The following is a 57,671-nucleotide window of genomic DNA, read 5'->3' on the forward strand; positions in this document are numbered from 1 at the left end:
GGCTCGCGGCTCGCGGCTCGCGGCTCGCGGCTCGCGGCTCGCGGCTCGCGGCTCGCGGCTCGCGGCTCGCGGCTCGCGGCTCGCGGCTCGCGGCTCGCGGCTATGGTGCTGCTAGCGCATTTCAAGCCGGTTGGCAATCTTTTGAGAAGTTCCGTGACGGGTGAACTCGTACACGGTAACGAATTGCGCCGACTGTCATGCAGGCATTGGACCAGCGGACCTATGGCTCTACCGGCCGACTGTCACGCCGTTAGGGCCACCCCTGCGCGTCAGCGGCTCCCGTCCCCGCCCGACGAGTCGTCGGGATCGACCCCCGTGAAAGCGGAGGCGTCCTTCTCGCCGCTGGGGCGGCGCGACTTCCCGCGCGGGCCGGAGTCGTGCATGCCACGGGACTTCTCGTTGCGGTCCTCGGCGCTCGTGGTCAGGCTGTCCGAGGTCGTGCCCTCTCCGGAGGCGCGCTTCTCCTCCATCGTCGGCACCTTGCGCGGCCGGTCGGCATCGGGTGCGTACCGGTCGGGGTGGAAGGAGCGATGCGGACTGGGGTTGTCCTGCTGCGACTCGTCGTTCACGGACGGTCCCCAGCGCAACTCGCTCGCGTCCTTGGAATTCTCGTTCCCGGACTCGGCCGGGGGCTGGTTCTTCGGCATGGTGGGACCTCTCGTCAGTAACCGGGTACCCCTCATACCGGTACAAAACGGCAAGTCGACGGGCGGTTTCGGGATCGGAGAAGGGCGGCGCGGGGACACGTCACGGGTTCGGCGGGGTGGCCCGCAGGCCGCCGAGCAGTGTGGCGAGATAGCGGTGCCCCGTTCGGAGCCGGTCGGCGGACGTGCCGCCGTGGACGTTCACGGCGTAGGCGATGCCGCACATCAGCGGGACGAGATCGCCGGCGGACAGGTCGGCCCGGACCACTCCGGCCCGGTGGGCCCGGTCGAGGAGTTCCGTGCCGGTCGTGGTCAGCGCGTTCCGGAGTTCGGTGGTGCGCGGGAGCGCGTCGGCCGGCGCGGAGGTCACCAGAACCAGCGAGGCGTCGGTGATCTGCGCGTCCAGGGTCCGGGTCAGAAAGCCCTCGAAAGCGCGCCAGGGATCGGCGTCGGCCAGCGCCTCTTCGCCATGGGCGGCCAGCGCCTCCAGGCAGGGTGTCGCCACGGTCTCCAGCAGCGCTTCCGGAGTGGCGAAGTGCCGGTAGACGGTGCCGACCCCGAGGCCGGCGCGACGGGCGACGTCGTTGAGCTGCAACGCGGCGCCCTGGTCGACGAGGTCACGGGCGACGGCGACGATCCGGTCCCAGTTGCGGGCGGCGTCCTTGCGTAGCCGGGGGGTCGTCATGGTGGCCAGTCTCTGTCGCGGGTCCCGTCAGCCGGGGGTCCCGGCGTCTGCGTTCGGCGCGTTCGATCATACGCAGGCGTCCCGACGCCGGCCGCTCTCGTGGTGATACGTGGCCGTCCGGACGGGGCCGCACCCGTGGCGGGTGGTGGGGCGAGCGCCGGCGGGGGCGGGCGAGCCCCCGGCCCAGCATGCCCGCCCCCCGCCTGCCCTCGCCCCCCGCCTGCCCTCGCGTCGGCGAAGGCGGGCCGGGGATGTGCCGATACGGGGGTGGCTCCTAGCCGGTGAAGACGGGAGCGTGGGCCTCGCTGAGCCTGCGCACCGCCTCCGCGACGCGCTGGTCCCCGGCCCCCCGATAGGGGGCGACCGGCCGCGCTTCCGGGCCGATGAGCACCCCGGTCCGGCCGGCCAGCGCTTCGTCCGTGGCGGCGACGACGGACGGCCTGGCCGCGGTGGACGCCGGTCCGGACGTGGACCGTTCGAACCTGCGGCGCACCAGCGGCCACAGCAGCCGCAGCGCGGGGGAGACGATCTTCGGGTCGGTCAGGGTGCCGCTGGTCATGTCGGTGGCGGCGCCCCCGGGGTCGGCGGCGAACACCGAGACGCCGGTGCCGGCCAGCCGGTCGGCGAGGTCGAGGGTGTACGCGAGGTTGGCGAGCTTCGCGCGGCCGTACCAGTGGAAGCCGTAGTAGCCGCCCGGAGGCTCGACGGTGTCGAAGGCCCGCTTCGCGACCCCGACCGCGCCCGAGGTCACGTTCACGATCCTGCTCGGTGCCCCGGCCTTCAGGGTCGGCAGGAGCAGCTCGGTCAGCAGGTACGGGGAGAGGTGGTTGACGACGAAGGAGGCCTCGACGCCGTCGATCTCGCGCCGCTCGGGGAACATCGCCCCGACGTTGTTCACCAGCACCGTCAGCGGATCTCCCGAGGCTTCGTGCTCGTCCGCGATCCGGGCGGCCAGCGCGCGCACCTGGTCGAGCGAGGAGAGGTCGGCGGCCAGGAACCGGGCGGGCAGAGCCGGGCGCGTGGCGTCGATCCGCTCCACCGCCCGCTTCCCGCGCTCGGCGTTCCGTCCCACCACGGTGACCCCGTACCCGGCGGCGGCAAGCCCCAGCGCCGTCTCCAGGCCGATACCGCCCGTCCCGGCCGTGACCACGGCTCTCATCATGTGCTCCTCCAGCTCCAACCCGATCGGGAAACGGATAGGTCATCCGATTTCCGGGGTCGACGCTAGCACGGATGCGGATTACCTATCCGTTTGATTCGCGCATCCCTCTCGGCCGGCCGGGGGTGCCGCTCGGCCGGGCTGTCGCCACACCGGCCCGGATAGCGCACAGGCCCCGTACATCCCCCCGCGCCGGGACATATGTGAGGCCCCCGACGTGACATCCGTACTGCCGGATCGGTGTCACTTGGATCTGCACGGCGCCCCCTCGGCCTCCATACGCTCGAGACATGTTCAAATCACGCAAACCGGCACCAGGCGATGCCTGGGAAGGCGTTGTCGAGGGCAAGTCGCGGGGCATGCTGGACGGCGCGAACATGTACCACTTCGTCGAAGTGCGCTCAGCGGACGGCCAGTTGACGAAGGTGCGCGTCGAGCGTCGCCTGTGGAAGTCGCTTGCCGTCGGCGATCGCATCGTCAAGGAGGCGGGCCGCGACCCGGTGAAGGCGTGACGTGATCCGGCGAAGGCGTGGGGCGATCCGGTGAGGGCGCGAGCGGTCAGGGCACTCCCGCCTCGTGACAAGTGACACGAGTGCGCAAGTGCTCTGAGGAGTAACGGGGTTGAGCCCCTCCGGCTCCTGGACGGACGGTCATCAAGCAGGAGCCGGAGGGGGTGGATCAGACCGCCGGGGTGAAACGGTCCCAGGCGCGGTGGCGGCCCAGCAGCTCGGTGAGCTGTTCCAGCGCCGCGTCGGCGGTCTCGGCGCTCACCACACCGGGGGCGTCGAGCGCGACCCCGGCCGCGGCCAGCGCCTCCACCCCGTCACCCCACGCACCGACGGCCTTTCCGTGGCGGTAGGCCTCCACCACCATGAGCAGCACCCGTGAGTCGACGCCCGCGACCATCGCGACATCGTCGTCCACCTTGGCGTCCCGGGCACCGTAGCCGTCGGCCCCGACGGCCGGCGCGCCCGCGAGCAGCAGGGCGTCGAACTCGGTGGAGCGGGCGTTGGCGAAGGTGCGCTGCACGGTGACGGGTTCGCCCTCGGCGTCGAGGACTCCGCCGGTGGGGGCGATGACCAGGGGCACCATGCCGGCGTCCAGCACAGCCTGGCGGACCGAACGCACGCCGGTCAGGTCCTGGTCGGCTTCGGTGATGATGCCGATGATCCTGCCGTCCAGCGGCCAGGTGCCGCCGAGTTGGGAGAGGGCCGGGCTGGGCTGGGGGTCGGTGAGCGGCACCGTCGGCGCCGGGGCGGGCAGACCGAGGCCCGCGGCGACCTGCGCGCACAGTTCGGCGTCGATGTTCGCCAGGACCTTCAGGGCGCGTTCCTTGATGGCCGTTTCCCAGCATTTGCTGAGTTCGAAGGTGTACGAGGCGACGATGTGCTCGCGTTCGGTGGGCGTCATGCTCAGCCAGAACAGCCGGGGCTGGGTGAAGTGGTCGTCGAAGGAGGCCGCCGCCTCACGCACCTTGCGGGATGCGTGCACCTCCTCGGGGACCTCGATGTAGGCGCCGTTGTCCGCGCCCGCGAGGAACGGACAGCCCCCGTCGAGGGAGTTGGGCCGGTAGGGCGCGACGCCCTGGTGCACCGCCGTCTGGTGCATGCCGTCCCGGAGCATGTCGTTGACCGGGGTGTGCGTGCGGTTGATCGGAAGCTGCCCGAAGTTGGGGCCGCCGAGCCGGCTGATCTGGGTGTCGAGGTAGGAGAACAGCCGCCCTTGGAGCAGCGGGTCGTTGGTGACGTCGATGCCGGGCACGAGGTGGCCGACATGGAAGGCGACCTGCTCGGTCTCCGCGAAGTAGTTCGAGGGGTTCGCGTTCAGGGTGAGCAGGCCGACCGGCTGGACGGGCGCCAGCTCCTCCGGCACGATCTTCGTCGGGTCGAGGAGGTCGATGCCCTCGAACATCTGGTCCTCGGTGTCGGGGAAGGTCTGCACGCCGAGTTCCCACTGCGGGAAGGCGCCGGCCTCGATCGCGTCGGCCAGGTCACGGCGGTGGAAGTCGGGGTCCACCCCGGCGGCGATCTGGGCTTCCTCCCACACCAGGGAGTGCACTCCGAGCTTCGGCTTCCAGTGGAACTTCACCAGCGTCGTCGCGCCCTTGGCGTTCTGGAGGCGGAAGGTGTGGACGCCGAACCCCTCCATCATCCGGTACGAGCGCGGGATGCCCCGGTCGGACATGTTCCACAGGGTGTGGTGGGTGGCCTCGGTGTGCAGGGTGACGAAGTCCCAGAAGGTGTCGTGGGCGCTCTGGGCCTGCGGGATCTCCCGGTCCGGATGCGGCTTGCCCGCGTGGATGACGTCGGGGAACTTGATGGCGTCCTGGATGAAGAACACCGGGATGTTGTTGCCCACCAGGTCGAAGACGCCCTCGCTGGTGTAGAACTTCGTCGCGAAGCCACGCGTGTCACGGACGGTGTCCGCCGAACCGCGCGAGCCGAGCACGGTGGAGAAGCGCACGAACACCGGCGTCTCGACGTCCTTGCCGAGGAACGCCGCCTTGCTGATCTTCCCGGCGGTGCCGTACCCCTGGAACGTGCCGTGGGCCGCCGCGCCGCGCGCGTGCACCACCCGCTCCGGGATGCGCTCGTGGTCGAAGTGCGTGATCTTCTCGCGCAGATGGTGGTCCTGGAGCAGGACCGGCCCCCGCGGTCCCGCCTTCAGCGAATGATCGGTGTCGTACGGCCGCGCCCCCTGCGCCGTGGTCAGGAACTCCCCGCCCTGGGCTACCTCCGCCTGCGGGACGCCCGTCTTCTGGCCGGTGGGGGAGTACGTGTCCGGGCCGCGCTGGTCGGGCTTGGGCGGCAGCGGGCCGGCCGGCTCGGTCGGCTCGTCCACCGGAGGGGGCACCGGACTCGGAGCGCCGGGGATCTCGTTCCCGGGATGGGCGATGTCCTGGACCTTCTCGGCGACCTTGTCGGCCGCTGCCGCCACGGGGTTCTTCTTCTTGGCACTCACGAGCATTTCCGATCGTTCGAGGGGGAGGGGCGAGAGGAGCTGTCCCGTCCCGAGGGGCTGCGCGAGATCCGCTGAAGCTGGGTACCCCGGTCGGCTGTCGCGACGCGTCGGCGCACCCGACCGCGCGGAAGGTTCACCCGCCGGGCGCCCTTCGCCGTCTCACGGGCGTGGACATGTGGTGCTCTCGGACGCGGAAGTGCGTTGCTCACCGTTGCTCACGGGCGGCGCGGAAGAATCCCGCTCACGGACGCAGAAGAGTCTTGATCATGCCGTCCCGCTTCGCCTGGAAGGCGGCGTACGCGGCCGGGGCCTCTTCGAGGGGCAGGTGATGCGTGGCGAAGGAGTCCACCCCGAGGGCGTCCTCGTCGGTGAGCAGCGGCAGGATCTCCGGCACCCAGCGCCACACGTTGGCCTGCCCCATCCGGAACTGGAGCTGCTTGTCGAACATGCGCAGCAGCGGCATGGGGTCCATGGCACCCCCGTACACCCCGGAGAGGGAGACGGTGCCGCCGCGCCGAACGAGATCGATCGCCGCGTAGAGCGCGCCGAGCCGGTCGAGGCCCGCCTTCTGCATGAACGGCTGCGCCAGCGCGTCGGGGAGCAGTCCGGTCGCCCACTGGGCGGCCTTGGTCACCGGGTTGCCGTGCGCCTCCATACCGACCGCGTCGATGACCGCGTCCGTGCCGCGCCCGCCGGTCAGGTCGCGGATCGTGTCGCCGAGGTCCTTCTCGTGACGGCGCAGGTCCAGACAGGTCACGCCGTGCGCGGAGGCGCGGTCGAGACGTTCGTTGACGAGATCCACGCCGATCACCAGCCCGGCGCCCCGGTGCTGCGCGATGCGCGTGGCCATGTCGCCGATCGGGCCGAGCCCCAGCACGGTGAGCGAGCCGCCGGGCGGAATCGCCGCGTACTCGACGGCCTGCCAGGCGGTGGGCAGCACGTCGGAGAGGTAGACGAAGCGGTCGTCGGCCGGCCCTTCGGGCACCTTGATCGGCAGATGGTTGCCGAACGGCACCCGCAGGTACTCGGCCTGCCCGCCGGGCACCTGCCCGTACAGCTTGGTGTAGCCGAACAGGGCGGCGCCGGAGCCGTAGGCGTGGACCTGGGTCGTCTCGCACTGCGAGTGCAGGCCCTGGGAGCACATGAAGCAGGTGCCGCACGAGACGTTGAACGGGATGACGACGCGGTCGCCCGGCGCGACGGCACGCACCTCCGGGCCGACCTCCTCCACGACGCCCATCGCCTCGTGCCCCAGGATGTCGCCGGGGTCCAGGAACGGCCCCAGAACCTCGTACAGGTGCAGGTCGGAGCCGCAGATGCCGGTGGAGGTGATCCGTACGATCACGTCGTCGGGCTGCTGGAGGACAGGGTCGGGGACCGTCTCCACCCGGACGTCCCGTCGGCCCTGCCAGGTCAGTGCGCGCATGCTGTCCGCCTCGTCGCTCGTCCTCAAGCCAGTGATCTTCACGACCGGGTATCCAAAGCGGGCGCCCGCAACCGGACGACCTCTCCCGGCGCGCGGCACCGCGCCGATCCGGGGCATCCGGCGGTCGTCTCCGAGCGAGGGCGAGTGCGGAGGCCTAGCGTGGGAACGCAGCGTGCGACGCGACACTTCCAGCAGCGTGCGACGCAACACTTCCAACGGCGGAGGAACCCCATGGCCGTACGGCACAGGTTGATCAGAAAGTCACCCGACGAGGTCTGGGCGGTCCTCTCCGACGCCGCGCGGTACGCGGACTGGGTGGTGGGCACCTCCCGCGCCGAGCCGGACGAGGGGAACTGGCCGGAGCTGGGAGCGGCCCTGCGCTACGAGATCAGGCTCGGGCCGCTCACCCTGCACAACCGGACCGTGGTGCGCCGCAGCGAACCCACGGCCATCCTGGAACTCGAAGTCGACAGCGGCGCCCTCGGGACCGCGCGGATCGCCATGGAACTGCGGCCCTGGGGCGAGGACACCCTCCTCATCTTCGACGAACACCCCTTGCGCGGGGTGGGCGGCCTGCTGCACAACGGCCTCCTCGACATGGCCCAGCAGGTGCGCCACCGCGCGATGCTGGGCCGCCTCGCCCGGTTGTGCGAGGGCGGGGACGAGGGCGACGGTGTGAGCGGGGAGGACACCGACCGCACGCCATCCGGGCGGCCACGGCCGCGCTTGGCCCGGACCTGAGCCGGTACCTGGACGTGGACCGGTACCTGGACGTGGGCCGGTACCTGGACGTGGGCCGGTACGGGGACGTGAACCAGTACCGGGACCTGAGCCGATACCGATACCGAATACCGAAACCTGCGCCGATACCGATACCGATAGCGAATACCGGGACCTGAGCCGATACCGAGACCGATATGGAGACCTGGACACGGCCGCGCCGCCGGGCGCGGTGCCGCTACCCACCGAGGCCGGGAGCACGACATGCCGGACGCCGTAGTGATCGGGGCGGGCCCCAACGGGCTCGTCGCCGCCAACCTCCTGGCCGACGCGGGCTGGAGCGTGGAGGTCCTGGAGGCCCAGGACGAGCTGGGAGGAGCGGTCCGGCACGACCGGGGAGTCGACCCCGACTTCGCCAGCGACCTCTTCAGCGCCTTCTACCCGCTCGCCGCCGCCTCCCCGGTCCTGGCCGGCCTGCACCTGGAGCGGGAGGGCCTGCGCTGGAGCCACGCCCCGAAGGTGCTCGCCCACCCCCTGCTCGACGGCCGCTGCGCGGTCCTCAGCCGGGACCTGGAGGAGACGGCCGCGAGCCTGGAGACGTTCGCGGCCGGGGACGGCGCCGCCTGGAAGGAACTGCGGGACATCTGGGAGACGGTGCGCCCCGGCATCCTGGAGGCCCTGTTCACGCCGTTCCCGCCGGTTCGCGCGGGGGCCAGGCTCGCACTGAAGGTGCGCGCGGCGGGCGGGCTGCGCCTGGCCAGGACGATGCTGATGCCGGTGCGGAGCCTGGGCGAGGAGGAGTTCCGCGGCGAGGGCGGCCGGCTGCTGCTCGCGGGCAACGCCCTGCACGCCGACCTGGCGCCGGAGGCCGCGGGCAGCGGCGGCTTCGGCTGGCTCATGTCCATGCTCGGGCAGACCTACGGCTTTCCCGTGCCCGTCGGCGGCTCCGGCGCGCTCACCGCCGCCCTCGCGCGCCGGCTGGCCCGGCGCGGCGGGACCGTCCGCTGCGGGGAACGGGTCACCGAGGTGGTCGTCCGGGGCGGCCGGGCCGTCGGCGTCCGTACGGCGGGCGGTGAGGCGGTGCGGGCGGCTAAGGCGGTCCTGGCGGACGTGACCGCTCCCGCCCTCTACGGCTCCCTCGTCGCGGAGGAGCACCTTCCCGGCCGACTGCTTGCCGATCTGAAGCGCTTCCAGTGGGACTTCGCCACCTTCAAGGTCGACTGGGCGCTGAACGGGCCCGTGCCCTGGACCTGCGCCGAGGCCGCGCGGGCGGGCACCGTGCACCTCGCGGAGGGCGTGGACGCGCTCACCCGGTTCGCCGCGCAGATCGCCATGGGCCGCGTCCCCGACGAGCCCTTCGCCCTGTTCGGCCAGATGACCACGGCCGACCCCAGCCGCTCGCCCCGGGGCACCGAGTCCGCGTGGGCCTACACACACGTGCCGCACCGGGTGCGCGGCGACGCGGGGGGCGACGGGCTGACCGGCTCGTGGGACGCACGGGAGCAGGAGGCGATGGCCGACCGTGTCGAGGCGCAGGTCGAGCGCTACGCCCCCGGTTTCCGCGGTCTCGTCAGGGCCCGGCGCATCCTGGCGCCGCCCACGCTGGAGCGTATGGACGCCAATCTCCACGGCGGCGCCATCAACGGCGGCACCACCGCCCTGCACCAGCAGCTCGTCTTCCGCCCCACCCCCGGCACCGGCCGCCCCGAGACCCCCGTCCCCGGCCTCTACCTCGCCTCCGCGTCCGCCCACCCCGGCGGGGGAGTGCACGGAGCCCCCGGGGCCAACGCGGCCCGCGCCGCCCTGCGCCGCCGGCGCGCCGCCGCTCTGCCCCGCCTCCAGAAACAGCTCACCCGCCGCGACCGGAAAGGGCAGCCCTGACCTGGGCCCCCGCCGGACCGGCCGGGAGGACGAGCGACCGGCCAGGCATGTAATCGCCCAGGCGGCGCAGACGTGAGGTATGAAATGTGTGATCTACCGTAAGTCGGCAGCCGGACCGGAGCGGGAGCACGGGCAGGAGCGGGAGCGGCAGCAGGAGAACGGCCAGGTGGACGGCCGGCGGGTGGAGAGCAGCCGGCAGGTGAAAAGCCGGCAGGCGGAGAGCACTTGGCAGGTGGAGAGCACCCGGCGGGTGGAGAGCCGGCAGGCCGACGGCGGCCGGGCGGCGGTCCTGGACAGCCTGAAAAGCGTCGGGGACGACGAGTTCTGCTGGGTGGACGTCCACGATCCCGCCCCCGGTGAGCTGCAAGAACTCGCCGGCCCCCTCGGCCTGCACCCGCTCGCAGTCGAGGACGCCGAGGAAGCGCATCAGCGGCCCAAGCGCGAGCGCTACGGGGACGTCCTCGCCGTCGCGCTCAAGACCCTCTGGTACGTCAAGGAGGGCAGCGAGGTGGAGACCGGCGAGGTCATGGTCTTCACCGGCCCGCATTTCGCCCTGACCGTCCGGCACGGGCCGGCCGATCCGACGACCGAGGCCGCCCGCCGGCTCGACGCGGACCCGCGGCTGCTGCGTTTCGGGCCGGCCGCCGTGCTGCACGCCGTCCTGGACACGGTGGTCGACTCCTACACCGAGGCCGCCGCACAGGTCCGTACCGATCTGAGCGCGCTCGAGCGGCAGGTGTTCTCGCCGGAGCGCGAGGACCTCACGGAGGAGATCTACTCCCTGAAGCGGGAGGTCCTGGAGTTCCGCGACGCGGTGCAGCCGCTCGTCCCGGTGGCCGAGGACTTCTCCGGCCCGCGCGCCGAGTGGCCCGAGGCGATGCTGCCGTACTTCCGCGACGTCACCGACCACATGCACCGCACCGACACCGAGGTGCGCTCCCTGGACGAACTGCTCAACTCCGTCCTGGACGCCCACTTGGCCCGCGTCGGCACCTGGCAGAACGACGACATGCGCCGCATCTCCGCCTGGGCCGGAATCCTGGCCGTCCCGACCCTCGTGGCCGGCTGGTACGGCATGAACTTCTCCCACATGCCCGAACTGAACTGGCCGTACGGATACCCGCTGGCCATCGCCGCCATGGCCGCCGCCTCCGTCCTGCTGCACCGCACCTTCCGCCGCAACGGCTGGCTCTGACACCGGGGGACCGGGGCCGTTTTCCGGTACGAACAGGTCGGTTTTCCGGTACGAACCGGTCGGCGCCCGTGCGGCGACGACGTCCCCGGCGGCGAGCACCATCCCACCGGTCACCCGGTCACCCGGTCACCCGGTCACCCGGTCACCCGGTCGCGGGCGAGGCGGTGGCCGCCCACCCCGCCTCGATGAACGCGAAGGTCACGTCGATGATCCGCGCCGCCTCGTCGAGTGAGCGGATCGACGGGATGATCTCCAGCGCGGTGCGGGCGACGAGCCGGCTGGCGGTGTCCGGGGCCGCCAGGCCGATGTCCGCGGCGATGGCCGCCGCGAGGGCGTTCTCGTGGCGCAGCCACATTTTCGCCGAGTAGTCCCGCAGGGCCGGCGTGCTCTCGATCAAAGAGTGGAACTCGGCGAGGCCCGGCTCCTCGCGGGCGGTCTCCACCATCCGCTGGAACCAGCCGCGCAGCGCCCCGGGGATCGACGTGCCCTCGGGGCGCTCGCGTACGACGTCGATCAGGCGCTGTTCCTGCTCGTCGTCCTGGTCGAAGACGAGCGCTTCCTTGGACGGGAAGTGGGCGAACAGGGTCGCGGTGGCCACGTCCGCTTCCTGGGCGATCTCGCGTACGCCGACGTTGTCGTAGCCGCGCTCCAGAAACAGCCGCAGGGCGGTGTCGGCGATGAGCTTGCGCGTCTGCGCCTTCTTGCGTTCCCGGCGGCCGAGCTGCTGGTTTGTCCCCATGAGGCAACCATACCCGTTGCGAAGTCGGAACGGTTCTGTTTACAGTCTTGTTCTGGCAAGGCCGGTCGGGCCGACGCACGTCCGGCGCCCCCCCGGTGGGCCGATCCCGCCGTCGCGCCTGAAGGCGACCGAGCCGGCACGCCTGAAGGCGACCGAGTCGTCGCGCTTGAAGGCGACCGAGCCGGCACGCCGCCCCCTTCGCGGAAGGACCCACCCATGTCGAACCCCACCCCGCCCGCCCCTCCTCGCGTCGCGATCGTCGGCGCCGGGCTCGGCGGCCTGCTCTGCGCCACCGTGCTGCGCCGGCGCGGTATCCACGCCACCGTGCTCGAACGCGACCCCGGCCCCCACCACCGCGATCAGGGCGGCAGCCTCGACCTCCACGAACACACCGGCCAGGCCGCCCTGCGCACCGCCGGCCTCCACGAGCGGTTCCTCGAACTGTCCCGGCCGGAGGGGCAGGAGATGCGCGAGTACGACCACACCGGCCGCCTGATCGGCCACGAGGACGGCGCCGAGGGCCCCGCACGCCCCGAGATCGACCGCACCGACCTGCGGAACATGCTCCTGGACGACCTCGGGGAGGAGAACGTGCGCTTCGGCACGGCGGTCCGGGACGTCAGTCTCATACCGCAGGGCCGGGCCCGCCTCGGCCTGGGCGACGGGACCGCCGAGGAGTTCGACCTCGTCATCGGGGCCGACGGCGCCTGGTCCAAGGTCCGGCCCGCGCTCTCCGACGCCGCCCCGCTCTACACCGGCAACACCCTGGTCGAGACCTGGTGCACCGACGTCGACCACCAGCACCCGGTGCTCGCCAGGATGGTCGGGCACGGCATGATGCTCGCCACCGACGCCGACGACCCCACCCACCTGCTCATCGCCCAGCGCAACGGCGACGCGAGCATCCGGGTCTACATCGGCCTCAAGTGCGAACTCGACTGGGCCGAGCGGGCCGGAGTGGACCTCGCGGACACCGAGGCCGTCCGGGCCCACTTCCTGACCGTGTTCGCCGGCTGGCACGAGGACCTGCTCCGCGTCCTGCGCGAGAACGAGGGCCCCTTCGTCAACCGGCCCGTCCACCGCCTGCCCTACCCCCACACCTGGCCGCACACCCCCGGCGCCACCCTGCTCGGCGACGCCGCGCACCTGATGCCCCCGGCGGGACAGGGCGCCAACCTGGCACTGATCGACGGAGCCGACCTCGCCGTCGCCATCGCCGAGGCCGTCCGCGACGGCGCGGGCCTGGACGCGGCCGTCCACGCCTACGAACAGGCCATGCACCCACGCGGCGCCACAGCGGCCGAGGAGTCCGCCCGCGCACTGGAACACTGAGACGAGGCGGGCGCGAGCGCCGGGGGGAGAGACGCCGTGGGGAAGAGTCGCCGTCGGGGAGCGGCACCGTCGGGGAGCGGCGCCGCCGCGTGGCCGCCCGCTTGCACGTTGGCCGCGGTGATCCGGGGGTAGCGTCCTCGACATGGACCTTCGCACCACCGTTGAGCGCGCTCAACGGCTCAGGCAACTGCACGCCGACCACAAGCCGCTCGTACTGCCGACCGTCTGGGACGTCTGGTCCGCGCGGACGGCAGCCGACGCCGGCTTCCCCGCCCTCACCGTCGGCAGCCATCCGCTCGCCGACTCCCGGGGGGCCGAGGACCACGAGGGGCAGACCTTCGAGGAGGTACTGGCCGCCGTCAGGCCGATCATCGCGGCGGTCGACGTTCCCGTCTCCGTGGACCTGGAAGCCGGGTACGGCGAGGAGCCCGCCGACCTCATCGCCGGACTCACCGACGCCGGCGGCGTCGGTCTCAACATCGAGGACACCGTCCACTCGGAGGGCGGACGCGTGCGCGGCACGCAGGAGCACGCGGCCTACATCGCGGCCCTGCGCGCGGCGGCCGACAAGGCGGGTATCCCGGTGTGGGTCAACGGACGCACCGACCTCTTCCTGCACGCCGAGGACCCCGCCGCCGTCCTCGACGAGGCGATCGAGCGACTGCGCGCCCTGGAAGAGGCCGGCGCCGACAGCGTCTACCCGGTGCGCATCCAGGACGACGACGACCTGCTGACGGCGGTGACCGCCGCCGTGACCGTTCCGGTGAACTCCACGGCCCACCCGGTCAAGCACGACCTGGAACGCTTCCGCCGCCTCGGCGTCGGCCGGATCACCTACGGCCCGCTGCTCCAACTCGCCATGACGGACGCGATGAAGGACGTACTGCGCCCCTGGGCCTGACGCAAGAAGCTCGTGTCCCGAAGCTCGCGCCCCGACGCGGCGGCCCTGCCGGCCGCCGCGCCGGGCGGCGCAAGGCGGTGGGGCCGCTTCCGCGTACGGCGCCGATCGGGGCGGGCCGTCGGCAGCGACTCGTACAGCTCACGGACGGCCCGGATGCGCGGGCTGGACGTCTTGGCGTTCTGTCAAAGGGATTCGATGAAGGAGGCAACTATTCGCCATTCTTCCGGATGCTCTCCCTGACCGGAAGGAGACAGAGGCATAGTCGTCACGACTCACGGGGGGAAATCTTGCTGGTCGCCAGCGCGCTTTGGGCAGAACGTCGGGCACGGCTGCCGTCCGGCCCGTCACCGCGCAGGGCTGACGTCAGCCCGTATGCCCCGTCCGCTCTGAGGGCGGCGCGACCACATACGCCGGGCTTACTCCGTCCTCGGACTGGATGACACCGCCGGCGTTCTCCCACTCGACCTCGAATCCGTACTCGCAGACGCCCTTCCGCACGCCCTCGTGCCCCGGGCTCTGTGGAGGAGATGACGTGCGCGACAACGGTTTCCTCAGTCATGCGGCGAGTTCACGCGAAACCCGGGAATCCCCGGCCGGATCGGACAGGCGCCGAGGCGACTTTGTGCCATCGCCCCGTGGCGCGCGCACCGGGCCGCCTGCCGGAACCGCCCCGGCGGTCTCCCGCTCCGGGCGCCTCACCCCGGTCGTCCCCGCGTTGATGTCCCTGGGGCTCGGCTGCTGGGGCCTGTCCCGTCAGGACAGCATGTGGCGCGACGAGTCCGTCACGTATCAGATGGCCCATCGCTCGATGACCGACATGGCACGCGCGCTGTCCCACATCGATGCCGTGCACGGTCTCTACTACGTCCTGATGCACGCCGTGTTCAGTCTCTGGGACGGCGGACTGTTCGCCCTCCGCCTCCCATCGGTCCTCGCCATCGCCCTCGCCACCTGGCTCGTCGGCGCGGTCGCCACCCGCCATGCCGACGCTCTGACCGGCCTCTTGGCGGGCCTCGTCTTCGCCCTCTTACCGATCGTCCAGCAGTACGCACAGGAAGGCCGCTCCTACGCCCTGGTCACGGCGTCGGTCGCCGGCACACTTCTCGCGTTCGACCGCGCTCTGGCCCGCGACCGCGCTCGCGACTGGCTGCTTTACGGAGTGCTCGCGCTGCTCGCCGCTCTGCTCCACGAGTTCGCGATCCTGGCCCTCCTCGCGAACGCCGTGACCCTCCGTCTCACCAAAGCTCCCCGCACACTCGTGCGCCGCTGGGCGGTCGCGGCCGCGGCGGCCACAACAGGCCTGCTCCCGTTGGCGATTCTCAGTCTCGGGCAGTCAGATGAGCAGTTGGGCTGGCTCAACCGCCCGAGCGTCGGGGCGTGGCTCCTGTACGCCGGGGTGGTCGTGCTCGGCGCGGCCTGCGCGCGCTTCGCGTTCGGCGGCGCTCGGAAGCGGTACGGGCCATTCGGCGATGGGGGATACGAGCGTGGGCGGCACCCGCTCGTCGCGCTCGCTCTGCCGGTGCTGGCGCTGCCGAGCCTGCTCCTGATGGCGATCTCTCTCGTGCACCCGTGGTACGTGGACCGCTACTGCGTCTACTCCTACCTCGGTCTCGCTCTGGTGGCAGGCCCCGCCCTCCGACGCTGCCTGACGCTCCTGGCGGCACGTCCGCTCCCGTACCGCGTCGCGATGACCGCTCTGCCTCTCGCGCTCGCGTCGGCGGTACTGGCCCCGTGGTACGTGCTGATGCGGACACCGGAGGCACGCAAGGACGACGTGGTGGCGGTGACCCGGGCGGCGGATGAACTCGGGGAGCCCGGTGACGCGGTGCTGTTCGAACCGGCGCGACGACGTGAGTGGAGCCTGTCGTACCCCCGTACGTGGGGCCGGTTCCATGACATCGCGCTCGCCGTCTCACCGGCGGCGTCGGGCACCTTGCAGGGGTCGGAGGTCTCCGCCGGGCGCGTCAAGAAGCGACTCCTCGCGCAACGGCGCGTACTCGCCCTGCGTGACCCGGCGGGCCAGCCCCTCGACGACACCGCCGCGGAACGCGCGAAACGTGAAGTCCTCGACCGCTACTTCACTTCCTGCGGGACCCGCACGGTGCACGGCGCCCGCGTCACCCTCTACGCGCGTGCCCACGCCTGCGCCTCTCACCATGACGGGCGGTGAAAGCTTAGGCCCTCCCGCTCCCAAAGGCTTCCGATCTTCGCGAATGGTGGACATGTCTGACTTCGCTCTTGACTCCCATGCCCTGGGTTCGACGGCCTTCGCACTGTCACCGCTCCTTCATCTGGCAACACTGCTCTCCGAGGGGAATTCTTCCTCGAAGAGCCGGCTCCGCATCGCCGGTCCGGCGGCGCTACCGCGCCGCCGCCTCCTTCTGTCGCGCGCGGCTCTGCACGGCCTGCCACACCCGGAGTTCCTTGTACCGGACTGCATGACCCAGCGCGACGCCAAGAAGCCGCTCGCACGTGCCGGACCGCCCTGACGGCCAACGGCACCGTCGATGACGCCCACGGCGCATTCGCACGTCGGCACCTTCCGGCGGTCATGACTACCGACGCCGGCCGGGAAGCCAGTACTGCACTGATCGACGAATTCATGAATCGCCTGGCACCGCATCACGTGCCGCTCGGCGCGGATGTCTTGTCCAGCCTGCACGTTGTGCTCAGCGACCCGCCCGCGAGAGCCGCCCGGCTCGCCCAGGTATTGCAGCACCTGTACAACCGCATGAACACGCAACCGGCTCAGAACGCAGGCTTCGCAGCCCACTATGTGGCGGACCCAACCGTCAACGTGCAATGGCTCGTGTGGATCGTTCAGCAGTGGGGCTCCATCCCGAACCACGAGCGTTCACTCGTCGTTGCCGCCGCACATCGCCCCGACCTCGCCCAGAGCAGCGGACTGTCCGATCTGCTTGCCCAACATCTCCTGGAAACGGACGAAGCGGAACCGTGGCAGCACGCCGCAGCCCTCTGGAACACAATCACCCCGCAACGCCAAGCAGCCCTGCTCGTGGCCGCGAACGGTCGCTGCTCCGACCCCACTGATCAAGTAGCCCAAGCAGCACGAGACGTCCTCATGACGGCCCTCAGTACAGCTACTACCAACGAACTACCGGCGCTTCTCACCCTGATCTCGACGAGCCCGCAGGTTTCCCAGGCCATCTCCGACTACTTTGACGACGCAGTCGAGGCTCGCGAATGGGACGAGGCGCACGCAGTCCTCGTTACTGCCGCTTGCCCTGATTCTGCGTCCCTTTGGAAGGTCCTCCTTGCAGCCCTTTCGAAGGGCCAAGGCACGATCGAACGCGTAGGCCCGCTCATCGCGACGCTCCTCACAGACGCTCCCAACAGCGCTCCCGGCAATCTCGTGGACGAGATCGCTCCCATGCTCCGCGACGCGACCGTCAACACCGCCACCGCACTTGGCAATGCGGTTCAGCCCGTGCGCGAAGTCGCCACGGCACTGCGGCGCACACTGCACGGACACAGCAAGACATCTGCGGAGAAGGAACGGACAACTGCTTTTAAGCAGGCAGCAGGCATCCGATGAGGAGCATCGCCCTCTGGAAGACGCCATCGGGGTTCCACTGGTGCCGAGTCGGCTGACCGACGCGTGGCATCAGGCCGGGGGCGTGAAGAGAACCGCAGCACGGACCAACCCTTGGACGGGTTGTGACATCCCTCGTGCCTGAGCACGACCTAACACTGGAAGTCCATCCGGCGATTCCGGCGCGGGGTCCCGACCAGAAACTCGACATCCTGCCTCCCTACTTGCAACGTCCCCATGTGGAAGATCAGTTGCGTGAAGCAATGGTTGACGCCGAGGACGGCGGCCGATTGCTGATGCTCGTCGGCGCGGATCGTGGACAGGTAAGACCCGAGCCGCGGGGGAGGCGGTGTGTTCCTGGCTGTCGGACGGCTGGCGGCTGTGGCATCCGCTTACACCTGACCGGCCCACTGCCGTGCTGAAGGCGCTGCGTTCCGGCCGAGTGGCTCCACGCACCGTGATCTGGTTGAACGAGGCCCAGCTCTATCTTCGAGTCGGGCGAGTCCTGGGCGGACCTGCCGCGTGACTGCGCCCGCCGGGGGATGCGTGCCCCGGTCCTGGCGGTCGGCGACGGGGCCTTTGGCTTCTGGAAGGCCCTGGCCGAGGTCTTCCCCGCCTCCCGGCATCAGAAGTGCTGGGTGCACATAACGGCCAACGTGCTCACCGCCCTGCCGAAGTCGGCCCAGCCCAGCCCGGCGCGCGCAAGGCGCTTCAGGACATCGATAGCGCCGAGGACCGAGACCCTGCGGTCAAGACGATCTAGACCTTCGTCCAGCTCTACGGCGCGAAGTTCTTCAAGGCTGTCAAGAAGATCACCGACGACGAGGTCGAGCTGCTGGCCTTCTACGACTTCCCCGCCGAACACTGGATCCATCTGCGGACGATCAACCCGATCGAGTCCACGTGCGCCACCGTCCGCTTGCGTACGAAGGTCACTCGCGGAGCCGGCTCCCGCACCGCCGCCCTGGCGATGGTTTTCAAGCTCGTTGAGTCCGTCCAGCAGCGGTGGCGGGCCCTGAACGCACCCCACCTCGTCGCTCTTGTTCGTGTCGGGGCCCGCTTCGAACGCGGCCAACTGGTCGAGCGTCCCGCCACCGTCGCGGCATAGGGTCTGGTACACCATGACCGACCACCACACCTACGGCACCAGCACCCACACCGCCGACGAGCTGGTCCGGCTCGTCAGTGACTGCCTTGGGCTGGTCTTCGTCGAGCGCGACAGCGATTACCGGGGCGTCTACCACCTCGCCAGCAGCCCCAACGGACGGATCGAAATTCAGCCCAACCTGATCCCCGGCGACGACGGCGAAGACGACCTCTACGCTCCCGAACATCCGACGGCCCAGGTGCTGTTGCTCGCCGCCACGCCCGTTGTGGAACCCGCCCTGCAGACCCGCCTGGGCTCCATCGAAGGGCTCATCCACCTGAACCACGAGACCGTGTGAACAGCTACTGATCCCCCCGACACCAGCAAGTGCCCACAACCTTGGTGCTGCAGGGTTGCGCATGGTTCACGCTTCATCGCAGCTGATGCTGGACGGCAAAGAGGCAGAGCGTTTCTGTACCTCCAACACGTCATGGGCCGCGTCCCCCAGGCCGAGCAACAGGACGTGATCGTCTTGCGTCAGGCTTGCCACGTGGAAGAAGGCGACGGGTGCCTCTCGCTCGGGCAGCTCACCGTGGGTGTACCAGCGGATCCACGCATCCGACGAGATCCCCGTCTGCTCCTCCGCGGCATCAGCCATCCTGACGAAGCCTTCACTGCGGCGCACTATGCCCAGGAACACCCGCAACGCGTCCTTGTCGTACCAAAGGGCTTGCGCCGCGTTGAGGACCAGTCCCTTTTCTCCCCAGCAGCCTGGAAGGCATCGTCGGAGCCTGAGATCAGGGCCGCACTGCCGCGCAGAAGTGCCTCCTGGGGCGATTACTCAGAGCCAGTCTTTCCGCTTGAAGATGACGTACAGACTGGAACATACGACCGCCATCAGGAGGATCGCGAACGGATACCCGAGCACCCAGTGCAACTCCGGCATCCGATCGAAGTTCATCCCGTAGATCGTGCCGACCAGTGTCGGCGCGAACAAAATCGCCGCCCAGGACGAGATCTTCTTGATCTCCTCGTTCTGTTCGAAGCCCGCCTCCGCCAACGCCCGCATCTCCGCGTTCTGTTGCTGGGTCACCAGGGTCGCGTTGACCGTGAGGATGTCGGTGAGGGCCTGGCGGAAGCCGTCGACGCGTTCGCTGGTGTGGGTGACGTGGTCGGCGACGTCGCGCAGGTAGCGCTGGAGTTCGTCGTCCGTGCCGTACTTGGCGAAGCCGGCCATCAGGCCGTGCAGCATGCCCACCAGTGGCCGGGTGGCGCGCTGGAACTCGACCATCTCGCGGGAGAGTTCGTAGATACGGCGGGACACCGCCGGGTCGCCGCGGAAGACCTCCGTCTCGATCTCGTCGATGTCGTTCTGGACGCCGGACACCACCGGCACGTAGCCGTCGACCACCGAGTCGAGGATCGCGTACAGGACCGCCTCGGGGCCGAGCCGCAGCAGTTCGGGGCTGTCCTCCATGCGCCGGCGCACCGCCGACAGGTCCGGTGCCGCGCCGTGCCGGACCGTGATCACGAAGTCCGGTCCCACGAACACGTGCAGCTCGCCGAAGTCGACCTCCTCGACCGCGTCGAGATACCGGGCGGCACTCAGTACGACGAAGAGCGTCTCGCCGTACCGTTCCAGCTTCGGCCGCTGGTGTGCCTCCATCGCGTCCTCGACCGCCAGCGGGTGCAGGTCGAACTCCGCTGCCAGCGAGAGGAGTTCGGCCTCGGTCGGACGGGCGAGGCCGATCCACGCCATGCCGTCCGGCTGCTCGCGCAGCTCACGGAAGGTGTCCGCCAGCGACGCCGGGGTCGACACCCGCACCCCGTCGCGGTACAGCGCCGCCTGGACCACGCTGGCGACCTCGGCGGCGTCGGACGCGGGCTCCTCGGCGTCCGGCACCGCAGGCCGCGAAGGCGAGGGCGAGGGTGCCGTAAGAGCGCGGCGCCAGACCGACTTCCGCGTCTCCTTCGCCCCCTTGGCGCCCGAGGACGTCCGCGTCTCTTTCCCGCCGCCCAAGCTCCCCGAGGCCGTCGCCTCCGAGGCGTCGCCCGGGTTCTTCCGGCCCCGCCGGGCGCGCGGGTTCTCCGAGGCTGAGCGGGCGCGTCGCTCCGACATCGCGGCTGCCTCCAGGGTCGAACGTACGTCTGCGTGATCACTGGGCAGGATATACGGGGCAAACGTCCTCGGAGTGTCCGGCGGACAGAAGACCGGAGGAGGGAGGAGAGAAGGCCGGGGGAGTTGCGGACGGAAGGTGTCCGGGAGCGGCGCTAGCGTCGGACCATGACGAAGACGACCGCGACGGCCCCCGTGCTCGGCGCCCGCGCCCTCAACCGCGCGACCCTCGACCGTCAGCTCCTGCTGCGCCGCTCCCCGCTGTCCGCGACGGCCGCCGTCGAGCACCTTCTCGGCCTCCAGGCGCAGAACGTGAAGCCGCCGTACTACGCGCTCGCCGCCCGGCTGGAAGGCTTCCGGCCCGAGGAGTTGTCGGCCCCCATGGACGCGCGTGACGTCGTCCGGATCGTCACCCTGCGCTCCACCATCCACACGCACACCGCCCGGGACGCCCTCACCCTGCGCCCGCTGGTCCAGGCCGCCCGCGACCGGGAGCTGGGCCAGTTCCGCAAGGGGCTTGCCGGCGTCGACCTGGACCGGCTCGCCGCGATCAGCCGGGAGCTGGTGGAGGCCGAGCCGCGCACCATGAAGCAGCTCCGCGAGGCCCTGCTCGCCCAGTGGCCCGACGCCGACCCCTTCGCCCTCTCCGTCGCCGCCCGCTGCACCCTGCCGCTCGTACAGGTCACCCCGCGCGGGCTCTGGGGGCGCGGCGGCCAGGTCGCGCTCACCACCGTCGAACACTGGACGGGCCGCCCCGCCGAGCCCGCCCCGGCGCCCGACGCGGTCTTCCCGCGCTATCTCGCCGCCTTCGGGCCCGCCTCGGTCAAGGACATGCAGACCTGGGCCGGTCTGACCCGGCTCCGTGAGGTCTTCGAGCGGCTGCGGCCCGAGCTGCTGGTGTTCCGCGACGAGAACGGAGTCGAACTCTTCGACCTCCCCGACGCCCCGCGCCCGGACGCCGGCACTCCGGCTCCGCCGCGCTTCCTGCCCGAGTTCGACAATCTGCTGCTCTCCCACGCCGACCGCTCCCGGGTCGTACCGCCTGACCTCAAGGGGCGTACCTGGCGGGGCAACCAGGCCTATCGCACTCTCCTCGTCGACGGCTTCCTCTCCGGTCTGTGGCGGCTGGACGAGGACGCGCTCGTGGTCGAACTCTTCGGCCGGCCGGCCAAGGGGCAGCGGGCGGAGATCGTCGCGGAGGGGGAGCGGATGCTCACGGCGATGCACCCGGGGGAGGGACACGAGGTCCGCTTCGGGACGGTCGCGCGGCCTTGACGCCGGTGATGTGCGCGCACCCACCACCGGCGGTGTGCACGCGGGCTTCACCGGTGGTGTGCACGCGGGCCTGACCGGCGGTGTGAAGGGCCGGGCGGGTACTCGCCCAACAGCCCCGCCCCGCCGGTGACTTGCCGTAAGTCACGTTCCTCGTCGGCGCCGTGCGCCCGCCTCCGGCGGGCCGGCCTTGGATGGGGAGCGTTGCGGGCCGCTCGTGGAGGCCCGCAACGCCCCCCGGCTTCTACCTGAGGGGTACTCAGGAAGCTTCAGAGGACTACGAGTTGACCTGCTCGGTGACCAGGCTGGAGAACGTGGTCAGCCGGGTGTAGACGCCCGGATGGCCGGCCTCCGCGCAGCCCTCGCCCCAGGACGTGATACCGGCCAGCACCCCGCCGATGAGCAGCGGGCCCCCGCTGTCGCCCTGGCAGGTGTCGACGCCTCCGGAGCTGTAGCCGGCGCAGACCATGTCGGTGGCCACGTAGTGGGAGCCGTAGGAGCCCGCGCAGCTCGCGTCCGAGACGATCGGTACGGTCGCGGTGCGCAGTTGGTTGGAGGAGCCGCCGTTCTCCGAGGTGGTGCCCCAGCCGACGATGCGGGCCGAGGCGCCGGTGGCGTACACGCCGGTGTCCGAGGGGGAGACATAGGGCGCCGTCGCGTAGGACATCGGCGTCGAGAGGGTCAGGACGGCCACGTCGTCGCCGTTGGTCGCGTCCGTGTAGTCGGGGTTGATCCAGATCTTGCCGACCTTGCTGACGGTGCCGTCCGTGCCGTCGAGGTACGTTCTGCCGCCCACGACGCGGACGCTGCCGGTGGACTCGCCCACCACACAGTGCGCGGCGGTCACGACCTTGTCGGCGGCGACCAGCGTGCCGCCGCAGAACTGGTTCTCGGAGGCGTCGGTGATCTGCATCATGAAGGGATAGGCGCTTGTGGTGGTGGTCGTACCTCCGACGATGGGCTGGGGTTCGGCCACGGCGGACGGGGCGCCGAGCAGCACGGTCGCGGCTGCGGCGGCGGTCGCCGCGCAGCCCGCGGCGGTCTTCTTGGCACGGTCGAGCCCGGACATGGGTCTCCTTGAAATGAGCCGGTGGGGGGACGCACGGGTGTGGGGGGTGAGTCACGGCGCTCCTGGCGGGGGAGCCGTGGGACCCGGGCGAGCGGCACGGCCACACGCTAGGGCGTGCGGTCACTCTTCCCCAAGAAGGGAAGGCCCTCGTGGGGTCGGCGGAGGGAAAACCCTAGGCCGGACCGGGTGGGGTTTGACCCGCGTGGCGTCCGGTTGGTCCCGGCCCCGGCCGTGCGTACGGCGTCTCCGGGCGCGGCGCGTGCGTCGGGCGGGCTCCGGGCGCGGCCCGTGCGTACGGCGTCTCCGGGCGCGGCCCGTGTGTCGGGCGGGCTACGGGCGAGGCCCCGGCGTCTACCGGCCCAGGCCCGTGCGCTGGGCGTCATCCGGCCCGGGCCCGTGCGCCGGGCGTCATCCGGGCCGTCACCCCGCGTTCGGCGTCCACCGGGCCGTCACCCGGCGTTCGGCGTCCACCGGGCCGTCACCCCGCGTCCGGCGTCCACCGAGCCGGCCGTGCGTCCGGCGTCCACCGGTTCACCCGAAGGGAGCATCCGAGGGGTCCGTGGTGCGGCGGACGGCGGTCGGGAAAACCGCTCAGTCGGCCCTGCGCCCCGCCGCCAACCGGACGATGTCGACCCGCGACCGGATGCCCAGCTTCCGGTAGACCCGGGTGAGCGTCGCCTCCACCGTCTTGACGCTGATGAACAGCCGCCCGGCGATCTCGCGGTTGGTGGCGCCCTCCATGACGAGGGCGGCCACCTGCCGCTCGGTCGTGGCGAGGGTGTCCAGCGCGGCCGGGGCGAGGGCCGGCGCGGGCGGGATGTGCGCGGCTGCGGCCGACTCCGCCTGCCGCAGCCAGGGCAGCGCCCGGCAGCGGCGGAACAGCCGGGCGGCCTCCTCGTAGGCGGCGGGCGCGGCGGAGCCGCCCGTACGGGCGGAACCGGGGGCGAGGGTACGGAGTCCCGCGAGGGCGTACGCGGCGCGGGCCTCCTCCAGGCCGTGGCCGAGCTTGCCGAGCCGGTCCTGCGCCGAGGCCAACTGCCGCTCCGCCGGGCCGTGTTCGCCGCGCGCGGCCCGGACCAGGGCCTCGGCGCGGTCGAGTACGGCGAGGACGCTCTCACGTTCCAGCCGCAGCGCGCGCCGCCGCGTCACGTCGATGACGTCCTGGGCCTCCGCGAGTTCCCCGATCCGCGCCAGCGCCTCGGCGAGGTCCCCGTGCCAGCGTCCGCGCGCCGGGTCCACGACGCCGAGCCCCTCCTCCAACTCCCGTACGCGGCGCAGGGAACGGACGCACGAGGGGGCGTCCCCGGCGACGAGCTGTGCGTGTCCGAGGGCGCCGAGGGCGCGGGAGAGGTAGACCAGGTCGCCGTCCTCCTCGGCCCGGTCCACGGCCTCCCGCGCGAGCGACAGGGCCCGGTCCACGTCGCCGCCCGCCGCCTCCGTGAGCGAGGTGAGCATCGCCGTGGCCGCCTCGCCGATGCCCGTGTCGCGGGCCAGCCGCAGGCTCTCCCGGGACAGGTCGAGGGCCCGGCCGCAGTGCCCGGCGCGCAGTTCGGTCTCGGCGAGCCCGCGCAGGAAGTGCAGTTCGCTCTCGACCATGCCGCGCCGCCGCGCTTCGCGCAGCAGCGCCGTGATGGCCGTACGGGCCTCGGCGAGCCGGTCGCCCATCACCAGCCAGCGGAAGCGGACGGCACCGGCGCCGTTGTGGTCGCAGGCCACCCGGGGGTCCTGCGGCTCGCGCATCGCCCGCTGGATGGTCGCGGGCGCGTCCGGGTGGCCCATCAGGGTCTCCATCTGTGCCTGGAAGCCGAGCGCGAGGAGTTCGGTGCGCCGGTCCCCGGCGCGGGCCGCGAGCCGTGCCGCGTGGGCCGCCTCCTCGCGGGCCTTGTCCATCTCGCCGTCCATCAGCAGGGCGCGCCAGGCGAGCTGGTAGCGGACGAGGGCGACCAGGCCGGGGTCGTCGCCGGCGTCCGCGAGGGCCTGCGGGAAGACCGCGTCGATCTCGGCCATGGCCTGCCCGGCGGAGTCCACCACGACCATCCAGGCCCGCACCCGGTCGGCGGGGGCGGTGGCCCGGGCCAGCACCTGCCGGGCGATGTCCCGGGCGAGGTCCGTCTCGCCCGCGGTCAGCGCGTCCTCGGCCGCCTGCAGCCGGCGCTCGTCCGGGCCGGGCCGGGTGTCCGCCGGTGTGTGCCGGGCGGCGAGCAGTCCGAGTCCGACCGCGACCGAGGGGGCGCCCCGCTCCCGGGCCGCGGTCGCCGCCTCCCCGAGCCGGGCGGCCACCGCCGGATCGGTGCCGGTGGTGGACAGGGCGAGGTGCCGGGCCCGTTCGATCGGGTCGGAGGCCGCGCCGGACAGGGCGGCGTGCGCGGCGCGGCGCTCCTGGGCGCCCGCCTCCGCGTACAGCGCGGCCGAGACGAGGGGGTGCGCGAAACGGATGCCCGGCGTCTCGCGTTCGGTGGCGAGCAGTCCGAGCGCGGCGGCGGAGGCGGTCTCGGCCTCGGCGTTCACCCGGCCCGCCGCGTGCAGCAGGGCCAGGGTCGGGCGGGCCCCGGCACTCGCGACGAGCAGGGTGCGGCGGGCCTCGGGGGAGAGCATCTCCAGGCGGCTGAGGACGAGCGCGCGCAGCGATGTCGGCACCGGCAGCGGTTCACCGGGGCTCGGCGGGGTGGGGGACTCGGCGAGGGCCCGGCCGAGTTCGAGGGCGAAGAGCGGGTTGCCGCCGCTGGTGCGGTGGATGTCGCGGACGGTGGAGCGGGACAGGCCCGGGTAGCCGCGCCGGCCGAGGAGTTCGGTCACCTGGGCGAGGGAGAGCGGGGTGACCCGCACGGCCAGGGTGTCCGGCGGGGAGGCGCGTATGTAACGGTCGTGCTCCTGGGCCTGCGGTTCGGTGTCCGTACGGACCGCGCAGAGCATCCGGACCGGCATGCCGCCGAGCCGGCGGGCGGCGAAGCCGAGCAGTTCGGCGCTGGCCGGGTCGAGCCACTGGAGGTCGTCGGCGACGATCAGTACCGGGCCGCGCTCGGCCAGCGCGCGGAACGCGGAGAGCACCGCGAGCCGCAGCGCCAGCCCGTCGCGCTGGAGGGTGGACTCGCCGCGCCCGGTGAGCGCCGATTCCAGGGCGGTGCGCTGCGGGGCGGGCAGCCGGTCGGCGATCTCGTCGACGACCAGACCGAGGAGATCGGCCAGCGCGAGGAAGGGGAGATGGGATTCGGACTCGGTGGACGAGCAGCGCAACACGGTCCGGGCCGATTCGGCATATTCGGCGGCCAGTGCCCGCAGGACCGTCGACTTTCCTATTCCGGCGGGGCCGTGCACGAGCACACTGCCGCCGCCGGAGAGCTGCTCGCGGGCCCCCGTGAGGAGGTCCTCCCGCCCGATGACCAGGTCGGGGCGCGGCCTCGCAGGCTCCTGGAAGTCCCCTCGCACGGTCACCGCTCCCCTCGTGTGTCGTGTTCGGGCCAATGTTAGGCAATGTCTCTTTGAATTTCGGACAGTTGACATGGTGAGGGAAATAACAGCGGCTACGCATAACTCATTTCAAAGCGCCGCGGATTGAATAGGGCTCCTCGATGAGGTCTCGATGAGGACTCGGGGAGGTCCCGTAGAGGCGTCCGGGAGGCATCGGGCAGGCGGTCCGGCTCACGGCAGCAGCCCCGCCCGGCGCGCCGCGACGACCGCCTCCAGCCGGGTGTGCGCGCCCAGTTTGCGCATCGCCGAGCGCAGATACCCCTTCACCGTCTCCGGTCTGACCCCCAGCCGGGCGGCCGCGACCGCGTTCGTCGCACCGGCGGCCACACACGCGAGGACGTCCAGCTCGCGGGGCGTGAGCCCCACCTCTCGCCGGCCCTGCTCCTCGGCCGGAGCCGCCGCGTCGGCCAGCCTGCCGCACACGGCGAGCAGTTCGGCCCGCAGCCGCGGATCGGCGACCCGCGGGGCCAGCGCCCGCAGCGCCCCGTGCGCCTCCCGCACCTCCTCCCACCGCGCACCGCCGGCGCCCCGGTCCCCGTCCGCCCCGGCACCGGACGGGCGGACGACCCCGAGCAGCGCCCGCGCCTCGTCCCGGACCACCAGCGCCTGCTCCACGTCCCGGGCCGCCGCCACGGCCGCCCCGAGGGTGCGGTCGCCCAGCGGCTGCGGCGAGCGCAGGGCCCCGTACAGCACCCCGCGCACCCGCCGCCGTACCACCACCGGAACCGCGAGGACGGAACACAGTCCCTCCGTCGCCACCGCCAGGTCGTACTCGTGGCTGATCTGCCGGGACGCCGGGTAGTCGCTCACCGCGCAGGGCCGCGCGAGGGCCACCGCCTTGCCGCCCAGACCGTTGCCCGAACAGACTCCGAGCGCGCTCAGCGCCGCCGTCGCCGTACCGCTCAGCTCGCTGATGCGCACCAGCCGGCCACCCGGATCGACCAGTCCGCCGAAGGCCACGGGCAGCCCCGTCGCGCGGCGCAGCCGCACCAGCGCGGCCCGCACCTCCACCGCCTCGGCTGTGTCTGCTGCCACCTGCTCGCCCCTTCATCGCGGCGCACCCCCCGTTCGGGGGTGGTGAGACCTGCATCACGGAATACACGATGGTAGGCGGCGGTCCGGCAACGAGGAGGAAACATGACGGCGACGACCGGCGCGACGGAGGAGTTCCGCGCCGCGCGGGACTTCCTGCTGAAGCACCGCACGGACTACGAGAGGGCCTACGCGGGTTTCCGCTGGCCCCGCCCGGACCGGTTCAACTGGGCCCTTGACTGGTTCGACGTCATCGCGCGCGGCAACGACCGCACCGCCCTGCACATCGTCGAGGAGAACGGCGAGCGCGTCGAGGTCTCCTTCGCCGCGATGGCCGAGCGCTCAGACCGGGTCGCCAACTGGCTCCGCGACCAGGGCGTACGTCCCGAGGACCGCGTCCTCGTCATGCTCGGCAACCAGGTCGAGCTGTGGGAGACCGCCCTCGCCGCGATGAAGCTGCGGGCCGTCGTCATCCCCGCCACCCCGCTCCTCGGCCCCGTCGACCTGCGCGACCGGATCGAGCGCGGCCGGGTCCGGCACGTGATCGTCCGCGCCGAGGACGCCGGCAAGTTCGACGCCGTACCCGGCCGCTACACGCGGATCACGGTCGGCGGCACCCACCCCGGCTGGCAGTCCTACGAGGACACGGCGGGCGCCGGCGCCGTCTTCGAGCCCGACGGGCCCACCCACGCCGACGATCCGCTGATGCTCTACTTCACCTCGGGCACCACCGCCCGGCCCAAGCTGGTCGAGCACACCCACGTCTCGTATCCGATCGGCCACCTGTCGACCATGTACTGGATCGGGCTCCGACCCGGCGACGTGCACCTGAACATCTCCTCGCCGGGCTGGGCCAAGCACGCCTGGTCGAACCTGTTCGCCCCGTGGAACGCGGAGGCGACCGTCTTCCTGCACAACTACACCCGCTTCGACGCCGGCCGCCTGATGGCGGAGATGGACCGCGCCGGTGTCACCACCTTCTGCGCCCCGCCGACCGTGTGGCGGATGCTCATCCAGGCCGACCTGACCCAGCTCCGCACCCCGCCGCGTGAGGTCGTCGCCGCGGGCGAGCCGCTGAACCCCGAGGTCATCGAGCAGGTCCGGCGCTCCTGGGGTGTCACCGTCCGGGACGGCTTCGGCCAGACGGAGACCGCCGTCCAGGTGTCCAACAGCCCCGGCCAGCCCCTGAAGTCCGGCTCCATGGGCCGGCCCAGCCCCGGCTTCCGCGTCGAACTCCTCGACCCGGTGTCCGGCGCGCCCGGGGCCGCCGAGGGCGAGATCTCCCTCGACCTGTCCGAACACCCCGTGGGCGTGATGACCGGCTACCACGGCGAACCCGACCGTACGGCCGAGTCGATGGCCGGCGGCTACTACCGCACCGGCGACATCGGCTCCCGCGACGCCGACGGCTACATCACCTACGTCGGCCGCGCCGACGACGTGTTCAAGGCCTCCGACTACAAGATCTCCCCGTTCGAGCTGGAGAGCGCGCTCCTGGAGCACGAGGCGGTCGCCGAGGCCGCCGTCGTCCCGGCCCCCGACGAACTGCGCCTCGCCGTCCCGAAGGCGTACATCGTGCTCGCCGCCGGGTACGAGCCGGGGCCCGACACCGCCAAGGTGCTCTTCGAGCACGCCCGTTCGGTCCTCGCGCCCTACAAGCGCATCCGCCGCCTGGAGTTCGGCGAGCTGCCCAAGACCGTCTCCGGCAAGATCCGCCGGATCGAGCTGCGCGAGGCCACGGCCGCCGGGTCGGACACCGAGTACCGCGAGGAGGACTTCCGGTGAGCGAGCCGTCGTACACCCACGGGACGAGCGGCACCCCGCTGCTCGGCGACACGATCGGCGCCAACCTGGACCGGGCGATCGCCGCCTGGCCGGACCGCGAGGCACTGGTCGACGTTCCGTCCGGGCGCCGCTGGACGTACGCCGAGTTCGGCGCCGCCGTGGACGAATTGGCGTGCGCGCTGCTCGCCAGCGGCGTCGCCAAGGGTGACCGGGTGGGCATCTGGGCCGTCAACTGCCCCGAGTGGGTGCTCGTCCAGTACGCCACCGCCCGGATCGGCGCGGTCATGGTGAACATCAACCCGGCCTACCGCACCCACGAGGTCGAGTACGTCCTCGGGCAGGCCGGGGTCTCCCTGCTGTTCGCCTCCCTCAGCCACAAGGGCAGCGACTACCGGGCCATGGTCGAGGAAGTGCGGGGCCGGTGCCCGCGGCTGAGGGAGACCGTCTACATCCAGGACCCCGGCTGGGACGCCCTGCTCGGGCGCGGCACACCGGAACTCGCGGAGGAACTGCGGTCCCGCGCGGCCGAGTTGTCCTGCGACGACCCGATCAACATCCAGTACACCTCGGGCACCACGGGCTTCCCCAAGGGGGCCACCCTCTCCCACCACAACATCCTCAACAACGGCTATTTCGTCGGGGAGTCGATCGACTACTCGGAGCGGGACCGGGTCTGTGTCCCGGTTCCGTTCTACCACTGCTTCGGCATGGTGATGGGGAATCTGGCCGCCACCTCGCACGGCGCGTGCATCGTCATCCCGGCCCCGTCGTTCGACCCGGCGGCGACCCTGGAGGCCGTCCAGCGGGAGCGCTGCACCTCGCTCTACGGCGTCCCCACCATGTTCATCGCGGAGCTGAACCTCCCCGATTTCGCCACGTACGACCTGTCCACCCTGCGCACCGGCATCATGGCGGGCTCGCCCTGCCCGGTCGAGGTGATGAAACGGGTGGTCGCCGAGATGCACATGGCGGAGGTGTCCATCTGCTATGGCATGACCGAGACCTCGCCGGTCTCCCTGCAGACCCGCCGGGACGACGACCTGGAGCACCGCACCGGCACGGTCGGCCGGGTCCTGCCGCACCTGGAGGTCACGGTCGTCGGCCCGGACGGCGTGACCGTGCCGCGCGGCACCGCCGGAGAGCTGTGCACCCGCGGCTACAGCGTCATGCTCGGCTACTGGGAGGAGCCCGAACGGACCGCCGAGGCCGTCGACAGCGGACGCTGGATGCACACCGGGGACCTCGCGACGATGCGTGAGGACGGGTACGTCGAGATCGTCGGCCGCATCAAGGACATGATCATCCGGGGCGGCGAGAACATCTACCCGCGCGAGATCGAGGAGTTCCTGTACGCCCATCCGAAGATCGCCGACGTCCAGGTGGTCGGCGTCCCGCACGAGCGCTACGGCGAGGAGGTGCTCGCGTGCGTCATCCCGCGCGACCCGGCGGAGCCGCTCACGCTGGAGGAACTGCGGTCCTTCTGCGAGGGCCGGCTCGCGCACTACAAGATCCCCAGCCGGCTGCGGGTCCTGGACTCCTTCCCGATGACGGTGTCCGGCAAGGTGCGCAAGATCGAACTGCGGGAGACGTACGCGGAGTAGGACCCGGCGTGCCGGGGGCGTCCGGGGCGGCCGCTCGCTCCGCCGGGGTCAGCCGGCGGCGGCGATCAGGTCGTCCGCCGGGCCGTTCACCGGCTGCGGGGTGCCCGTGAGGTCGAGGACGAACAGCGGGATGCCGAGGGCGTCGGCGCGGGCGAGGGTGTCCTCGGCGTAGCCCGCCAGGGAGAAGTACACGCAGCTCGCCGACTCCGTCATCGCCGTCAGCCACAGGCACTCCACGTCGCGCGGCGAGGCGGGGCACACGGTGGGGTCCACCTGCGCCAGGATGCCGCGCGCGGCGAGCCCGATCCCCGAGGTGGGCCGCTGGTCGGCGCGCCGGACGTCGGGGTAGCCGAGCCAGCGCAGATACAACGCGGCGGCGGTGACCACGTCCCGAGCGGTCCGAATCCCCACCCCGCGAAACCCCGCACGCCCCCGGCCCCCGACACCGGGCCCGCCTCCAACACCCAGCCCCCGCCCGGACGTCCCGCCGACCCCGGCATCCGGGGTCCCACCCGTCCCGGCGCCCGGTGTCCCGCCGGTCTTGTCGTCCCCGGGTGCGGTGTCCGGCGTCCCGCTGGTCGCGGTGTCCGGGGTCCCACGTGTCCCGAGGCGCGGTGTCTCGCCGGTCCGACCGTCCCTGGCCCCGCCCGGCGCGATGCCCGGCGTGCCGCCGCTCCTGGTATCCGGGGTCCCACCTGTCCCGGCGCCCGGTGTCTCGCCGGTCTTGTCGTCCCCGGGTGCGGTGTCCGGCGTCCCGCTGGTCGCGGTGTCCGGGGTCCCACGTGTCCCGAGGTCCGGTGTCTCGCCGGTCCGACCGTCCCCGGCCCCGTCCGGCGCGATGCCGGGTGTCCCGTCGGTCCCGGCGCCCCGGGGCCCGCCGGTCCCGAGGCCCGGTGTCCCGTCGGTCCTGCCGTCCCCGGCCTCGCCCGGCGCGATGCCGGGCGTCCCGTCGGTCCTGCCGCCCCTGGCCGGAGGCCTGGTTCCCTCGCCTCCGCCGAGGCGGGGCTCCCCGCCTCCCCCGAGGCCGTGTCCCGCGCCGCCGTCCCGATTGTCGGGCTCGGGGACGCCCGCGGCCCGATGACCCCGCCCGGCACCCTCCGGCCCCCCGGGGAAAGGGAGAGCCCCGGCCGCCCGGACGGGGATCCGCAGCATGGTTCCGCAGTCGCACCCCAGCTCCGGCCGAGGCCACTGCGTCTCCCGAGCGCACGTGGCACAGCGGACGGCGACCCACTCGTCGTCCCACGCGCGCACGGTCACCACGGAGGGCTCCGCGAGGACGTCGAGCGGCGGTGCCACCGGCGTCCCGCACACACAGGGATAGATCTGCGCCGCGTAGAGGTGCTCGCGGCGGCAGGCCGGGCACCGCACCGGCACGCTCTCGGCCATGGCCCACTCCAGGACGTCAACGTCGGGTCAGCGCGTCCATCGTCCTCCTGCCGGGCCGCGTTCGGCAGCGAAACGGCCCGACGGCCCACGCCAGGACCCGCCCCGTGGGCCGACCCTTGACGCTCTCCCCGGCGCCGCCTACATTGCTTCCAGATAGTAGAAGTTAGTTTCCGCAATACGGAATCTAAAGCTCTCCGCGGGGCGCGACGGGAGCGGGAGAATCCGACATCCGAAGCAGGAGAACTCCATGGCTCGTATGACCGCTGCCCGCGCGGCAGTCGAGATCCTCAAGCGCGAGGGCGTCAGCACCGCGTTCGGCGTCCCGGGTGCGGCGATCAACCCCTTCTACGCCGCGCTCAAGGCGTCCGGCGGCATCAGCCACACCCTCGCCCGGCACGTCGAGGGCGCCTCCCACATGGCCGAGGGCTACACCCGCACGCACCCGGGCAACATCGGTGTCTGCATCGGCACTTCGGGCCCCGCGGGCACCGACATGATCACCGGCCTGTACTCCGCGACCGGCGACTCGATCCCGATCCTGTGCATCACCGGCCAGGCGCCGACCGCGGTGATCCACAAGGAGGACTTCCAGGCCGTCGACATCGCCTCGATCGCCAAGCCCGTCACGAAGATGGCGGTCACCGTGCTGGAGGCCGCGCAGGTCCCCGGCGTCTTCCAGCAGGCGTTCCACCTGATGCGCTCCGGGCGCCCCGGGCCGGTCCTGATCGACCTGCCCATCGACGTCCAGCTCGCCGAGATCGAGTTCGACCCCGACACGTACGAGCCGCTCCAGACGTACAAGCCGGCCGCGACCCGCGCCCAGATCGAGAAGGCGATCGGGCTCCTGAACGCCTCCGAGCGCCCGCTGATCGTCGCCGGCGGCGGTGTCATCAACGCCGACGCCGCCGAACTCCTGGTGGAATTCGCGGAGTTGACCGGCACCCCGGTCGTCCCGACGCTCATGGGCTGGGGTGTCCTGCCCGACGACCACGAGCTGAACGCCGGCATGGTGGGCCTGCAGACCTCGCACCGCTACGGCAACGCGACCTTCCTGGAGTCCGACTTCGTCCTCGGCATCGGCAACCGCTGGGCCAACCGCCACACCGGCAAGCTGGACGTCTACACGGCCGGCCGCACCTTCGTGCACGTCGACATCGAGTCCACCCAGATCGGCAAGATCTTCGCCCCCGAGTACGGCATCGCCTCCGACGCCAAGGCCGCCCTGGAGCTGTTCGTCCAGGTGGCACGGGAGTTGAAGGCGGCCGGCGAGCTGCCCGACCGCTCCGCCTGGGCGGCCTCCGCGCAGGAGAAGCGGGCCACGCTCCAGCGCCGTACGCACTTCGACGACATCCCGATCAAGCCGCAGCGCGTCTACGAGGAGATGAACAAGGCCTTCGGACCGGAGACCCGGTACGTCTCCACCATCGGCCTCTCGCAGATCGCCGGCGCCCAGATGCTGCACGTCTACCGGCCGCGCCACTGGATCAACTGCGGCCAGGCGGGCCCCCTCGGCTGGACGATCCCGGCCGCCCTCGGCGTCGCCAAGGCCGACCCGGACGCACAGGTCGTCGCCCTCTCCGGCGACTACGACTTCCAGTTCATGATCGAGGAGCTGGCCGTCGGCGCCCAGCACCGGATCCCGTACGTCCATGTCCTCGTGAACAACGCCTACTTGGGCCTGATCCGGCAGGCGCAGCTCGGCCTGGACATCAACTTCCAGGTCAACCTGGAGTTTGAGAACATCAACTCCCCCGAGCTGGGCGTCTACGGCGTCGACCACGTCAAGGTCGTGGAGGGGCTCGGCTGCAAGGCGATCCGCGTCACCGACCCGAGCGAACTCGGCGCCGCCTTCGAGCAGGCCAAGAAGCTCGCCGCCGAGTTCCAGGTCCCCGTCGTGGTCGAGGCGATCCTGGAGCGCGTCACCAACATCGCCATGAGCAAGACCAACGACATCGGCGCCGTCGTGGAGTTCGAGGAGGTCGCCACCGAGCCGGGCCACACGCCCACCTCGATCCGGACCCTCAAGGTCTGACGCGACGCGGGCGACGCCGCGCGCGCGACCCGGCACCCGCCCGGGCGCGGGACGCGGGACGCCGGAGACGAGACGCGGGACGCGGGACAGGGGGCGGTCCATCCGGGGGATGGGCCGCCCCCGCGCGTTGTTCCCAGGAGCGGACCGTTCCGTCATGCTCGGCCCATGCGGATGACCGTCCCCACCCCCCTCGGCGACATCGCCGTGCGCTGTCTCGCGGAGCCCGTCGGGCCCACCCGGCCGCACCGGGCCACCGACCGGTCCAAGGCCCCGGCGCTGCTCCTGCTGCACGCCAACCCGGGCGACGGCCGCGACTTCGACGCCGTGCTGCCCGCCCTCGCGGACCGGCACCGCACCTACGTGATCGACTGGCCCGGCTACGGCGGCTCCACCGCGCGCGACCCCGAACGGGTCACCCCCGAAGGGCTGGTGGACGTCGCCGGACGGGTGCTCGACGCGCTCGCCGAGCGGCACGGAGTGCACCGGATCGCCGTCCTCGGCAACAGCGTCGGCGGCTATGTCGCCTGCCGCCTCGCCCAGCGCCCGCGCGCCGCCACGGTCACCGCGCTCGTCCTGGTCGCCCCCGCGGGCTTCACCCGGCACACCGCGCTCACCCGCTGGTTCTGCCGCGAGGTGATGGGCCGCCCCGCCCGCGCCCGCCGGCTCGTCGTCCCGCTGGCCCGCGCCTACCTCGGCCGCCTCGGCACCCCCAGCGCGCGCGAGACGTACGCCCGCACTCGTCAACTTCCCTATGACGAGCGGCGACTGGCCGTGCACTGCGCCATCTGGCGCGGCCTCGCCGACCCGGACCTCGCGCTCACCGACCCGGACCTCGCGCTCACCGGCCGGGACGGAGGCCTCACCGGGCCCGCCGGTCCGGCCGGCCTCGACCTGCCGGTCCTGCTGCTGTGGGGGAGCCGTGACCCGGTCGTCCCCGCGTTCCTCGACGGCCGCCGCGCCCGGCGCGCGCTTCCCGCCGACCGGACGTCGAGCGTGCTGCTGCCGACCGGCCATGAGCCGTACAACGAACGTCCCGGGCTCTTCCTGCGGCACGTCCTGCCGTTCCTGGACGACCCCGCGGCCGCCGGCCCGGCCCCCGTCAGGAGCCCCGGCCGCCTCCGCAGCCGGTGACAGGACAGCGGGCGGCACACGGAAACGGCAGCGCGACGGTCCCGGCCCCAGGCCCGACCGCCGCGCCACCGTTCACGGTGCTTCCCCCGTACCCCCGTACCCCCGTACCCCCGTGACCCCGTTCCCCCGTACCTTCGTGCGGGACCCGCCGCCCCCGTGTCGGCGGGCCCCATGTGCCGAGAATGTGCCTCATCCGGCGGCAGGTGAAGCCCCCGGCGCCGTGTTCAGAGCTTGATTTGAGGGTTCCGTAGGGCGGCTACGCCCGTTTGCGTATGTCCGTGGCCCGTTTGTCGCCCGCTTCGGCGCCCGGGGGGCCGGGCGTGGCCGGCTCACTGCCCGGGGACCTCGTCCTCCGGGTGCTCGGAAAGGCCGGGCCAGTCGTCGGGGCCGCCGCCCAGCCACTCGATGATGTCCGTCTTCTCGACCTCGATCGCGTCGAGGTCCACGTCCGCCTGGCGCAGGATCTCGACCACGTCGTCCAGGTGGTACGCGATGCCGAGTACCCGGTCGCCCTCGGTGACCCGCCGCGAGCCGTCCAGGCCGGGCGGGTGCACCACGGTCCGGGGAAAGTCCATGCCGTCAGCCTCCATGCTCCCAGGCTGCTGCGCCCGGCCGCATTCCGCACCCGGAGGTCCCGCCCCGGACGCGTCCCGCCCCGGACGCGTCCCGCCCGGCTCCGCGCGCCCGGCTCCGCGCGTCCGGCACCGTGCGTCCGGCTCCGCGTACACGGCCGGGCGCCGGATACGGAGTCGTCCGTACCCGGCGCCCGGCCGGTGAGCTGTGAGCTGTGTGATTGTTGCCGCCCGACGGCGCGAGGCTGGGCGCGACAGGACGTTCGCGCCGCCGGACGGAGCTGGGGGCCCGTAGGGGCCGGTGGGACGGGTGGGGCTGGGACCGCGGCGGATGCGACGGAACCGTGACGCCTCTTCCCTCAGGTCGAGAAGAGGGTCCCGGGACCTTGACCACCGCACTGGCTCGTATGCCGCCGCGGTCCTGGCCTCGCCCGCGGATCGTCCTGCGGCCACCCCTCATCCGGGCCGCACGGGTCTCCGCGGGCTACGCGCACTGCTCTGACCTCCCGTCAGAAGCGGTGCGCGAGCTGGTGGTTCAGTCCTCGCGCAGGGCGCGGACCGCCTCCTCCACGCGCTTGCCGTACTCCGGGTCGGCGGCGTGGAAGTGGGCGAGGTTCTTCTCGACGACATCGTCGAGGGAGACCTGTGCGAGGCCCCCGGCGATGTTCGCCACCAGCCGGGAGCGCTCGTCGGCCGACATCAGCCGGTACAGCTCGCCCGCCTGGAAGAAGTCGTCGTCCTTGGTGTGCAGCGGGGCCTCGTGGGTGCCCGTGTGACCGTGCACGGCGTACGGCGCCGACAGCGGGCGGCCGGTCTCGGCCGGGCCCCCGTAGGAGTTCGGCTCGTAGTTCCGCTCGCCGCGGCCCTGCCCGTTGGTGGCCATGAGACCGTCACGGCCGTAGTTCCGCGCGACCGTGGCCTTCGGCGCGTTCACGGCGAGCTGCGTGTGGTTGACGCCGAGGCGGTAGCGGTGCGCGTCCGCGTAGGCGAACAGGCGGCCCTGGAGCATCTTGTCGGGGGAGGGGCCGATGCCCGGAACGAAGTTGTTCGGGGAGAACGCGGCCTGCTCGACCTCGGCGAAGACGTTGTCCGGGTTGCGGTCCAGGACCAGCCGGCCCACCCGCTGGAGCGGATAGTCCCGGTGCGGCCACACCTTGGTGAGGTCGAACGGGTTGAAGCGGTAGTCGGCCGCCTCGGCCGCCGGCATGAGCTGCACGTACAGCGTCCAGGACGGGTTGACGCCGCGCTCGATGGCCTGGAGCAGGTCCGTCTGGTGCGAGTTGGGGTCCTTGCCCGCCAACTCCCGCGCCTGCTCGGTGGAGAGGCTGCGGACACCCTGGTTGGTCTTGAAGTGGTACTTGACGAAGAAGGCCTCGCCCTCGGCGTTCGTCCACTGGTAGGTGTGCGAGCCGTAGCCGTTCATGTGCCGGTACGAGGCCGGGATGCCCCGGTCGCCCATCAGCCAGGTCACCTGGTGGGTGGCCTCGGGGGAGTGTGCCCAGAAATCCCAGACGTTGTCCGGCTCCTGCCTGCCGGTGAACGGGTCGCGCTTCTGGGAGTGGATGAAGTCGGGGAACTTGATGGGGTCCTTGATGAAGAAGACCGGGGTGTTGTTGCCGACGAGGTCGTAGTTGCCCTCCTCTGTGTAGAACTTCACCGCGAAGCCGCGCGGGTCGCGGACCGCGTCGGCGCCGCCGAGGTTGTCGGCGACGGTCGAGAAGCGCAGGAAGACCTCGGTGCGCTTGCCCACGGTGTCCAGGAAGTCGGCGTGCGTGAAGCCGGTGACGTCGTCCGTGACCTCGAAGTAGCCGTAGGCGCCGGAGCCGCGGGCGTGCACCACACGCTCCGGGATGCGCTCACGGTTGAAGCGGGCGAGCTTCTCCAGGAGGTGCTGGTCCTGGAGCAGGAGCGGGCCGCCAACGCCGGCGGTGGCGGAGTTCTGGTTGTCGGCGACCGGGGCGCCGGACTCGGTCGTGAGCACGCGCTTCGACATCGTGGACCTTCCGTACGTGTGGGCAGCGGGGTCAGCGGAAACCTTCTTCCGCTATGTGGACCACTCCGCTTCGTGGAGCCTAGGTTCGGGGCGAACAGGACGTCAACAGTTTGTTGAAGAGATCCGGGCCGCGGTGACGCCTGGGCGCGACAGGACAGGTGTCGGCGCCACCGCGGGCCGGAGGTTCGAGGAACCCGGCGGGTCAGAGCCGGGCGCCGGACAGGCGCTCGACCGCGCGCAGCAGCGCGGAGTGGTCCAGGCCGCCGTCGCCCTGCGCGCGCAGACTGGCGACGAGCTGGGCGACCACGGCGCCGACGGGCAGCGCGGCGCCGACAGTGCGGGCGGCGTCCGTGACGATGCCCATGTCCTTGTGGTGCAGGTCGATGCGGAAGCCCGGCTTGAAGTCGCGGTTGAGGAAGTTGTCCTTCTTGCGCGCCAGCACGGTGGAGCCCGCGAGCCCGCCGCCGAGGACGTCGAGCGCGGCCTTCAGGTCGACGCCGGACTTCTCCAGGAAGACCACGGCCTCGGCGCACGCCTGGATGTTCACGGCGACGATGAGCTGGTTGGCGGCCTTCACGGTCTGGCCCGAGCCGTGCGGGCCGCACAGCACGATGGTCTTGCCCAGCGCCTCGAAGATGGGCTCCGCCGCCTCGAAGTCGGCCTGCTCGCCGCCGACCATGATGGACAGCACGGCCTCGATCGCGCCGGCCTCGCCTCCGGACACCGGGGCGTCCAGGACGCGGATGCCCTTGTCCTTCGCGGCCTTCGCGAGGTCAACCGAGGTCTGCGGGGTGATCGAGGACATGTCGATCAGCAGGGCGCCGGACCGCGCGTTCTCCAGGATGCCGTCGGCGCCGTACGCGATGGCCTCGACCTGCGGGGAGGCGGGCACCATCGTGATCACCACGTCGGCGTCCCGGACCGCCTCGGCGATCGATCCCGCGGCGGTGCCGCCGGCGGCGGACAGGCGGTCCAGCTTGTCCTTCTCCAGCGTGAAGCCGGTGACGTCGTACCCGGCCTTGATCAGGTTCTCCGACATGGGCGAGCCCATGATGCCGAGACCGATCCAGGCGATCCGGGGCAAATTGGTGTTGCTCATGAGGGTGCCTCTCTGGAATCTCTGCTGCTCTGTTGCTCTGCTGTTCTGTTGCTCTGCTGTTCCGTTGCGTCGATCTCTGCTGTGTCGTGGGGCTGCCGCTCAGCGGGCGGCGCGGGCGGCGGCGGGCAGCCAGTCGAAGGCCTCCGCGCTCGGCCGGTCGCCCGGCTTGTACTCCAGGCCGACGAATCCCTCGTAACCGGCCTTGGCGAGCTGGTCGAGGAGTTCCTCCAGCGGGAGGGTGCCGGTGCCCGGGGCGCCGCGGCCGGGGTTGTCGGCGATCTGCACATGGCCGGTCCGGTCGGCGTACGCGGCGATCACCTGCGGCAGGTCCTCGCCGTTCATGGACAGGTGGTAGAGGTCCATGAGGAACTTGGCGTTGCCCAGTCCCGTCGCCTCGTTGACCTTGTCGACGACGCCGATGCCGGCCGGGGCGCTCACCAGCGGATAGCGCGGCGACTCCGGCTGGTTGAGCGTCTCGATCAGCAGGATCGCGCCGATCCGGTCGGCGGCGCGGGCCGCGAGGACCAGGTTCTCCAGCGCGAGCGCGTCCTGCTCGGCCGGGTCCACGCCCTCGACCCGGTTGCCGTACAGCGCGTTGAGCGCCGTGCAGCCGAGCGAGGCGGCGAAGTCGGCGGCCACGTCGATGTTGGCGCGGAACCGCTCCGACTCCTCGCCGGGGAGCGACAGGGCGCCCCGGTCCGGTCCCGGCAACCGCCCGGCGTAGAAGTTGAGTCCGGTGAGCCGGACGCCCGCGTCCTCGATCGCCTTCCTCAGGGCGTCGAGTTCGGACTGCTCGGGGGTGGGGGAGTCGACCCAGGGCCACCACAGCTCGACCGCGGTGAAGCCCGCCGCGGCGGCGGCCGCGGGGCGCTCCAGGAGCGGGAGTTCCGTGAAGAGGATCGACAGGTTGACGTTGAAGCGCTGGTCGGCGAATCCCATGGGGGTCGGCGCTCCCTTCCGTACTGGCGGCCGTGCTGTCGGCCGGGGCCGGCGGTTCCGCAGGGCCTCCGCGATCGCTGATCCCCGGAGATTTCGGGATTCCGTATTGCGGAAGTTCGTTTCTGCTTAATGGAAGATTGCCGCCGGGTGTCGGACCTTGTCAAGGGGGTGCCGCCGGAAAGCCGTCCCGCTCCGGAGGGGGCTGCCGGGCCGGCGGCTCCGCGCAGTAGGTTGAGCCCGTGCGATTGAGAGTGGAGTTCACGACCGAGCCCTTCGACCTCGACGAGGCGCCCCGGCACGCGCTGGTCGCCCGCGAGGTCATCGAGGCGGCCGACCTGGAGGCCGTGGACGTCGGCCCGTTCGGCAACACCGCGGAAGGCGGCGCGGACTCCGTGCTGACCGCCGTCGACGCGCTGCTGCGCAGAACCCTGGAGGCCGGCGCCACCCGCGTCTCGCTCCAGGTCAACGTCGTGAGTGCCGCCGGGGAGGGCGATAAGTGACCGGTATCGGGGACGACCCCTTCGTCACGGCGGTCAAGCCGCTGGTCGACGCGATGGGGGGCGAGATGCTGCCGCCCGAGCAGGCCGGCGCCGACGACGTCGTGCTGTCCTGGGAGGGCGCCGACGTCGTCGCCGTGCGCCTGCCCCAGCTCGCCGACTCGCTCGACCACATCCTCGCCGCCCTGGAACGCAAGCAGGGCAAGCCGCTCGCCGACCTCGACCGCCGCGCCAAGCAGGAGGTCGTACGGATACTGGAGGCGCGCGGCGCCTTCTCGGTGCGCCACGGAGTGGAGACCGTCGCGGGCGCGCTGGGCGTCAGCCGCTTCACCGTCTACAACTACCTGAACCGCGAGAAGGACGCCTGACCAGCGCGGATACCCCTGAGGGAGGCGGAGTTCGGGCCGCCGCCGGCTGCCGCCGTCCGGAACGTCCGGGCGGCGGTTTTTGTTACCCCAAGTTTTCAACAAAGTGTTGACGTGGTGTTTCCGAGAGCGTTAGCTATCCCGCAGCCCGTCCAGCACAAGGCCACGGAGGCTTCCCGTGACGTCGAGTACGACACCTGGCGGCCTCGCCCGGTTCAACGCACTGGAGGAGCACGCGGCCCGCGCCGCCCTCCACGAGGCATGCGCCTCCCGGGCATGGGCCGCGCGACTGCTCGCCGGCCGCCCGTACGCCACCGCCGACGACCTCTACACCGCGAGCGACGCCGCCATGGCCGAGCTGACCGAAGCGGACCTGGCCGAGGCGATGGCCGGGCACCCGCCCATCGGGCGGCCGAAGCCCGGCGACCCCACCTCCTCCCGGGAGCAGCGCGGCATGGCCGGCGCCTCCGCGGAACTCAGGGAGGAGATGCTCGAACTGAACCTGACCTACCAGGAGAAGTTCGGCCACGTCTTCCTCATCTGCGCCACCGGCCGGACCGGCGAGCAGATGCGGGACGCGGTCAAGGAGCGGATCGGCAACTCCGCCGCCCGGGAACGCGAGATCGTCCGCGTCGAACTGGGGAAGATCAACCGCATCCGGCTCGGCAATCTCGTAGAGGAAGAAGAGGCATGAGCACCGACACCACCGCCTCCGTGTCCACGCACATCCTGGACACCAGCGTCGGCCGCCCCGCCGAGGGCGTCGCCGTCCGGCTCGCCGCCCGCGCCGGGCGCGAGGCCGCCTGGCAGGCGCTCGGCGGCTCCGCCACCGACGCGGACGGCCGGTGCAAGGATCTTCCGGCCCTGCCGGAGGGCACGACCCACGTACGGCTCGACTTCGAGGTCGAGGCGTACTTCGAGCCGGAACCAGCGACACAGCAAGCCGATGCGCAGCAGGACGCCCCCGCGAATCGGGACAGCGAGACGTTCTTCCCCGAGGTGGCCATCACCTTCGCCGTCAGGCCGGGCGAGCACTACCACGTACCGCTGCTGCTCAACCCGTTCGGCTACTCCGTTTACCGAGGGAGCTAGCAGACATGACCGACCCTTCCCGCCGCGCCCACCCGGTACTCCTGGGACAGAACCAGTACGGCAAGGCCGAGAACCGCGTCGTCAAGATCACCCGCGACGGCGACACCCACCACATCAAGGACCTGAACGTGTCCGTCGCGCTGAGCGGCGACATGCAGGAGGTCCACCTCTCGGGCTCCAACGCGAACGTCCTGCCGACGGACACCACCAAGAACACGGTGTACGCCTTCGCCAAGGAGTACGGCATCGAGTCCGCCGAGCAGTTCGGCATCCACCTGGCCCGGCACTTCGTGACCAGCCAGGAGCCGATCAAGCAGGCCCGCATCCGCATCGAGGAGTACGCCTGGGAGCGGATCGAGGCCTCCGACGCCAACTCCCGCTTCATCGGCGCCGACGAGGTCAAGCACTCCTTCGTCCGAAAGGGCCAGGAGACCCGCGTCACCCAGATCACCTTCGACGGCGAGAAGTGGGAGGTCATCTCCGGCCTCAAGGACCTCGTCGTGATGAACTCGACCAACTCCGAGTTCTGGGGCTACGTCAAGGACAAGTACACGACGCTCCAGGAGGCCTACGACCGCATCCTGGCCACCCAGGTCTCCGGCCGCTGGCGGTTCAACTGGAGCGGCGACGAGCAGAAGACGCCCAACTGGGAGAAGTCCTACGACCAGGTCAGGAAGCACATGCTCCAGGCCTTCGCGGAGACCTACTCGCTCTCGCTCCAGCAGACCCTGTACCAGATGGGCGCGCGGATCATCAACAACCGCAGCGAGATCGACGAGGTCCGCTTCTCCCTGCCGAACAAGCACCACTTCCTGGTGGACCTCAAGCCGTTCGGCCTGGAGAACGACAACGAGGTCTACTACGCGGCCGACCGCCCGTACGGGCTCATCGAGGCCACCATCCTGCGCGACGGCTGCGAGCCGCACATCCCGGTGGACCTCACCAACCTGTAGTACCGCACGGGCGGTCCGCACGGGCCGCCCCCGGTACTGCCGCTGTAGCCCCGACGCGTGCGCCGGCGTCAAGGGTCCGCCGTTCGGGTCGGGTGGCGCCGGGGTACCCCGCGTACCACGGCATGATCCGATCGGCAGGCCCCGGTCCCAGGGGGAGAGCGGGGGCATCTGCGCAGCACAGCACCACGGACCCGGTCGTCACCCCGCTCGGCCCCCGGGTCCGTCCGCCAATGGGAAGAACGAGGAACCGCCGTGGCAGTCCAGCGCATCGTCATCGAGAACTGCGCCATCGCGACCGTGGACGCGGACGACACCGAGTACGCCTCGGGGCACATCGTCGTCACCGACAACAGGATCGAGTCGGTGGGCGCCGGAAAGGCCCCCGACAGCCTGGAGAACGTGGTCCGCCGCATCGACGGCACCGGGCACCTGGCCACCCCCGGCCTGGTCAACACCCACCACCACTTCTACCAGTGGATCACCCGCGGCCTCGCCACGGACCACAACCTCTTCAACTGGCTCGTCGCCCTCTACCCGACCTGGGCGCGCATCGACGAGCCGATGGCCTACTCGGCCGCGCAGGGCTCCCTCGCGATGATGGCCCGCGGTGGAGTCACCACCGCCATGGACCACCACTACGTCTTCCCGAAGGACTCCGGCGACCTGTCCGGCGCCATCATCCGCGCCGCCCGCGAGACCGGCGTCCGCTTCACCCTCGCCCGCGGCTCCATGGACCGCAGCGAGAAGGACGGCGGACTGCCCCCGGACTTCGCCGTCGAGACCCTCGACGGAGCCCTCGCCGCCACCGAGGCCACCGTCGACGAGCACCACGACGCCTCCTTCGACGCCATGACCCAGGTCGCCGTCGCACCCTGCTCCCCCTTCTCCGTCTCCACCGAACTCATGAAGCAGGGCGCCGAACTGGCCCGCCGCAAGGGCGTACGGCTGCACACGCACGGCTCGGAGACCGTCGAGGAGGAGCAGTTCTGCAAGGAACTGTTCGGCATGGGCCCGACCGACTACTTCGAGTCGACCGGCTGGCTCGGCGAGGACGTGTGGATGGCGCACTGCGTCCACATGAACGACTCCGACATCGCCGCGTTCGCCCGTACGAAGACGGGCGTCGCCCACTGCCCGTCCTCCAACGCCCGCCTCGCCGCCGGCATCGCCCGCGTCCCCGACATGCTCGCGGCCGGCGTCCCGGTCGGCCTCGGCGTCGACGGCACCGCCTCCAACGAGTCCGGCGAACTCCACACCGAACTGCGCAACGCGCTCCTCATCAACCGTCTCGGCGCCCACCGCGAAGCCGCCCTGAACGCCCGCCAGGCACTGCGCCTCGGCACCTTCGGCGGCGCCCAGGTCCTCGGCCGGGCGAGCCAGATCGGCTCCCTGGAGGCGGGCAAGCTCGCCGACCTCGTGCTGTGGAACCTGGACACCCTGGCGCACGCCTCGATCGCCGACCCGGTGACGGCGCTCGTCTTCGGCGCGGCAGCGCCGGTCACCCTCTCCCTCGTCAACGGAAAGCCGGTCGTCGAGGACGGCCGGCTCCGCACCGTCGACGAGGACGCCATCGCCCGCTCCACGCGCGCGCAGGCGCAGCGCCTGGCGCGGATCGCCGCGCGGGCCTGACAACAGAAGATCTCCGGCCGAGGGGGACGGCCCTCGGCCGGTGGCCGTGGACCCGAGCGGGGTCCACGGCGGCCGTATCCGGGGCGTGCATGGACGTGCGCGCCCCGGAACGGTCTCCGCCGCGCGGACACGCGTCCGCGCGACGGTCATCGTCCCGGTCCCGCACGACCGCGCATCACCTCCCTGACACCCACGTCGCCGACGACGTGTACCCGACCGGAGGAGCCGCCGTGGCCGCCCAGCCCGAGCCCAGCACCGATGCACGACCAACTGGAGCAACTGGAGCAACTGGCCAGTCGAAGCACCCGGTTGACGAGAAACTGCCCGCCCTGAAGATGGCGACGAGCGGCCTGCAACACGTGGCCGCCATGTACGCCGGAGTCGTCGCGCCACCCCTGATCGTGGGCGCCGCCGTCGGGCTGTCCGCCACCGAACTCACCTTCCTCACCGGTGCCTGTCTGTTCACCGCGGGACTAGCCACCTTCCTCCAGACCCTCGGCTTCTGGAAGATCGGAGCCCGGCTGCCCTTCGTCAACGGCGTCACCTTCGCCGGCGTCGCCCCGATGACCGCCGTCGTCGCCGCGGCCAAGGACAAGAGCGACGCCCTGCCGATCATCTACGGCGCGGTCATCGTCGCCGGTGTCCTCGGCTTCCTCGCGGCCCCCTTCTTCAGCAAGGCCGTCCGCTTCTTCCCGCCCGTGGTCACCGGCAGCGTCATCACGCTCATCGGCGTCTCCCTGCTGCCGGTCGCCTTCGGCTGGGCACAGGGCCCCGACCCCGCCGCCCACGACTACGGTTCGCGGACCTACCTCGGCCTCGCCGCGGTGACCCTCGTCATCGTGCTGCTGCTGCGCCGCTTCACCCGCGGCTTCGTCAAGCAGATCGCCGTCCTGCTCGGGCTGATCGCCGGAACCCTCGTCGCGATCCCGTTCGGGGTCACGGACTTCGGCCCGGTCGCCGACGCCGACGTGGTCGGTTTCCCGACGCCGTTCCACTTCGGCGCACCGCAGTTCCACCTCGCCGCGATCCTCTCGCTGTGCGTGGTGATGGTCGTCTCGATGACCGAGTCGACCGCGGACATGCTGGCGCTCGGCGAGATAGTCGAGCGGCCCGCCGACGAGAGGACCATCGCGGCCGGGCTGCGCGCGGACACCCTCGGCTCGGCACTGAGCCCGCTGTTCAACGGCTTCATGTGCAGCGCCTTCGCGCAGAACATCGGTCTGGTGGCGATGACCCGTATCCGCAGCCGGTACGTCGTCGCCACCGGCGGCGGCTTCCTGGTGCTGATGGGGCTGTGCCCGATGGCCGCCTCCCTGATCGCCGTGGTGCCGCGCCCGGTGCTCGGCGGAGCCGGGGTCGTCCTGTTCGGCTCGGTGGCCGCCAGCGGTATCCAGACCCTGGTCAGGGCCGGTCTGGAGAAGGACAACAACGTACTGATCGTGGCGGTCTCGCTCGCGGTCGGCATCATCCCGATCACCGCGCCCGGGTTCTACCACGCGTTCCCGGAGACCGCGCGGATCGTGCTCGACTCCGGCATCTCGACCGGCTGTGTCGCGGCGGTGGTCCTCAACCTGGTCTTCAACCACCTCGGCAGGGGCCGGGAGAACGCCGGTGAGGTCACCCACCCCATGGAGGCCGGCGAGGACCTCAAGGCGGTACCGGCCCACTGACCGGACGGGCGGCGGGCACCGAGAAGGGCGCGGCACGGGGAACGTGCCGCGCCCTTCGCCGGCCGCGCGCGGATCAGCCGATGTGGTAGCTGTCGCCGTAGACCTTCCAGTCCAGCGGCGTGTCCAGGTTCAGGTTCCGGTTGCGGACGAAGACCCGCTGCGCGGTGTCGACGCGGCTGGTGTCGGAGTGGGCCTCCTCCTGCTTCATGGCCCACACCCGCGCGTCGAGGAAGGCGTTCAGATACGTCACCTCGTCGCCGCCCTGGGCCGGCGGCCTGGCCTTGGCCAGCGCGCGCCCGCGGATGCCGCCGAAGCTCGTGCTGTCGTCGCCGTCGCCGTGCATGACGATGGCGTCGTAGTAGGTGAACTGACCGAGTACGCCGATGCCGTCCGACTTGCCCTGCCGCACGGCGGGGTTGAAGTAGACGCGGTCGCGCTCGTCGTTCTGGGCCTGCTGGAAGGCGGTGTCCTGGGCGGCCTCGCGCCAGGCGGCGGGGAAGCCGGGGTCCAGTCCCTCGTGGGAGTCGCTGCCGTCGACCCCGCGCAGCGCGGGCAGGTAGGCGGCCAGTACGTTGCCGGGCTGACGCCGGGTGTACAGCTCGACCAGGTCGAGCATGTCGTGGGTGCCGGAGCAGAAGCCGATGATCCCGGCGGTGTAGCCGCGGCCGTCGCCGATGTCCTCGATGTACTTGTACTGCGCCTTCCAGTCCAGGGAGGAGTTCTCCGCGCTGGAGACCAGCTTCATGGCGATCTCCTTCTTCGCCGGGTCGTCGAGCCCGGCCGCTGCCGCGGTCGCGCGCTGGTTCGCGAGGAGCGGGGTGGCCACGAGCGACGCGCCGAGCGCGGCGAGCAGGGCGCGGCGCGAGGTGCCGGGGCGGGGGGTGTCCGCGCCTATGTGGGGGGTTTTCACGGTGCCTCCGGTAGGGGAGTGGTGGGGCCGTGCATTGTTAGGAAGGTTTCCTACCAGAGATTCGAAAGGGCGTACACCCGTTCGGCGGGGGCTGGTTGACCGCCTCGGCGACCTCACGTGCCGCGGATTCCGCTTCCGCCGGGGAAGGTCCGGTGTTCCGCCCGGGGTACAGCAGGACGGCGGCCGAGGTCAGCGCGGTGGCCGTCAGTGCCGCCGCCACGGTGAAGGCCAGCCGGTAGCCGTCCGCCGTCGCGGCCACGGCCTGCCCGCCCGCGTCCACGAGGTGACCGGTGCGGCTCGCCGCCAGCGTCGTCAGAACGGCCAGTCCGAGCGAACCGCCCACCACCTGGGTCGTGTTGAACAGCCCCGACGCCAGCCCCGCGTCCTCGGGGCGGGCCCCCGACATCGCGAGCCCCGTGACCGCGGGCATCGCCGCCGCGAACCCCGCGGAGAGCAGCAGCAGTACGGGCAGCACGTCGACGCCGTAGGACCCGTCGACCGGGGCGCGGGCGAGCAGCGCGAGGCCCGCCGTGATCAGCGCGAGCCCGGCGAGCAGTACCCGGTAGGGGCCGAAGCGGGCGATGGTGCGCGCCGACAGGGTCAGCATCAGGAAGCCGATGGCGACCGGCGCCGGCAGGAACGCCGTCCCGGTCGCCAACTCGCTGTAGCCGAGCACCCGTTGCAGGTACAGCGCGCCGATGTACTGGAAGCCGTACATCCCGGCGATCATCAGGATCTGCACCGCGTTGGCGCTCGTCAGCGTCTGGGAGCGGAACAGCCGCAGGCGCAGCAGCGGACGGGCGGCCCGGGCCTGGCGCAGCGTGAAACCGGCGAACAGGGCCGCCGCGAGGGCGCCGAGCGCGAGCGTGCCGCCAAGACCCCGGTCCCCGGAGCCGACGATCGTGTACACCGTCAGCATCAGCGCGCCGGTGACGAGGGCGGCGCCGGGGTAGTCGGCGCCCCGGCCGAGGCCCTCGCCCCGGTCCGGGGCCAGGACCCGCAGCGCGGCGGCCCAGGCCGGCACCCCGATCGGCAGGTTGATCAGGAAGATCCAGTGCCAGCCGAGCGTCTGCGTCAGCGCCCCGCCGAGCGCCCCGCCGGCCGCGCCGACCGCGCTGAACACCGCGATGGCGCGGCCCTGTTCGCGCGGCCCGGGGAACAGCGACACCAGCATCCCGAGGACGACCGCCGAGGTCATCGCTCCGCCGACGCCCTGGAGGGCCCGGGCCGCGACCAGTACGGCGGGCCCGGTCGCGACCCCGCACAGTACGGACGCCAGCGTGAACACGGCGAGCCCCGCCGTGAACATCCGCCGGCGGCCCACCAGATCGCCGAGCCGCCCGACGAGCAGCAGCAGCCCGCCGAACGGGATCAGATAGGCGTTCACGACCCAGGCCAGCCCGGCGGCCGAGAACCCGAGATCGCTCTGGATCGCGGGCATCGCGACGGTGACGATGTTCCCGTCCAGGACGGTCATCAGCGTCCCGGCGCAGAGCACCCCGAGCGTGGCCCGGCGCGAGTACCTTCGTGGTGCGGGGCCCGCGGGCCCGGTCCGGGACGACATGACGACAGCCTCCGTGTCCGCCACGGACCGTGACCGGCCCGTGGACGCGCTCCTTGGTGCACGACTTGTAACGGGGTACATCGTCAGTGACCATGGGAGACGGCATAAGGAGGCACTCGGATGTCCCAGGGGAACACCCGTGTTACGTCGCAGGCAGTGCTCGCGCAGGCGTGCCCGGTCCGCGAGGTTCTTGACAGGGTCGCCGGAAAATGGAGCGTGCTGATCCTCGTGGCCGCGGCGCACGGCCCGATCCGCTTCACCGAACTGGAGCGCAGCATCGAGGGGATCAGCCGCCGCATGCTGACCCTCACCCTGCGTCATCTGGAGCGCGACGGACTCGTCACCCGCACCGTCCACCCGACGGTGCCCCCGAAGGTCGAGTACGAACTCACCCCGGTGGCGCGCGAGTTGCACGCGACGCTGCTCTCCCTGACCGACTGGGCCGAGCGGCACCGCGTCACCATCGCCGAGTCCCGCGCGGCCTACGACGCGGAGCACCGGCCGGAGCTGCTGGACGCGTAGGGGCCGGGGCGGGGTCGAGCCCGGGGCCGGGCGAGCACGGACGGGCGGGTTCCCCCGGGGTCGGTGAGCCCGGAGGCCGGGTTCGGTCCCGGGGCCGGGACCGCCCGTGGCGGGGATGCCTCCGGGGCTTTCCCCTGCGGCTACAGGCCCAGCGGGCCCGGGTCGGTGGCCAGCGACTTGAAGGCGTCACGCGGGTCCGGCAGCAGTCTGCGTTCCGTGAGGTCCATCAGACCGCCGACCGCGGTGATCTCGGCGGCCACCGTCCCGTCCGTCCTGCGGATGACCTGCTCGATGCGGAAGGTCTTCCCCTCGCCCCACAGGAACGCGCACGTCACCTCGACCTCGTCACCGGCCCGCAGCTCCCGCCGGTAGCGGATCGTCGTCTCCAGGGCGACCGGCCCCACGCCCCGGCCCGCCAGGACCGCCTGGCTGATCCCGGCCGCCTGGAGCACCGACCAGCGGGCGTGCTCGGCGTACTGGAGGTACACGGCCTGGTTGAGATGACCCTGCACATCGGTCTCGTACCCGCGCACGGTCACGGGCACGGAAAACGGTTCTGCCACGACGGTCCCTTCGACGACTGCGGTGCGACTGACCGGCCGGTCGCCCGGAAAGCGGGAACCGGCCAACTCCCTTGTACAGCACATCCGTCCGGGCCCCCGAGGCGGCAGCCCCGGCGGGGACCCGCAGCTCCGGCCCGGCGGGTAGCTTCAGCCCAGGCCCGGCGGCCAGCTTCGGCCCAGGCCCGCCGGGTAGCTTCGCCTCAGGCCCGGCGGGGCGAGGCCAGGACGTAGCGGGTGCCGGTACGTGGTTCGGTGTGCTCGCCCGTCTGCCAGCCCGCCCGCTCCAGGGTGGCCGCGCAGGCCCGCAGCGCCGCGAGGTCCGGTTCGTGGACGGCGACCGCCTCCGGCTGGGGGGTCGCCCGCACCCGGTAGCCGCCGCCCGCCACCCCGGCCGGCCGGTGCCCCGCCGCCTCCAGGGCGAGCGCGGCGGCCCGCACCAGATGCGTACGCTCCCAGGCGCACGGCAGGTCCGTGGCGCCGTCCGCACGGGTCATGCGCCGCAGCTCCAGGAGTCCCTGCCAGGCGCTGTGCACCTCCCGCAGCCGCGCCGGGCCGGAGTCGGCCGCCTCCTCGCCGCCGATCCGCGCCGCGAAGACCCCGGCGCCGGCCCCGGCGGACGTCTCCGGGGCGGGGTCGGGCTGGGCCGGCGGCGCGGCGGGGGCGTCCTGCGCGGCCTCGCGTATCCGGTGCCCGGCCGGTGTCAGGAAGTGGTCGCGCGGCGGACGCGGATGGCGGAAGGCGAGCCCCTGCCTCACCAGGGCGGCGAGCTGCGCCTCGGGGCCCTTCAGCCGCCCGGTGACGGGATCGGCGGCCTCGATCAGGCGCCGCTGCGCGGCGCTCGGCGGTCGTGTCACGGCGCGCTCCCTCCACCCGTCGGTGCCACGGCACTCCGCCCCGCCCCGGCCGCCGGTCAGCGCTGCTCGGGCGCCTCCCCGGCGGGGGTGAGCGGACCATGGGAACAGTACGCGTCGGGTCTGACATTCCACCCGGCCACCACATGCCGCCGGTGCTCGGTGCTCAGCCGGCTCATCGTGCCGGTGCCGAGCTGGAACAGGGCGCCGGACTGGGCGGTCAGCCCGAGCCGCCGCGCGGTCAGCACCCGCAGGAAATGGCCGTGCGAGACGACGACCACGCTGCCCTCCGACTCGGCGAGCGCGGCGTCGATCTTGGCCAGCATCCGTTCGGCCCGCGCCCCGACCTGCTCCGGGCTCTCCCCGGGATGCTCCGGCGGCCCAGCCGTGACGCCGTCGGTGAACAGGAACCAGTCGGGCCGCTCGCGGTGGATCTCGACGGTGGTGATCCCCTCGTAGCCGCCGTAGTCCCACTCGGAGAGGTCCGCGTCCACGCGGGCGCCGCCGATTCCGGCGAGCTGGGCGGTCTCCCGGGCCCGGCTCATCGGGCTGACGAACGCCGCCGCGATGTGGTGCCGGGCGATCAGCGGGGCGAGCCGCCGCGCGTGCTCCCGCCCGTTGTCGGTCAGCGGCACATCGGTCGACCCCGTGTGCCGTCCCGACAGCGACCATTCGGTCTCGCCGTGCCGTACGAGGAGCAGATCACCCATCGCCGCGCCCTTTCCGTCCCTGCGTCAGATGTTGTCCCCCGTACGGTGTCACCCGCCGGGCGGGACCGCAGCACCGGCTCCCCCGGTCGGCCCTACCGCCGCTGCCACCCCGCTCCACCGCGCCGCCGGGGCCGGGGTCTACTGCCGGTACCCGCTCAGGAACCGTCCGATCCTGCTGATCGCCGCGTCGAGGTCGTCGGCGTGCGGCAGCGTGAGGATGCGGAAGTGGTCGGGGCGCGGCCAGTTGAAGCCGGTGCCCTGGACGACCTGGATCTTCTCGCGGAGCAGCAGGTCGAGGACGAACCTCTCGTCGTCGTGGATCGGGTGCACCGCCGGGTCGATGCGCGGGAACGCGTACAGCGCGCCCTTCGGTTTGACGCAGGAGACGCCCGGGATCTCGTTGAGCTTCTGCCAGGCGCGGTCGCGCTGCTCGCGCAGCCGGCCGCCGGGCGCGGTCAGCTCGTGGATGGACTGCCGGCCGCCCAGCGCGGCCTGGATGGCGTACTGCGCGGGCGCGTTGGCGCACAGCCGCATCGAGGCCAGCATCGTCAGCCCCTCCAGATAGCTGCGGGCGTGCTGCTTGGGCCCGGTGACGACCAGCCAGCCGGAGCGGAAACCGGCGACACGGTAGGTCTTCGACAGCCCGCAGAAGGTGAGGACCACCAGATCGGGGGCGAGGGCGGCGGCCGAGTGGTGCACCTCGTCGTCGTAGAGGATCTGGTCGTAGATCTCGTCCGCGAACACCATCAGGCCGTGCCGGCGGGCGAGATCGAGGATGCCCTCGACGATCTCCTTCGGATAGACCGCGCCCGTCGGGTTGTTGGGGTTGATGATGACGACCGCGCGGGTCCGGTCGGTGATCTTCGACGCCATGTCGTCCAGGTCCGGGTACCAGTCGGCCTGTTCGTCGCACAGGTAGTGCACCGCCTTGCCGCCGGCCAGCGTCGTGACGGCCGTCCACAGCGGGAAGTCCGGTGCGGGGATCAGGACTTCGTCGCCGTCCTCGACGAGGGCCTGTACGGCCATGGAGACCAGCTCGGACACGCCGTTGCCGAGGAAGACGTCGTCCACGTCGACGGGGAGGCCCCGGTCCTGGTAGCGCTGGGCGACCGCGCGGCGGGCCGACAGGACACCCCGGGAATCCGTGTAGCCGTGTGCCCGCGGCAGCATCCGGATCATGTCCTGGAGGATCTCCTCCGGCGCCTCGAAACCGAAGAGGGCGGGATTGCCGGTGTTGAGGCGCAGCACGCTGTGGCCCGCCGCCTCCAGTGCGTCGGCGTGCTCGATCACCGGGCCGCGGATCTCGTAACAGACCTCGCTGAGCTTGCTCGACTGCCGGAACTCCATGCGCTGCGCCCTCCGGTTGTGGTGTTGCTTGGTTTTACCAAGTGTGAGCTTGGAAAGTCCAACAAGATGGCTAGACTGCGTCGCATGTCACCGCGCCGAAGCTACGATCAGTACTGTTCCGCCGCCCGCGCCCTCGACGCCGTCGGGGACCGGTGGACCCTCCTGATCGTCCGCGAACTGCTCGGCGGGCCGCGCCGGTACACCGATCTGCACGCCGATCTGCCGGGAGTCAGCACCGACGTCCTCGCCTCCCGGCTGAAGGACATGGAGCGCGACGGCCTGACCACCCGCCGCCGGCTGTCGCCGCCCGGTGCGGCCTACGTCTACGAACTCACCGGACGCGGCAAGGAGTTGCTGCCCGTCCTCCAGGCCCTCGGCGAGTGGGGCGCGCCCGCGCTGGACGAGCGGCGGCCCACCGACGCGGTACGGGCGCACTGGTTCGCGCTGCCGCTGCTGCGCGGGCTGCGCGCCCTCGGAGCGGGGGAGGGGCTGGTCGAAGTCCGCCTGGACGAGGGCCGGTTCCACGTGCGGCTCGGTGACGGGGACGCGCCGCCCTACGGCGACGGGCCCGCGCCCGGGGAACCGGACGCCCGGCTGACGCTGGACACCGGCACGTGTGAGGCGGTGAGCCGGGGTGAGGCGACCCTGCTCGACGTGCTGCGCGCGGGCCGGGCCGAGGTGACGGGAGACGGGCCGCTGGCCAAGGAACTGCGCGCTGTCTGACGGCTGTTGAGCCTCCCCGAGAGGGCCGGATGCCGGATGCCGGATACCAGGTGCCAGGTGCCGGGAGCCGGGTGCCGGACGTCGGGTGACGCGCGGACCGGCGCTTCGGCGGGCCGGGCGCGCACGACGAGGCCCGCCGCATCCCGGAAGGGGTGCGGCGGGCCGTGGGCGAAGCAGTCGGGTCAGGCGCCCGGCGGTACCCGGCCGGGGCGGCCCCGGCCCCGGGTCAGGGCGTAGCCGCCGATGCCGGCGAGGGCCGCGAGGACACCGCCGATCCCGGTCCACACCCACCGGTCGGACCACCAGCCGGAGGTCCAGCCGTCATCGGGTTCGAGCGAGGACAGCGCGGCCGAGGCCGAACCGGAGTCCTTCTCCGAGTCCTCGGACTTCTCGGACGTCACGGCGACACCCGGCACGAGGGGCTTGGCGAGCGAACCGTCCACCGCGGCCGAACCGCCGATGTCCTTGGACTCCACCCGCACCTCGGCGCTCACCGGCTGACCGAGGTCACCGGCCCCGAGCCCGGTGGCGGTGAGCCGGATGTAGTAGGTGCCCGGCAGCGGGTCGTTGGCCCAGGTCTCCGACCAGGCGCGGACGGTGCGCAGGGTGCAAGCCAGCTCCACCGAGGCCGCGTCCGCGGCCGCCGTGCGGGTCTGCGCCCCGTACTGGCAGGCCTGCCGACGCCGCAGCCCGTCGTACACGTCGATCTGCCAGGTCTGCGCGGCGGCGCGCTTGGACGCCTCGGGCAGCTTCACCGTCGCCTTCACCGTGGGCCGCTGCCCGGCGTCCGCCGGGAACGACCAGTACAGGTAGTCACCGGTGGAACCGTTGGCGGTCGCCCGGGTGCCCTGCTCGATCTCGGTCGCCGTACGGAACGACGTACCGGCCTCGGTGGGCGCGCTGTCGTCGCCGGACGGGCTCGCCGACGGCGAGGAGTCGGCGAGGGCGGGGCCCGCGCCGAGCGGGGCGGACGCCGCGACGACCCCCAGCAGCAGCACGGCCGTGGTCAACACACGTCGGACACGCATCAGTTGGTCCTCCAGACCGCGAAGCGCCAGCGTGAGATCCAGCCCCACAGGACACCGGCGAGGAAGCCGGCGATCACCAGCGCGCCGAGCAGCCACCAGCCGCGTCCGAGGCCGAACGAGGCCACGTCCGCCGCCTGGTCGGGGCCGTCGACGACGTCGACGGTCAGCTCCAGCGGCAGCCCGGGCGTGGTCTTCACACCGGCCGCCGCGGAGAAGGAGTTGGACACCTGGAGGCAGACGACCTCGGCGGGCGCGTTCTCGTCGTCGCTCTCGGCCTTCGGGTAGCGCAGACCGGTCGACACCACGTCGGTGCGGCCGTGTCCGGCCGCCTCGCCGCGCACGATCTCCCGGCCGTGCAGCGTGACCGCCCGCAGCAGCACCCCGTAGTCCGGGTTGACCTGGCGGTCCGCGGCGATGCTCACCGAGGCGCGCAGCTCCTTGCCGGGCTCCAGCTCCACCCGGTACCAGCGCTGCTGCGTGAACTCCTCGCGGTCGGTGTACAGGCCCGACTTGACGGCGGGGGCCCCGGTGCAGGTGGCGGCGCCCTCGACGGCCACCGGCTTCACCACCGGGTCGGCGGCCCGGTCGACCAACTGGTTGACCCGGTCGCTGAGTTGTTCCTTGTGCTCGACCGAGGTGTAGGTGCCGCCCGTGGCCTCGGCGATGCAGCTCAACTGCTTGCGCATCTTGACGTTCGGGACCAGACCGAGGGTGTCGATGGTGAGGTCGATGCCCTTGGCGGCGATCTCGCGGGCCACCTCGCAGGGGTCGAGGGGCTGGCAGGTGTCCTCGCCGTCGCTGATCAGCACGATCCGCCGGGTGCCCTCACCGCCCTTGAGGTCGTCGGCCGCCTTCAGCAGGGCGGGGCCTATCGGGGTCCAGCCGGTCGGGTTGAGGGTCGCCACCGCGGTCTTGGCCTCGGTGCGGTCCAGCGTCCCCACGGGGTAGAGCTGGGCGGTGTCCTTGCAGCCCGTCTTGCGGTCGTCGCCGGGGTAGTTGGCGCCGAGGGTGCGGATGCCGAGCTGCACCTCCTCCGGCGTCGCGTCGAGCACCTCGTTGAACGCCTGCTTCGCCGCGGACATCCGCGACTCGCCGTCGATGTCCCGGGCGCGCATCGAACCGCTGACGTCCAGCAGCAGTTCGACCTTGGGCGCGGTCGCCGTCGTCTCGTCGGCGACCGCGCCGGCCGGGAACGCGATCCCCGCGGTCAGGGCGGCGAGCAGGGCGCAGACGCCCGCCGCCAGCCGTTGTCTTGTGATCATCGGCGGATCCTATTGATCAAAGGTGCCGCGCTTCAAAACGAGAGGGGCCGCGTCTCAGGACGGGAGCGGTCCGCCGAGTGGCCGGGGCAGCAGAGTCCACTGGTCACCGGGGGTGTCCGGGGACAGCCGCATCAACGTCAAAGCCTTCGCGGGCAGCGGCCCGTCGAGGAGCGCGGGCAGGTCCGCCGTGCGCGGAAGGTCCGCCCTGACCGTTTCCAGCGCGTCGCGGAGCGCGGCCGTCGAACCGGCGGTCGCGCCGAGCGCGCCGCCGACGAGCGAGCCGAAGAGCTTGCGGCGCAGGGCGGTCTCGTCGTCGGTGACGACGCGGCCGGACAGCCGGGGGACCGCGACGCCGCGGCGGGTCAGCCGGGCCGGACTGACCCGGATGTCGGCCAGGTCGCGGTAGACCAGCCGCACCGGCGTGCTGTCCTCGTCCAGGACCACCAGCAGGTTCTGGCCGTGCGCCTCCAGCGCCACCCCCAGCTCCAGCATCCGCAGTCCGACCCCGAGGGCGAGCCGGGTGAACTCGGCCAGCCACGCCGGCTTCTCGGGCAGCCCCGTCAGCGGCAGCGCGGCCACCGGGACGCACCGCTCGCCCGTACCGGCGTACGCGTCGGGCGACTCCCTTACCAGGGCGGCGAGTTCGGGGGTTCCGGCGGTGGCGGCGCCGAGCGTGCGGGTGACGTGCAGCGGCGCGTCCAGCCGGGCCGTCAGCTTCTCCATGAACGCCGAGACGGTGTCCGCCGTCTCGACCGAGTACACCGAGATGTCCCGCACCGAGGAGGTCAGCCGGGCGCTCAACGCCGTCTTCACGTGCGGCCCGTCCGGCACGGCGAGCGTCCGCAGCGACATCAACGGGCGCGCCGCGAAACCTTCTTGGATTTCGGCGTCCAGTACGTGCGCGGTCTGCCAGGGGTGCGCGGGGATCAGTGTCCGCTCCCCGTCCCGCAGCCACTTCGGCCAGTCGCCCGTCACGAGAGCGTCGTCCACCGCGACCAGGCCGAGGTCCACCGACGGCCGGTGCTCGGGCGCGTAGGCGAACTGCTCGGCCACCGAGAAGCCGGGCCGGGAACGGCAGTTGGGGTGGTACGGATGCCCGTCCACGATCCGCTGCTCCCACTCCCAGCTCGCCGCGCCCGCTCCCGGAACGCCGGGCAGCCGGTCGGCCCGCGACAGCGCCAAGGAGGCCACGCTGCCGCCGAGTTCGGCCGAGAACGCGGCGCCGTGCGCGATTCCGAGGGCGTCCACCAGACGCTCGGGACGGTCGTACGGGCGCCCGTCGAGCCGTACTTCGCTCACGTACCCGTCGGTGGCGTACGGGTCCGGGCGCGGCCCGTGCAGCCGGCGGCCGTCCGCCAGACGCACCGTCAGGCCACCGCCCCCCTCGTCCCCGTGACGGTCGCGGCCTCCACCGCCCCCGTGACGGTCGCCGCCCCCGCCCTCACCGTGACGGTCGCCGCCTCCGCCCTCCCCGTCGCCGTCCGGGGTGCGGCCGGTGATCCACGGCAGCGGCTCGTACGCCAGGGCGCGCCACAGCCGGGTCAGCACGGCCGCCCGTGCGCCGGGCAGCGCTGCCGCGTACGGCGCCGCGAGGTCGGGGCGCACTCCGCTCAGTTCCTCGGCGAACGCGGCCTCGGTGTCGGGCGTGGAGGGACGGGGCACGGGCGGGCTCCTTGGGGACGGGGACTGCGTCGCGGACGTCCGCCGGCGGCAGACATACTGATCACCAGTGCACCGTAGGGATCGAATGGACCGAATGGATCGCGTGGACTTCAAGCCGACCGTGTTCACCGCCCTCACCAGGGGCGACACGGACGAGGCCGCCGACGCGTACGCCGCCGCGCCGTTGCTCAATTGTCTCCTTCGCGAGGTCGCGGAGCCCACACCGGAACCGGGCGTTCACCGGCTGCCCGCCGGCGGGACGCTGCTGCGGGTACGGGGCACACGACGGCCGGCCGAACCCGAGGTGTTCACCGGCGGCGCCTGGCGGCGGGTCGGTCACGCGGAGCTGGTCCGGCTCACCGCCGACGAACTGTTCCGCGCCACCGGGGTGGCCAACACCGCGCTGCCCGCCGAGATGACCGGCAGCCGGGACGCCGTCGCCGCGCTGCTCGGGGCCCGCGCGAAGGCGGCCGTGCCCGAGGACCCGTACCGCCGCTCCGAGCAGTCCCTGCTCCTCGGCCACCCGTACCACCCCGCGCCCAAGG

47 protein-coding genes and 4 pseudogenes (1 of these 51 running past the window's edge) are annotated in these 57,671 nt (G+C 72.0%); 25 read left to right on the forward strand and 26 right to left on the reverse strand.

Annotated elements, in window-relative coordinates:
- Positions 1-269: 269 nt before the first annotated feature.
- The 3 genes from AB0912_RS15940 to AB0912_RS15950 all read right to left on the reverse strand — a co-directional run bounded on the left by AB0912_RS15940 (position 270) and on the right by AB0912_RS15950 (position 2,491).
- Complete coding sequence (locus AB0912_RS15940; protein ID WP_366699906.1) at positions 270-647, reverse strand: hypothetical protein; 378 nt, start codon at positions 645-647, stop codon at positions 270-272.
- Positions 648-747: 100 nt separating this feature from the next.
- Positions 748-1,329, reverse strand: coding sequence for a TetR/AcrR family transcriptional regulator (locus AB0912_RS15945; RefSeq protein ID WP_366699908.1), 582 nt, complete (start codon positions 1,327-1,329; stop codon positions 748-750).
- A 274-nt stretch (positions 1,330-1,603) separates the two neighbouring features.
- The gene (locus AB0912_RS15950; RefSeq protein WP_366699910.1) at positions 1,604-2,491 is read right to left on the reverse strand and encodes an SDR family NAD(P)-dependent oxidoreductase; all 888 of its coding nucleotides are present in this window, start codon (positions 2,489-2,491) and stop codon (positions 1,604-1,606) included.
- A gap of 287 nt (positions 2,492-2,778) precedes the next feature.
- Here AB0912_RS15950 and AB0912_RS15955 point away from each other — a divergent pair, with 287 nt between their 5' ends.
- Complete coding sequence (locus AB0912_RS15955; protein ID WP_366699912.1) at positions 2,779-3,000, forward strand: hypothetical protein; 222 nt, start codon at positions 2,779-2,781, stop codon at positions 2,998-3,000.
- Between the two features lie 166 nt (positions 3,001-3,166).
- On the opposite strand, the gene AB0912_RS15960 is transcribed toward AB0912_RS15955, so the two are convergent.
- On the reverse strand, positions 3,167-5,449 hold the full coding sequence (locus AB0912_RS15960) for a catalase (RefSeq protein ID WP_366699914.1): 2,283 nt from the start codon (positions 5,447-5,449) through the stop codon (positions 3,167-3,169).
- A gap of 241 nt (positions 5,450-5,690) precedes the next feature.
- The gene (locus AB0912_RS15965) at positions 5,691-6,875 is read right to left on the reverse strand and encodes an alcohol dehydrogenase catalytic domain-containing protein (RefSeq protein WP_366699916.1); all 1,185 of its coding nucleotides are present in this window, start codon (positions 6,873-6,875) and stop codon (positions 5,691-5,693) included.
- A gap of 231 nt (positions 6,876-7,106) precedes the next feature.
- On the opposite strand from AB0912_RS15965, the gene AB0912_RS15970 reads away from it, so the two are divergent.
- From AB0912_RS15970 to AB0912_RS15980, 3 genes are all read left to right on the forward strand, one after another.
- Positions 7,107-7,616 carry an SRPBCC family protein gene (locus AB0912_RS15970; RefSeq protein WP_366699917.1) on the forward strand — a complete coding sequence of 170 codons (510 nt, stop codon included), beginning with the start codon at positions 7,107-7,109 and terminating at the stop codon, positions 7,614-7,616.
- Between the two features lie 243 nt (positions 7,617-7,859).
- Complete coding sequence (locus AB0912_RS15975) at positions 7,860-9,476, forward strand: NAD(P)/FAD-dependent oxidoreductase (protein ID WP_366699919.1); 1,617 nt, start codon at positions 7,860-7,862, stop codon at positions 9,474-9,476.
- An 88-nt stretch (positions 9,477-9,564) separates the two neighbouring features.
- Positions 9,565-10,671 (forward strand): magnesium and cobalt transport protein CorA, encoded by a 1,107-nt coding sequence (locus AB0912_RS15980; protein WP_366699921.1) that lies wholly within the window; start codon positions 9,565-9,567, stop codon positions 10,669-10,671.
- A gap of 142 nt (positions 10,672-10,813) precedes the next feature.
- Here the strand turns inward: AB0912_RS15980 and AB0912_RS15985 are convergent, their stop codons facing one another.
- Positions 10,814-11,410, reverse strand: a complete 597-nt coding sequence (locus tag AB0912_RS15985; RefSeq protein WP_366699923.1) for a helix-turn-helix domain-containing protein — start codon at positions 11,408-11,410, stop codon at positions 10,814-10,816.
- A 216-nt stretch (positions 11,411-11,626) separates the two neighbouring features.
- Between AB0912_RS15985 and AB0912_RS15990 the strand changes: the two genes are divergently transcribed.
- The 6 genes and pseudogenes from AB0912_RS15990 to AB0912_RS16015 all read left to right on the forward strand — a co-directional run bounded on the left by AB0912_RS15990 (position 11,627) and on the right by AB0912_RS16015 (position 18,641).
- A complete protein-coding gene (locus AB0912_RS15990) occupies positions 11,627-12,742 on the forward strand; it encodes an NAD(P)/FAD-dependent oxidoreductase (RefSeq protein ID WP_366699925.1) in 1,116 nt (371 codons plus the stop codon).
- A gap of 142 nt (positions 12,743-12,884) precedes the next feature.
- Positions 12,885-13,643, forward strand: a complete 759-nt coding sequence (locus tag AB0912_RS15995; RefSeq protein WP_366699927.1) for an isocitrate lyase/phosphoenolpyruvate mutase family protein — start codon at positions 12,885-12,887, stop codon at positions 13,641-13,643.
- A 622-nt stretch (positions 13,644-14,265) separates the two neighbouring features.
- A complete protein-coding gene (locus AB0912_RS16000; RefSeq protein WP_366699929.1) occupies positions 14,266-15,813 on the forward strand; it encodes a glycosyltransferase family 39 protein in 1,548 nt (515 codons plus the stop codon).
- Between the two features lie 381 nt (positions 15,814-16,194).
- Entirely contained in the window at positions 16,195-17,199 is a 1,005-nt protein-coding gene (locus AB0912_RS16005; protein WP_366699931.1) for a hypothetical protein, read from the forward strand.
- Positions 17,200-17,687: 488 nt separating this feature from the next.
- Positions 17,688-18,304 (forward strand): annotated as a pseudogene (locus AB0912_RS16010) (transposase); the annotation flags it as partial.
- Between the two features lie 13 nt (positions 18,305-18,317).
- On the forward strand, positions 18,318-18,641 hold the full coding sequence (locus AB0912_RS16015) for a hypothetical protein (RefSeq protein ID WP_366699933.1): 324 nt from the start codon (positions 18,318-18,320) through the stop codon (positions 18,639-18,641).
- Positions 18,642-18,707: 66 nt separating this feature from the next.
- Here the strand turns inward: AB0912_RS16015 and AB0912_RS16020 are convergent, their stop codons facing one another.
- A complete protein-coding gene (locus tag AB0912_RS16020; RefSeq protein ID WP_366699935.1) occupies positions 18,708-18,983 on the reverse strand; it encodes a hypothetical protein in 276 nt (91 codons plus the stop codon).
- Between the two features lie 141 nt (positions 18,984-19,124).
- Positions 19,125-20,186, reverse strand: coding sequence for a magnesium and cobalt transport protein CorA (locus AB0912_RS16025; RefSeq protein WP_366699937.1), 1,062 nt, complete (start codon positions 20,184-20,186; stop codon positions 19,125-19,127).
- Between the two features lie 381 nt (positions 20,187-20,567).
- On the opposite strand from AB0912_RS16025, the gene AB0912_RS16030 reads away from it, so the two are divergent.
- The gene (locus AB0912_RS16030) at positions 20,568-21,674 is read left to right on the forward strand and encodes a winged helix DNA-binding domain-containing protein (protein WP_366699939.1); all 1,107 of its coding nucleotides are present in this window, start codon (positions 20,568-20,570) and stop codon (positions 21,672-21,674) included.
- A gap of 274 nt (positions 21,675-21,948) precedes the next feature.
- On the opposite strand, the gene AB0912_RS16035 is transcribed toward AB0912_RS16030, so the two are convergent.
- From AB0912_RS16035 to AB0912_RS16045, 3 genes are all read right to left on the reverse strand, one after another.
- A complete protein-coding gene (locus AB0912_RS16035; RefSeq protein ID WP_366699941.1) occupies positions 21,949-22,740 on the reverse strand; it encodes a serine protease in 792 nt (263 codons plus the stop codon).
- A 591-nt stretch (positions 22,741-23,331) separates the two neighbouring features.
- Entirely contained in the window at positions 23,332-26,172 is a 2,841-nt protein-coding gene (locus AB0912_RS16040; RefSeq protein WP_366699944.1) for a LuxR family transcriptional regulator, read from the reverse strand.
- 207 nt (positions 26,173-26,379) lie between these two features.
- The gene (locus tag AB0912_RS16045) at positions 26,380-27,243 is read right to left on the reverse strand and encodes a helix-turn-helix transcriptional regulator (RefSeq protein WP_366699946.1); all 864 of its coding nucleotides are present in this window, start codon (positions 27,241-27,243) and stop codon (positions 26,380-26,382) included.
- 102 nt (positions 27,244-27,345) lie between these two features.
- On the opposite strand from AB0912_RS16045, the gene AB0912_RS16050 reads away from it, so the two are divergent.
- Positions 27,346-29,025, forward strand: a complete 1,680-nt coding sequence (locus AB0912_RS16050; protein ID WP_366699948.1) for an AMP-binding protein — start codon at positions 27,346-27,348, stop codon at positions 29,023-29,025.
- On the forward strand, positions 29,022-30,626 hold the full coding sequence (locus AB0912_RS16055; protein WP_366699950.1) for an AMP-binding protein: 1,605 nt from the start codon (positions 29,022-29,024) through the stop codon (positions 30,624-30,626). The genes AB0912_RS16050 and AB0912_RS16055 overlap by 4 nt, the downstream gene beginning before the upstream one ends.
- A 48-nt stretch (positions 30,627-30,674) precedes the next feature.
- Here AB0912_RS16055 and AB0912_RS16060 read toward each other — a convergent pair.
- Positions 30,675-31,046, reverse strand: a pseudogene (locus AB0912_RS16060) (hypothetical protein); the annotation flags it as partial.
- Between the two features lie 714 nt (positions 31,047-31,760).
- Positions 31,761-32,012 (reverse strand): annotated as a pseudogene (locus AB0912_RS16065) (hypothetical protein); the annotation flags it as partial.
- A gap of 247 nt (positions 32,013-32,259) precedes the next feature.
- On the opposite strand from AB0912_RS16065, the gene gcl reads away from it, so the two are divergent.
- Complete coding sequence (gene gcl, locus AB0912_RS16070; RefSeq protein WP_366699952.1) at positions 32,260-34,044, forward strand: glyoxylate carboligase; 1,785 nt, start codon at positions 32,260-32,262, stop codon at positions 34,042-34,044.
- A gap of 165 nt (positions 34,045-34,209) precedes the next feature.
- A complete protein-coding gene (locus AB0912_RS16075; protein WP_366699954.1) occupies positions 34,210-35,175 on the forward strand; it encodes an alpha/beta fold hydrolase in 966 nt (321 codons plus the stop codon).
- 329 nt (positions 35,176-35,504) lie between these two features.
- Here the strand turns inward: AB0912_RS16075 and AB0912_RS16080 are convergent, their stop codons facing one another.
- From AB0912_RS16080 to AB0912_RS16095, 4 genes and pseudogenes are all read right to left on the reverse strand, one after another.
- Entirely contained in the window at positions 35,505-35,750 is a 246-nt protein-coding gene (locus AB0912_RS16080; RefSeq protein WP_366699956.1) for a hypothetical protein, read from the reverse strand.
- Between the two features lie 532 nt (positions 35,751-36,282).
- A complete protein-coding gene (locus tag AB0912_RS16085) occupies positions 36,283-37,740 on the reverse strand; it encodes a catalase (protein ID WP_366699958.1) in 1,458 nt (485 codons plus the stop codon).
- A 202-nt stretch (positions 37,741-37,942) separates the two neighbouring features.
- Positions 37,943-38,881 (reverse strand): annotated as a pseudogene (locus AB0912_RS16090) (2-hydroxy-3-oxopropionate reductase); the annotation flags it as partial.
- A 57-nt stretch (positions 38,882-38,938) separates the two neighbouring features.
- Positions 38,939-39,778 (reverse strand): TIM barrel protein, encoded by an 840-nt coding sequence (locus AB0912_RS16095; RefSeq protein ID WP_366699960.1) that lies wholly within the window; start codon positions 39,776-39,778, stop codon positions 38,939-38,941.
- Positions 39,779-40,017: 239 nt separating this feature from the next.
- On the opposite strand from AB0912_RS16095, the gene AB0912_RS16100 reads away from it, so the two are divergent.
- The 7 genes from AB0912_RS16100 to AB0912_RS16130 all read left to right on the forward strand — a co-directional run bounded on the left by AB0912_RS16100 (position 40,018) and on the right by AB0912_RS16130 (position 45,984).
- Positions 40,018-40,278: a hypothetical protein gene (locus AB0912_RS16100; protein ID WP_366699962.1), complete on the forward strand. Its 261-nt coding sequence runs from the start codon at positions 40,018-40,020 to the stop codon at positions 40,276-40,278.
- Positions 40,275-40,643, forward strand: coding sequence for a helix-turn-helix domain-containing protein (locus AB0912_RS16105; RefSeq protein ID WP_365558863.1), 369 nt, complete (start codon positions 40,275-40,277; stop codon positions 40,641-40,643). The genes AB0912_RS16100 and AB0912_RS16105 overlap by 4 nt, the downstream gene beginning before the upstream one ends.
- A gap of 175 nt (positions 40,644-40,818) precedes the next feature.
- Positions 40,819-41,334: a 2-oxo-4-hydroxy-4-carboxy-5-ureidoimidazoline decarboxylase gene (uraD, locus tag AB0912_RS16110; RefSeq protein ID WP_366699964.1), complete on the forward strand. Its 516-nt coding sequence runs from the start codon at positions 40,819-40,821 to the stop codon at positions 41,332-41,334.
- A complete protein-coding gene (gene uraH / locus AB0912_RS16115) occupies positions 41,331-41,732 on the forward strand; it encodes a hydroxyisourate hydrolase (RefSeq protein WP_366699966.1) in 402 nt (133 codons plus the stop codon). Before uraD ends, uraH begins: the two co-directional genes overlap by 4 nt.
- Positions 41,733-41,737: 5 nt before the next feature.
- Positions 41,738-42,685, forward strand: coding sequence for a factor-independent urate hydroxylase (gene pucL, locus AB0912_RS16120; RefSeq protein WP_366699968.1), 948 nt, complete (start codon positions 41,738-41,740; stop codon positions 42,683-42,685).
- 252 nt (positions 42,686-42,937) lie between these two features.
- A complete protein-coding gene (locus AB0912_RS16125) occupies positions 42,938-44,314 on the forward strand; it encodes an 8-oxoguanine deaminase (RefSeq protein ID WP_366699970.1) in 1,377 nt (458 codons plus the stop codon).
- 320 nt (positions 44,315-44,634) lie between these two features.
- The gene (locus tag AB0912_RS16130; protein WP_366700129.1) at positions 44,635-45,984 is read left to right on the forward strand and encodes a nucleobase:cation symporter-2 family protein; all 1,350 of its coding nucleotides are present in this window, start codon (positions 44,635-44,637) and stop codon (positions 45,982-45,984) included.
- 73 nt (positions 45,985-46,057) lie between these two features.
- Here AB0912_RS16130 and AB0912_RS16135 read toward each other — a convergent pair whose 3' ends face one another.
- Both AB0912_RS16135 and AB0912_RS16140 read right to left on the reverse strand, forming a co-directional pair.
- Complete coding sequence (locus AB0912_RS16135) at positions 46,058-46,894, reverse strand: chitosanase (RefSeq protein ID WP_366699972.1); 837 nt, start codon at positions 46,892-46,894, stop codon at positions 46,058-46,060.
- A gap of 37 nt (positions 46,895-46,931) precedes the next feature.
- Positions 46,932-48,458 (reverse strand): MFS transporter, encoded by a 1,527-nt coding sequence (locus AB0912_RS16140; protein ID WP_366699974.1) that lies wholly within the window; start codon positions 48,456-48,458, stop codon positions 46,932-46,934.
- 120 nt (positions 48,459-48,578) lie between these two features.
- On the opposite strand from AB0912_RS16140, the gene AB0912_RS16145 reads away from it, so the two are divergent.
- On the forward strand, positions 48,579-48,980 hold the full coding sequence (locus AB0912_RS16145; RefSeq protein WP_366699976.1) for a helix-turn-helix domain-containing protein: 402 nt from the start codon (positions 48,579-48,581) through the stop codon (positions 48,978-48,980).
- 140 nt (positions 48,981-49,120) lie between these two features.
- Here AB0912_RS16145 and AB0912_RS16150 read toward each other — a convergent pair whose 3' ends face one another.
- The 4 genes from AB0912_RS16150 to AB0912_RS16165 form a co-directional block, all read right to left on the reverse strand.
- The gene (locus AB0912_RS16150) at positions 49,121-49,543 is read right to left on the reverse strand and encodes an acyl-CoA thioesterase (RefSeq protein ID WP_366699978.1); all 423 of its coding nucleotides are present in this window, start codon (positions 49,541-49,543) and stop codon (positions 49,121-49,123) included.
- A 200-nt stretch (positions 49,544-49,743) separates the two neighbouring features.
- On the reverse strand, positions 49,744-50,397 hold the full coding sequence (locus tag AB0912_RS16155; protein WP_366699981.1) for a hypothetical protein: 654 nt from the start codon (positions 50,395-50,397) through the stop codon (positions 49,744-49,746).
- 56 nt (positions 50,398-50,453) lie between these two features.
- Positions 50,454-51,104, reverse strand: coding sequence for a histidine phosphatase family protein (locus AB0912_RS16160; protein ID WP_366699983.1), 651 nt, complete (start codon positions 51,102-51,104; stop codon positions 50,454-50,456).
- Positions 51,105-51,242: 138 nt separating this feature from the next.
- Positions 51,243-52,451, reverse strand: coding sequence for a pyridoxal phosphate-dependent aminotransferase (locus AB0912_RS16165; protein WP_366699985.1), 1,209 nt, complete (start codon positions 52,449-52,451; stop codon positions 51,243-51,245).
- A 66-nt stretch (positions 52,452-52,517) separates the two neighbouring features.
- On the opposite strand from AB0912_RS16165, the gene AB0912_RS16170 reads away from it, so the two are divergent.
- Entirely contained in the window at positions 52,518-53,174 is a 657-nt protein-coding gene (locus AB0912_RS16170; protein WP_366699987.1) for a winged helix-turn-helix transcriptional regulator, read from the forward strand.
- A 182-nt stretch (positions 53,175-53,356) separates the two neighbouring features.
- On the opposite strand, the gene AB0912_RS16175 is transcribed toward AB0912_RS16170, so the two are convergent.
- From AB0912_RS16175 to AB0912_RS16185, 3 genes are read right to left on the reverse strand one after another with little or no spacing between them, the layout of a single operon-like run.
- Positions 53,357-54,202, reverse strand: a complete 846-nt coding sequence (locus AB0912_RS16175) for a hypothetical protein (RefSeq protein WP_366699989.1) — start codon at positions 54,200-54,202, stop codon at positions 53,357-53,359.
- Positions 54,202-55,464, reverse strand: a complete 1,263-nt coding sequence (locus AB0912_RS16180) for a VWA domain-containing protein (protein ID WP_366699991.1) — start codon at positions 55,462-55,464, stop codon at positions 54,202-54,204. Before AB0912_RS16180 ends, AB0912_RS16175 begins: the two co-directional genes overlap by 1 nt.
- A gap of 54 nt (positions 55,465-55,518) precedes the next feature.
- Positions 55,519-57,126 (reverse strand): IucA/IucC family protein, encoded by a 1,608-nt coding sequence (locus tag AB0912_RS16185; protein ID WP_366699993.1) that lies wholly within the window; start codon positions 57,124-57,126, stop codon positions 55,519-55,521.
- Between the two features lie 94 nt (positions 57,127-57,220).
- Between AB0912_RS16185 and AB0912_RS16190 the strand changes: the two genes are divergently transcribed.
- A protein-coding gene (locus tag AB0912_RS16190) for an IucA/IucC family protein (RefSeq protein ID WP_366699995.1) crosses the window boundary here: on the forward strand, positions 57,221-57,671 show its beginning. It continues 1,088 nt past the right edge of the window; only the first 451 of its 1,539 coding nucleotides appear in the window; it begins with the start codon at positions 57,221-57,223; its stop codon lies beyond the right edge, outside the window.

This window comes from Streptomyces sp. NPDC007084, from assembly GCF_040703595.1.
Lineage (GTDB): Bacteria > Actinomycetota > Actinomycetes > Streptomycetales > Streptomycetaceae > Streptomyces.

Coding starts and splice junctions, on each gene's coding strand:
- AB0912_RS15940 (WP_366699906.1), bottom strand. CDS start 647: ATGCCGAAGAACCAGCCCCCGGCCGAGTCCGGGAACGAGAATTCCAAG.
- AB0912_RS15945 (WP_366699908.1), bottom strand. CDS start 1,329: ATGACGACCCCCCGGCTACGCAAGGACGCCGCCCGCAACTGGGACCGG.
- AB0912_RS15950 (WP_366699910.1), bottom strand. CDS start 2,491: ATGATGAGAGCCGTGGTCACGGCCGGGACGGGCGGTATCGGCCTGGAG.
- AB0912_RS15955 (WP_366699912.1), top strand. CDS start 2,779: ATGTTCAAATCACGCAAACCGGCACCAGGCGATGCCTGGGAAGGCGTT.
- AB0912_RS15965 (WP_366699916.1), bottom strand. CDS start 6,875: ATGCGCGCACTGACCTGGCAGGGCCGACGGGACGTCCGGGTGGAGACG.
- AB0912_RS15970 (WP_366699917.1), top strand. CDS start 7,107: ATGGCCGTACGGCACAGGTTGATCAGAAAGTCACCCGACGAGGTCTGG.
- AB0912_RS15975 (WP_366699919.1), top strand. CDS start 7,860: ATGCCGGACGCCGTAGTGATCGGGGCGGGCCCCAACGGGCTCGTCGCC.
- AB0912_RS15985 (WP_366699923.1), bottom strand. CDS start 11,410: ATGGGGACAAACCAGCAGCTCGGCCGCCGGGAACGCAAGAAGGCGCAG.
- AB0912_RS15990 (WP_366699925.1), top strand. CDS start 11,627: ATGTCGAACCCCACCCCGCCCGCCCCTCCTCGCGTCGCGATCGTCGGC.
- AB0912_RS15995 (WP_366699927.1), top strand. CDS start 12,885: ATGGACCTTCGCACCACCGTTGAGCGCGCTCAACGGCTCAGGCAACTG.
- AB0912_RS16005 (WP_366699931.1), top strand. CDS start 16,195: ATGACTACCGACGCCGGCCGGGAAGCCAGTACTGCACTGATCGACGAA.
- AB0912_RS16015 (WP_366699933.1), top strand. CDS start 18,318: ATGACCGACCACCACACCTACGGCACCAGCACCCACACCGCCGACGAG.
- AB0912_RS16030 (WP_366699939.1), top strand. CDS start 20,568: ATGACGAAGACGACCGCGACGGCCCCCGTGCTCGGCGCCCGCGCCCTC.
- AB0912_RS16035 (WP_366699941.1), bottom strand. CDS start 22,740: ATGTCCGGGCTCGACCGTGCCAAGAAGACCGCCGCGGGCTGCGCGGCG.
- AB0912_RS16050 (WP_366699948.1), top strand. CDS start 27,346: ATGACGGCGACGACCGGCGCGACGGAGGAGTTCCGCGCCGCGCGGGAC.
- gcl (WP_366699952.1), top strand. CDS start 32,260: ATGGCTCGTATGACCGCTGCCCGCGCGGCAGTCGAGATCCTCAAGCGC.
- AB0912_RS16075 (WP_366699954.1), top strand. CDS start 34,210: ATGCGGATGACCGTCCCCACCCCCCTCGGCGACATCGCCGTGCGCTGT.
- AB0912_RS16080 (WP_366699956.1), bottom strand. CDS start 35,750: ATGGACTTTCCCCGGACCGTGGTGCACCCGCCCGGCCTGGACGGCTCG.
- AB0912_RS16085 (WP_366699958.1), bottom strand. CDS start 37,740: ATGTCGAAGCGCGTGCTCACGACCGAGTCCGGCGCCCCGGTCGCCGAC.
- AB0912_RS16095 (WP_366699960.1), bottom strand. CDS start 39,778: ATGGGATTCGCCGACCAGCGCTTCAACGTCAACCTGTCGATCCTCTTC.
- uraH (WP_366699966.1), top strand. CDS start 41,331: ATGAGCACCGACACCACCGCCTCCGTGTCCACGCACATCCTGGACACC.
- pucL (WP_366699968.1), top strand. CDS start 41,738: ATGACCGACCCTTCCCGCCGCGCCCACCCGGTACTCCTGGGACAGAAC.
- AB0912_RS16140 (WP_366699974.1), bottom strand. CDS start 48,458: ATGTCGTCCCGGACCGGGCCCGCGGGCCCCGCACCACGAAGGTACTCG.
- AB0912_RS16145 (WP_366699976.1), top strand. CDS start 48,579: ATGTCCCAGGGGAACACCCGTGTTACGTCGCAGGCAGTGCTCGCGCAG.
- AB0912_RS16160 (WP_366699983.1), bottom strand. CDS start 51,104: ATGGGTGATCTGCTCCTCGTACGGCACGGCGAGACCGAATGGTCGCTG.
- AB0912_RS16165 (WP_366699985.1), bottom strand. CDS start 52,451: ATGGAGTTCCGGCAGTCGAGCAAGCTCAGCGAGGTCTGTTACGAGATC.
- AB0912_RS16170 (WP_366699987.1), top strand. CDS start 52,518: ATGGCTAGACTGCGTCGCATGTCACCGCGCCGAAGCTACGATCAGTAC.
- AB0912_RS16175 (WP_366699989.1), bottom strand. CDS start 54,202: ATGCGTGTCCGACGTGTGTTGACCACGGCCGTGCTGCTGCTGGGGGTC.
- AB0912_RS16180 (WP_366699991.1), bottom strand. CDS start 55,464: ATGATCACAAGACAACGGCTGGCGGCGGGCGTCTGCGCCCTGCTCGCC.